Origin of the sequence: Comamonas odontotermitis (assembly GCF_040396735.1) — a bacterium.
GTDB lineage: Bacteria > Pseudomonadota > Gammaproteobacteria > Burkholderiales > Burkholderiaceae_C > Comamonas > Comamonas odontotermitis_C.
The window spans coordinates 1-56,761 of the sequence record NZ_JBEBNZ010000013.1 but is presented as its reverse complement, the minus strand read 5'-3'; the positions used below and the strand labels follow the sequence as shown (position 1 = coordinate 56,761).

The 56,761-nt window shown below is 59.6% G+C and carries 55 protein-coding genes (1 of these 55 cut by a window edge); 33 read left to right on the top strand and 22 right to left on the bottom strand.

The features are described from left to right. The 15 genes from ACH2DG_RS12785 to ACH2DG_RS12715 all read left to right on the top strand — a co-directional run. Positions 1-211, top strand: partial view of a hypothetical protein gene (locus ACH2DG_RS12785; RefSeq protein ID WP_395026570.1) — the 3' portion only. The gene continues 302 nt to the left of window position 1, outside the view; the window shows 211 of its 513 coding nt (coding positions 303-513); the start codon falls outside the window, past its left edge; it ends in the stop codon at positions 209-211. 369 nt (positions 212-580) lie between these two features. Next, positions 581-889 carry a hypothetical protein gene (locus tag ACH2DG_RS12780; protein ID WP_395026569.1) on the top strand — a complete coding sequence of 103 codons (309 nt, stop codon included), beginning with the start codon at positions 581-583 and terminating at the stop codon, positions 887-889. Next, the gene (locus tag ACH2DG_RS12775) at positions 886-1,014 is read left to right on the top strand and encodes a hypothetical protein (RefSeq protein WP_395026567.1); all 129 of its coding nucleotides are present in this window, start codon (positions 886-888) and stop codon (positions 1,012-1,014) included. Before ACH2DG_RS12780 ends, ACH2DG_RS12775 begins: the two co-directional genes overlap by 4 nt. 1 nt (position 1,015) lies before the next feature. After that, positions 1,016-1,165, top strand: coding sequence for a hypothetical protein (locus tag ACH2DG_RS12770; RefSeq protein WP_395026566.1), 150 nt, complete (start codon positions 1,016-1,018; stop codon positions 1,163-1,165). 14 nt (positions 1,166-1,179) lie between these two features. After that, complete coding sequence (locus ACH2DG_RS12765; protein ID WP_224153240.1) at positions 1,180-1,437, top strand: hypothetical protein; 258 nt, start codon at positions 1,180-1,182, stop codon at positions 1,435-1,437. Between the two features lie 10 nt (positions 1,438-1,447). Continuing rightward, a complete protein-coding gene (locus ACH2DG_RS12760) occupies positions 1,448-1,663 on the top strand; it encodes a hypothetical protein (RefSeq protein WP_395026565.1) in 216 nt (71 codons plus the stop codon). Continuing rightward, positions 1,660-2,139, top strand: coding sequence for a hypothetical protein (locus tag ACH2DG_RS12755; RefSeq protein WP_395026564.1), 480 nt, complete (start codon positions 1,660-1,662; stop codon positions 2,137-2,139). The genes ACH2DG_RS12760 and ACH2DG_RS12755 overlap by 4 nt, the downstream gene beginning before the upstream one ends. Next, on the top strand, positions 2,136-2,324 hold the full coding sequence (locus ACH2DG_RS12750; protein WP_395026563.1) for a hypothetical protein: 189 nt from the start codon (positions 2,136-2,138) through the stop codon (positions 2,322-2,324). Before ACH2DG_RS12755 ends, ACH2DG_RS12750 begins: the two co-directional genes overlap by 4 nt. Then, a complete protein-coding gene (locus tag ACH2DG_RS12745; protein WP_395026561.1) occupies positions 2,314-4,785 on the top strand; it encodes a ParB/RepB/Spo0J family partition protein in 2,472 nt (823 codons plus the stop codon). Before ACH2DG_RS12750 ends, ACH2DG_RS12745 begins: the two co-directional genes overlap by 11 nt. After that, positions 4,782-5,843 carry a hypothetical protein gene (locus ACH2DG_RS12740; protein ID WP_395026559.1) on the top strand — a complete coding sequence of 354 codons (1,062 nt, stop codon included), beginning with the start codon at positions 4,782-4,784 and terminating at the stop codon, positions 5,841-5,843. The genes ACH2DG_RS12745 and ACH2DG_RS12740 overlap by 4 nt, the downstream gene beginning before the upstream one ends. After that, entirely contained in the window at positions 5,840-7,351 is a 1,512-nt protein-coding gene (locus ACH2DG_RS12735; protein ID WP_395026558.1) for a hypothetical protein, read from the top strand. The genes ACH2DG_RS12740 and ACH2DG_RS12735 overlap by 4 nt, the downstream gene beginning before the upstream one ends. After that, complete coding sequence (locus tag ACH2DG_RS12730; protein WP_395026557.1) at positions 7,352-8,032, top strand: hypothetical protein; 681 nt, start codon at positions 7,352-7,354, stop codon at positions 8,030-8,032. It begins immediately after the preceding gene. After that, entirely contained in the window at positions 8,029-8,529 is a 501-nt protein-coding gene (locus tag ACH2DG_RS12725) for a hypothetical protein (protein ID WP_395026555.1), read from the top strand. The genes ACH2DG_RS12730 and ACH2DG_RS12725 overlap by 4 nt, the downstream gene beginning before the upstream one ends. Before the next feature lies 1 nt (position 8,530). Beyond that, a complete protein-coding gene (locus ACH2DG_RS12720) occupies positions 8,531-8,695 on the top strand; it encodes a hypothetical protein (protein ID WP_395026553.1) in 165 nt (54 codons plus the stop codon). 5 nt (positions 8,696-8,700) lie between these two features. Then, complete coding sequence (locus ACH2DG_RS12715) at positions 8,701-8,979, top strand: helix-turn-helix transcriptional regulator (RefSeq protein ID WP_395026552.1); 279 nt, start codon at positions 8,701-8,703, stop codon at positions 8,977-8,979. Here the strand turns inward: ACH2DG_RS12715 and ACH2DG_RS12710 are convergent. Next, positions 8,936-10,219, bottom strand: coding sequence for a tyrosine-type recombinase/integrase (locus ACH2DG_RS12710; protein ID WP_395026550.1), 1,284 nt, complete (start codon positions 10,217-10,219; stop codon positions 8,936-8,938). The genes ACH2DG_RS12715 and ACH2DG_RS12710 overlap by 44 nt on opposite strands. 249 nt (positions 10,220-10,468) lie before the next feature. Here ACH2DG_RS12710 and mutS point away from each other — a divergent pair, with 249 nt between their 5' ends. Both mutS and ACH2DG_RS12700 read left to right on the top strand, forming a co-directional pair. Further along, positions 10,469-13,060, top strand: coding sequence for a DNA mismatch repair protein MutS (gene mutS / locus ACH2DG_RS12705; protein ID WP_395026657.1), 2,592 nt, complete (start codon positions 10,469-10,471; stop codon positions 13,058-13,060). Further along, positions 13,057-13,881, top strand: coding sequence for a peptidase (locus tag ACH2DG_RS12700; protein WP_395026548.1), 825 nt, complete (start codon positions 13,057-13,059; stop codon positions 13,879-13,881). The genes mutS and ACH2DG_RS12700 overlap by 4 nt, the downstream gene beginning before the upstream one ends. Before the next feature lie 57 nt (positions 13,882-13,938). On the opposite strand, the gene ACH2DG_RS12695 is transcribed toward ACH2DG_RS12700, so the two are convergent. From ACH2DG_RS12695 to ACH2DG_RS12665, 7 genes are all read right to left on the bottom strand, one after another. Beyond that, a complete protein-coding gene (locus ACH2DG_RS12695; RefSeq protein ID WP_395026546.1) occupies positions 13,939-14,745 on the bottom strand; it encodes an IclR family transcriptional regulator in 807 nt (268 codons plus the stop codon). A gap of 110 nt (positions 14,746-14,855) precedes the next feature. Continuing rightward, positions 14,856-15,581 carry an SDR family NAD(P)-dependent oxidoreductase gene (locus tag ACH2DG_RS12690; RefSeq protein WP_395026545.1) on the bottom strand — a complete coding sequence of 242 codons (726 nt, stop codon included), beginning with the start codon at positions 15,579-15,581 and terminating at the stop codon, positions 14,856-14,858. 127 nt (positions 15,582-15,708) lie between these two features. Beyond that, complete coding sequence (locus ACH2DG_RS12685; RefSeq protein WP_395026544.1) at positions 15,709-16,689, bottom strand: tripartite tricarboxylate transporter substrate binding protein; 981 nt, start codon at positions 16,687-16,689, stop codon at positions 15,709-15,711. A gap of 34 nt (positions 16,690-16,723) precedes the next feature. Further along, on the bottom strand, positions 16,724-17,470 hold the full coding sequence (locus ACH2DG_RS12680; RefSeq protein WP_395026542.1) for an SDR family NAD(P)-dependent oxidoreductase: 747 nt from the start codon (positions 17,468-17,470) through the stop codon (positions 16,724-16,726). Between the two features lie 3 nt (positions 17,471-17,473). Further along, positions 17,474-18,001: a 2,4'-dihydroxyacetophenone dioxygenase family protein gene (locus tag ACH2DG_RS12675; protein WP_224149729.1), complete on the bottom strand. Its 528-nt coding sequence runs from the start codon at positions 17,999-18,001 to the stop codon at positions 17,474-17,476. A 235-nt stretch (positions 18,002-18,236) separates the two neighbouring features. After that, positions 18,237-19,064, bottom strand: coding sequence for an undecaprenyl-diphosphate phosphatase (locus tag ACH2DG_RS12670; RefSeq protein ID WP_224149730.1), 828 nt, complete (start codon positions 19,062-19,064; stop codon positions 18,237-18,239). Positions 19,065-19,215: 151 nt separating this feature from the next. After that, positions 19,216-19,848: an ATP-binding cassette domain-containing protein gene (locus tag ACH2DG_RS12665; RefSeq protein WP_395026540.1), complete on the bottom strand. Its 633-nt coding sequence runs from the start codon at positions 19,846-19,848 to the stop codon at positions 19,216-19,218. An 81-nt stretch (positions 19,849-19,929) separates the two neighbouring features. On the opposite strand from ACH2DG_RS12665, the gene ACH2DG_RS12660 reads away from it, so the two are divergent. Together ACH2DG_RS12660 and ACH2DG_RS12655 are read left to right on the top strand one after the other, a co-directional pair. Continuing rightward, positions 19,930-20,295, top strand: coding sequence for a hypothetical protein (locus ACH2DG_RS12660; protein WP_395026538.1), 366 nt, complete (start codon positions 19,930-19,932; stop codon positions 20,293-20,295). Positions 20,296-20,906: 611 nt separating this feature from the next. Further along, positions 20,907-22,835, top strand: coding sequence for an IPTL-CTERM sorting domain-containing protein (locus tag ACH2DG_RS12655; protein ID WP_395026537.1), 1,929 nt, complete (start codon positions 20,907-20,909; stop codon positions 22,833-22,835). Positions 22,836-23,034: 199 nt separating this feature from the next. On the opposite strand, the gene ACH2DG_RS12650 is transcribed toward ACH2DG_RS12655, so the two are convergent. Then, entirely contained in the window at positions 23,035-23,844 is an 810-nt protein-coding gene (locus ACH2DG_RS12650) for a TOBE domain-containing protein (RefSeq protein WP_395026536.1), read from the bottom strand. 99 nt (positions 23,845-23,943) lie between these two features. On the opposite strand from ACH2DG_RS12650, the gene modA reads away from it, so the two are divergent. The 3 genes from modA to modC all read left to right on the top strand — a co-directional run bounded on the left by modA (position 23,944) and on the right by modC (position 26,768). After that, positions 23,944-24,699, top strand: coding sequence for a molybdate ABC transporter substrate-binding protein (gene modA / locus ACH2DG_RS12645; protein ID WP_395026535.1), 756 nt, complete (start codon positions 23,944-23,946; stop codon positions 24,697-24,699). Positions 24,700-24,945: 246 nt separating this feature from the next. After that, positions 24,946-25,644: a molybdate ABC transporter permease subunit gene (gene modB, locus ACH2DG_RS12640; RefSeq protein ID WP_224149739.1), complete on the top strand. Its 699-nt coding sequence runs from the start codon at positions 24,946-24,948 to the stop codon at positions 25,642-25,644. After that, entirely contained in the window at positions 25,641-26,768 is a 1,128-nt protein-coding gene (modC, locus tag ACH2DG_RS12635; RefSeq protein ID WP_395026533.1) for a molybdenum ABC transporter ATP-binding protein, read from the top strand. Before modB ends, modC begins: the two co-directional genes overlap by 4 nt. A 122-nt stretch (positions 26,769-26,890) precedes the next feature. Here modC and ACH2DG_RS12630 read toward each other — a convergent pair whose 3' ends face one another. Then, positions 26,891-27,541, bottom strand: coding sequence for an OmpA family protein (locus ACH2DG_RS12630; RefSeq protein WP_395026532.1), 651 nt, complete (start codon positions 27,539-27,541; stop codon positions 26,891-26,893). Between the two features lie 454 nt (positions 27,542-27,995). Here ACH2DG_RS12630 and ACH2DG_RS12625 point away from each other — a divergent pair, with 454 nt between their 5' ends. The 3 genes from ACH2DG_RS12625 (at position 27,996) to ACH2DG_RS12615 (ending at position 31,328) form a co-directional block, all read left to right on the top strand. Beyond that, a complete protein-coding gene (locus tag ACH2DG_RS12625; protein WP_395026530.1) occupies positions 27,996-28,625 on the top strand; it encodes a TRAP transporter small permease subunit in 630 nt (209 codons plus the stop codon). Positions 28,626-28,645: 20 nt separating this feature from the next. Next, positions 28,646-30,511 carry a TRAP transporter large permease subunit gene (locus ACH2DG_RS12620; protein ID WP_395026529.1) on the top strand — a complete coding sequence of 622 codons (1,866 nt, stop codon included), beginning with the start codon at positions 28,646-28,648 and terminating at the stop codon, positions 30,509-30,511. 115 nt (positions 30,512-30,626) lie between these two features. Further along, positions 30,627-31,328, top strand: coding sequence for a phytanoyl-CoA dioxygenase family protein (locus ACH2DG_RS12615; protein WP_395026527.1), 702 nt, complete (start codon positions 30,627-30,629; stop codon positions 31,326-31,328). A gap of 95 nt (positions 31,329-31,423) precedes the next feature. Here the strand turns inward: ACH2DG_RS12615 and ACH2DG_RS12610 are convergent, their stop codons facing one another. After that, entirely contained in the window at positions 31,424-32,506 is a 1,083-nt protein-coding gene (locus ACH2DG_RS12610; protein ID WP_224149745.1) for a TRAP transporter substrate-binding protein, read from the bottom strand. 435 nt (positions 32,507-32,941) lie between these two features. On the opposite strand from ACH2DG_RS12610, the gene ACH2DG_RS12605 reads away from it, so the two are divergent. The 3 genes from ACH2DG_RS12605 (at position 32,942) to ACH2DG_RS12595 (ending at position 35,135) form a co-directional block, all read left to right on the top strand. After that, positions 32,942-33,844 carry an EamA family transporter gene (locus ACH2DG_RS12605; RefSeq protein WP_395026525.1) on the top strand — a complete coding sequence of 301 codons (903 nt, stop codon included), beginning with the start codon at positions 32,942-32,944 and terminating at the stop codon, positions 33,842-33,844. 14 nt (positions 33,845-33,858) lie between these two features. After that, a complete protein-coding gene (locus tag ACH2DG_RS12600) occupies positions 33,859-34,383 on the top strand; it encodes a GNAT family N-acetyltransferase (protein WP_395026523.1) in 525 nt (174 codons plus the stop codon). Between the two features lie 92 nt (positions 34,384-34,475). After that, positions 34,476-35,135 (top strand): pyridoxal 5'-phosphate synthase, encoded by a 660-nt coding sequence (locus ACH2DG_RS12595; RefSeq protein WP_395026521.1) that lies wholly within the window; start codon positions 34,476-34,478, stop codon positions 35,133-35,135. A 36-nt stretch (positions 35,136-35,171) separates the two neighbouring features. Here ACH2DG_RS12595 and ACH2DG_RS12590 read toward each other — a convergent pair whose 3' ends face one another. Then, complete coding sequence (locus tag ACH2DG_RS12590) at positions 35,172-35,678, bottom strand: GNAT family N-acetyltransferase (protein ID WP_395026519.1); 507 nt, start codon at positions 35,676-35,678, stop codon at positions 35,172-35,174. 209 nt (positions 35,679-35,887) lie between these two features. Between ACH2DG_RS12590 and ACH2DG_RS12585 the strand changes: the two genes are divergently transcribed. Together ACH2DG_RS12585 and ACH2DG_RS12580 are read left to right on the top strand one after the other, a co-directional pair. Next, complete coding sequence (locus tag ACH2DG_RS12585) at positions 35,888-36,424, top strand: toxin (RefSeq protein ID WP_395026518.1); 537 nt, start codon at positions 35,888-35,890, stop codon at positions 36,422-36,424. 251 nt (positions 36,425-36,675) lie between these two features. Then, positions 36,676-38,811 carry a tripartite tricarboxylate transporter substrate-binding protein gene (locus tag ACH2DG_RS12580; protein ID WP_395026517.1) on the top strand — a complete coding sequence of 712 codons (2,136 nt, stop codon included), beginning with the start codon at positions 36,676-36,678 and terminating at the stop codon, positions 38,809-38,811. A gap of 212 nt (positions 38,812-39,023) precedes the next feature. Here ACH2DG_RS12580 and dxs read toward each other — a convergent pair whose 3' ends face one another. The 3 genes from dxs to ACH2DG_RS12565 form a co-directional block, all read right to left on the bottom strand. Continuing rightward, positions 39,024-40,934: a 1-deoxy-D-xylulose-5-phosphate synthase gene (dxs, locus tag ACH2DG_RS12575; protein WP_395026515.1), complete on the bottom strand. Its 1,911-nt coding sequence runs from the start codon at positions 40,932-40,934 to the stop codon at positions 39,024-39,026. Positions 40,935-41,062: 128 nt separating this feature from the next. Then, the gene (locus tag ACH2DG_RS12570; RefSeq protein ID WP_395026513.1) at positions 41,063-41,971 is read right to left on the bottom strand and encodes a polyprenyl synthetase family protein; all 909 of its coding nucleotides are present in this window, start codon (positions 41,969-41,971) and stop codon (positions 41,063-41,065) included. A gap of 8 nt (positions 41,972-41,979) precedes the next feature. Continuing rightward, entirely contained in the window at positions 41,980-42,237 is a 258-nt protein-coding gene (locus ACH2DG_RS12565; RefSeq protein ID WP_395026511.1) for an exodeoxyribonuclease VII small subunit, read from the bottom strand. Positions 42,238-42,630: 393 nt separating this feature from the next. Here ACH2DG_RS12565 and ACH2DG_RS12560 point away from each other — a divergent pair, with 393 nt between their 5' ends. From ACH2DG_RS12560 to ACH2DG_RS12550, 3 genes are all read left to right on the top strand, one after another. Continuing rightward, positions 42,631-43,770 (top strand): aromatic ring-hydroxylating dioxygenase subunit alpha, encoded by a 1,140-nt coding sequence (locus ACH2DG_RS12560; protein WP_395026510.1) that lies wholly within the window; start codon positions 42,631-42,633, stop codon positions 43,768-43,770. Between the two features lie 83 nt (positions 43,771-43,853). Further along, on the top strand, positions 43,854-44,735 hold the full coding sequence (locus ACH2DG_RS12555; protein WP_395026508.1) for a DMT family transporter: 882 nt from the start codon (positions 43,854-43,856) through the stop codon (positions 44,733-44,735). Positions 44,736-44,896: 161 nt separating this feature from the next. Next, positions 44,897-45,772, top strand: coding sequence for a sulfurtransferase (locus tag ACH2DG_RS12550; RefSeq protein ID WP_395026656.1), 876 nt, complete (start codon positions 44,897-44,899; stop codon positions 45,770-45,772). Positions 45,773-45,910: 138 nt separating this feature from the next. Here the strand turns inward: ACH2DG_RS12550 and ACH2DG_RS12545 are convergent, their stop codons facing one another. The 7 genes from ACH2DG_RS12545 to ACH2DG_RS12515 form a co-directional block, all read right to left on the bottom strand. Continuing rightward, positions 45,911-47,500 carry a hypothetical protein gene (locus ACH2DG_RS12545; protein ID WP_395026507.1) on the bottom strand — a complete coding sequence of 530 codons (1,590 nt, stop codon included), beginning with the start codon at positions 47,498-47,500 and terminating at the stop codon, positions 45,911-45,913. 70 nt (positions 47,501-47,570) lie between these two features. After that, positions 47,571-48,272, bottom strand: a complete 702-nt coding sequence (locus tag ACH2DG_RS12540) for a hypothetical protein (protein ID WP_395026506.1) — start codon at positions 48,270-48,272, stop codon at positions 47,571-47,573. Positions 48,273-48,324: 52 nt separating this feature from the next. Beyond that, complete coding sequence (locus ACH2DG_RS12535) at positions 48,325-49,167, bottom strand: Imm49 family immunity protein (protein WP_395026504.1); 843 nt, start codon at positions 49,165-49,167, stop codon at positions 48,325-48,327. A gap of 207 nt (positions 49,168-49,374) precedes the next feature. Continuing rightward, complete coding sequence (locus tag ACH2DG_RS12530; RefSeq protein WP_395026503.1) at positions 49,375-49,680, bottom strand: hypothetical protein; 306 nt, start codon at positions 49,678-49,680, stop codon at positions 49,375-49,377. Positions 49,681-49,894: 214 nt separating this feature from the next. Continuing rightward, entirely contained in the window at positions 49,895-50,404 is a 510-nt protein-coding gene (locus ACH2DG_RS12525; protein ID WP_395026502.1) for a hypothetical protein, read from the bottom strand. Between the two features lie 214 nt (positions 50,405-50,618). Continuing rightward, a complete protein-coding gene (locus ACH2DG_RS12520) occupies positions 50,619-50,879 on the bottom strand; it encodes a MafI family immunity protein (RefSeq protein WP_395026501.1) in 261 nt (86 codons plus the stop codon). Positions 50,880-50,885: 6 nt separating this feature from the next. Then, positions 50,886-56,761: hemagglutinin repeat-containing protein (locus ACH2DG_RS12515; RefSeq protein ID WP_395026499.1), on the bottom strand; the 5,876-nt coding region annotated here is incomplete at its 5' end.

Sequence of the window (56,761 nt, the reverse complement as noted above, 5' to 3'; positions counted from 1 at the left end):
CGATGACCAGCCAATAACGTTCAAGGGCGGTGGAGCTGCAGACCACGACTCCACGGTGGTATTCATCCTGGACTCCAAGCGATTCATTGCACAAGCCACAAAGGCCAAAAAAATTCTGGCACAGGTCAACATCTACCAGAACGGACATCAGGTGTTGGAGTTCAGCACCCCTGAATCCCTGAAGTGGGACGCGCCACAGAAGAAAAAATAGACTACCTACACAGCGAAATCGACCCGCCTAGGCGGGTTTTTTTTCGGCCGTCGAACATCTCGCAGCCAAGAAAAGAAGCAGATAACCACAAAAAAAGAAGCTGTGCTGTTGCTTCTTTAAAGAAGCATTGCTACTATATCGTCTACCGGGCCGTTCAGCCCACCAACGGAGGTAGACGATGAAAGCAACAGCAAGTGCGCCAGAAGCCGGTGCGCTCCCCCGCGGCACATGCCAAAACCAGCGCTTGCATGCTCTGGCTGAGCGTGTAGCCCGCCTGAATCCCAACAGTCCCACCATCGGCGCAGGCATGCTTGCCTCTCTGGTGAACGATGCTCGTCAAGCACTTGGCCTGCAGCAGGAGCAGGCACGATGAGCACCGCATCTACCAGTACACACGTCTGCACTGCGGGCGCAATCCCCACGATCACGGGAAACGACACTTGGCTGCGAGCTGCGGATGAATCGCGCCGCCATGCGGACGTACTCCGCAAGCATTACGACACCGTCAAGAAGCAACCCCTCCGCAGCTCCCTCTGGGAGGGCTACTGGGCACTGTTGTGCGATGCCGAACAGTGCGAAAAGAAGGCAATCCAGTACGGTGGCTTGTTGCACATCAGCGTGCCTGCTGCGGTCAACCAGGCAACTGCTGAGCTGAAGCGGCGCAGGGTGCTGGCATGAACCTCTACTTACTAATCTGCGCAGGCCGCATGCACACCAAGCTGGCCGACAGCTATGCCGACGCGCTGGCGTGGGGCCGTCAACACTTCAACAACCACGCCGTGCTGGCTGTGCTGGAGCGCTGATATGCCAGCACCTATCCAGCTCGACGGCCCCTACTACCCGCCCACCAAGCAACGCCTGCTGCGCGCCGCGCAATGGCTTGCTGTGTGGATCAGCGTTACCGCCTTTACCGTTGGCGCGGCCTCGGCCATTGCGCTCTCGCTGCAGTTCTAAAGCAAGGGGCGTGCATGTCGTACCCATCCATCGTGATCTACGGGCCGCTGGGCAGCGGCATGCGCACCAATGCCCAGGCCTTGTGCCAGCACTTCGGCCTTGATTTTGTGCTCGACCAGACGGAAGACACCCCGGCCACCACTGCCGCACACCACCCCGTGCGCGGTGCCTTGGTGCTGTCTACCGAGCGGCCCGAGCACACCGATTTTTCCATGTCCTACGCCCTGGCAGAGCAGCACCTGATGTTGTTGCCTGCGGGCTATCCACTGTAAGGAGTTGACCATGCGTACCCAACCCACCCCACAGCTGCACGTATGCCCCCAGTGCAACGGCGTGCACAAGACCCCATCCAGCCTGTTTGACTGCTGCGTCTGGCAGCACGTCACTGCGCCCGAGCGCCTGCAGATGCAGCGCGAGGTGGAAGCGGGCAAGTCCCTGCAGCTGGTGCTGCTGCACCACGGCGCCCAGGCAGGCGATGTTCAGGGAGCATTGGCATGAAGGCGATCACCCTGGCCGCAGATCTTGCGTGCGTCATTGCCCCAAAGCAGCCCACAGCGACAGCTTCTCTCTATTGGAAGCGGTCGCGCCAGAATGAACGCTTCATGGACGGAATTTTCTCATCGATGGCGCTGGCAACCAGGCTGGAGTGCTGGGAACACAGCGACGGCTTCCATGTGATCTCGTCAGTAGAGCACCCCGAGCCAGCCCCCGGCGAAATGGATCTCGGGCCCGAGTACCACATCACCATCACTCACGAGCACGGCCGCTGCAGAAGTTCTGACGCGCTTTGGGTATTGAGTGAGTTTGGTGTTGCCGATGCCAAGGAAGACAACCACGTTCCGAATGGATTTGTGCGCAATTTCTGGCGTCCGGTTGCCGATCACCTGAGCGGCTATGAATGCCCCTGCCAGGACAGCGAGCCTGCCATGCGCGAGGACAAGGGCGATTTCGTTTGGAGAGGGACGCCACGATGAGCCGCGCCCAATCCATTGCCGACAAAAACGGCTGCGATATCGAAACCGCTCAGCGCTATCTCGACCTGGTCGAGGAAGGCTATACGCGCTACGAGGCCTCGGTGATGTCTGGCATGCGCGATCCCGACGAGGCCTGCGACAGCACCCCACCTACCAATCAACTCGGAGCAGATCATGGCAACTGATCAGCATGACACCGTAACGCAGACCCTGCCGCAACCAGGCGCAGGCCCCTTGATGCAGTCTGTACCTGTGCTCAGCATTGCGCGCAGCCTCACCAACCAGCGCAAGCACTTCGATCCTGCCAAGCTGCAGGAATTGGCCGAGAGCATCAAGGCCACTGGCGTGCTGCAGCCCATCCTGGTTCGCCCACTGCCAGTCTCCCGCGTCAAGGATGAAATGACCCAGGCCCGCGCCGAAAAACGCGAGCCAGCCCAGTACGAGCTGGTATGCGGCGAGCGCCGCTGGCGTGCCAGCCAGTTGGCCGAGGTGCCCGAGATTCCGGCAGTGATCCGGCCACTGACTGATGCGCAGGCCCTCAAGGCCCAGGTGATCGAGAACCTGCAGCGCGCAGACATTACCGAGCTGGAGGAGGCCGAGGGCTACGAAAAGCTGATGGAGTCGCAGAACATCAACGCCGACCAGTTGGGCGCAGAGGTGGGCAAGAGCCGCAGCTATATCTATGGCCGTCTCAAGCTGCTGGATCTGTGCGAGCAGGCACGCGAGGCCTTGCGGGAAGGCAAGATTGATCACTCGGTCGCCCTCCCCATCGCCCGAATCCCATCTGAGCAGTTGCAGCTCAAAGCCTTGCAGTACGCCACCCAGACCAACTACTACGGATCTACACCGGGTGCCCGCGAGGTGTCGGCGCATGTGCGCAACAACTACATGCTCAAGCTCAAGGAAGCGCCCTTTGATCGCAAGGATGCCGAGCTGTGCCCCAAGGCCGGGGCCTGCACCGACTGCAGCAAGCGCACGGGCGCCGAACCCGACCTGTTCACCGATGTTGATAGTGCAGACGTGTGCACAGACCCCCCTTGCTTCCACAACAAGGAAGAGCTGCATGCCGCTCGGGTTCGCCAGGCTGCGGAAGACCAGGGCCTGGATGTGATCGACGGGCGCGAGGCCAAGGCCTTGATGCCCAGCGCCTACAGCGGCGAGATCTCGGGCTACCTGCGCCTGGACACCGACAAGGACATCCCCATCAAGGGTAAGCCCCTGCGCAAGATCATCGGCAAGGCCATGGAGCGCTCGGGCATCAAGCCCACCATGATCGTCAACCCCCACGATCCCAAGGAACTGATCGCGGTGCTGCGCCCCGAGCAGGCTCAGGAGCTGCTGCAGGCAGCGGGTGCCAAGGAACACCAGGACAAGCTGCAGGAGCAGACCGAGCGCGAAGAAAAGGAATTGAAGCGCGAGCAGGCCCAAAAGGAACAGCAGGCATACGAGGTCAAGTGGCGCAAGGATCTGGCCAAGGATCTGATTCACAAGGTTGCGCTGCAGGCAGTGTCTTGGGAAGCCATCCCCCGCACCCTGCTCGAATCACTATGCAAGCAGCAGATCAATGCCTTGGATGCCGAATCTATCCGGCAGCTGTGCGATGTGCTGGAGCTGGGCAAGGTTGCCCCGCAGCAGGCCCTTATCGACTGGGCAATGGATCACGACTACGCAGACGTTGCACTGATGCAGTTGATGGTCTGGAAAGACCGCACGCACCGCACTTGGGTGAGGGATTCTGAAAACGCTGTGCTGATGTGCATCGCTGCTGAATGCGGTGTTGATGTAACTGCGTTTCAGAACCAGATCAAAGCCAATCAGCGCGCCGCTAAAGCTACTAAAAAGCAGCAGGAGGCCAAAAAAGCTGCACTCAGTACGCTTTCCGATGATTCATTGAAGCCCCAGGAAGCCGCCTCTACCCCTACCCCCGCTGCGCAAGCGCAGAAGGGGCGCGGGGGGAAGAAGGGAGCCAAGGCCCAAGTGAGCGAGACGCCGAAAACCAGCGAGGGGTTTGCCAGAGCGCAAATTGCCGAAGCCATGCAAGCCGCAGAAAGCCCCGCTGGCGCGGCCGAGAGCACGGGTGATGGTCAGGAAGACATATCAGGCGCGGCTGCGGCCGCGCAGGATGACGATGCGCAGGCTGTGGCTGTCGCCCAGCCTGCGACAGCGCCCTCTCCTACCGCTGCTTGGCCGTTCCCTACGACCAAGCCCCCTGCGGACACGCACGCCGCAAGCGGCGAGCAATTGACTGTTGGCACATGGGTAATCGTCAACAACACCCACAGCAACAAGAAGCTGCGCGGCGAACGCGGCCAGGTGTACTCAAAGGTGCGCGACGACTACCTGATCAACATTCCAGACAGGTCGCCTTTCTCATCAACGCGGGAACACTTGACCCCTTGCGAACCTCCGGCCGCAGCCGCCTCTCCCGCAGATCCCGATGTATTCAAGGAAGGCGCAAAGGTGCGCATCAAGGCCGATGCTGACATCGCTCCTAAGTATGACCGTCTGCGCGGCCAGGAAGGCGAGCTGCGCTACTCCGTTGGCGCGAAGCAAAACGTCTGGCGTGTGGCCTTCCCTGGCGTCATCAAACGCGGTCTGCCTGATGTGCAGTCCTTCAACATCAAAGATCTGGAGATCGTGCAATGAGCAACACCAACGAATTCGCAGCCCGCGAGGCCGTCATTGGCCCAAACATCCTGCTCGCCAGCGGCGTCTATTTTCACTTCGACGAACCAGGCCGCACTGCGGTGAGTGTTGAAGACGTGGCCCACGCACTCTCCAATCTCTGCCGCTTCACCGGCCACAGCCGCAATTTCTACAGCGTGGCCCAGCACGCGGTGCTGGTGTCGCACCTGGTGCCACCAGAGCTGGCATACCAGGCACTGCATCACGACGATGTAGAGGCTGTGATGGGCGATGTGTCCAGCCCGCTCAAGAAACTGCTGCCCGAGTACAAAAAGCTTGAGCGCGAGATCGAGGCGGTGATCCTGTTCCAGAGGGGCATTTTCTCGCCAATGCCTGATGCAGTTAAGCGCGCCGACCTGATCGCATTGCGCACTGAGCAGCGCGACCTGATGCCAGCCATTGGCGGCAGTTGGCACAGCTTGGACGGCATCGATCCGGCCGAGCAGGTGATCGTGCCTATGAACCCAGTTGAGGCACGCGCTGCATACCTGCGCCGCCACGAAGAGTTGTGGCCCGAGTATGCAGCCCGCCATAGCCTGAGCACTGGCGAACAAACCCCAGCTCAGCCGGAACCTGCCAATCAGACAGCGCTTTCCGAGCCGGTTGGAGTGCTGTCTGTCTACATGTACGAATATGACGCCGGAGAGATACTCAAGGCCAGCAGCATCAGCAATATCTGGGAGGCCGTGGAGAAACTCCCGCTCGGCAACTATCAGATCTTCATAAAAGCCACTGGGTTAGCCCCCGCAGTGCCTACGACTTGGCCGCAGCCAGGCGACCTGGTGCGATATGCCCACGGCGAGACAGCACTTGCTTTGCATGGCGATGCACACGCGGGCGGCTGGCATGGTGTGCAATGCATGGGCGGCTACACGTTCTATACGCGAGTTGCTAAGCCATCTGCCGCCGACAGGGCTACCTGGGTGGATTGCGCAGTGCGTTACCGGGGCAAGACACGCGAAGAAGCACGCCGAGAAGCCGGACTGGACACCCGCGCGGGAAAGGATGGTGCAGCATGACCAACCGCCAAATGTTGGAGATTCCAATATCTGCCGCCAAGGAAATTGCCGACAGCTACGGCTACGACCAGGTGGTGATCATCGCGCGCCGCGTGGGTGATGACCCAGACCCACACGGCGAGCATGTCACCACCTACGGTCGTGACAAGGCGCATTGCGGCGTGGCCGCGCGCGTCGGCAACTACATCAAGCACAAGATCATGGGGTGGCCGGAATACACGCCTGCGGCCCAGCCCGCTGATGCGCTGACAGCAACGCCGCCCAAGTCCAACACCTTGTGGCGCCTGCTCACCAACGGCTACGACTGGGACTTTGTGACCGGCGGCAATTTGAGCGAGCGCGACCGCACGGCGCTTGAAGCTAGGGCCAAGAGCACCTGGGCGGCAATCTGCACAGAAGTCAACCCGAAAGGCGTGCATGCCCCGCCAGCTGATGCGCTGACGCCCTTAGCCTTTGCTGTGCCACATAAGGCGATCACTGCCAGCCTCATGCGTGACGACGGCGGAGAGCGACCAACTTACTGCGTGATGGTGGCCTATCCCAGCGAGGCCGATGCCAGGGCAGCACTCTCTTTGCTCTCGGCAGACTCTGCAACCGACAACATTGAGAAGGCCCTTGACGATGCGCTACGGGAGCGGGATGAAGCCGAGGACTTCTGCGTCAAGGTGCTTGACCTGGTACTGGGCGACAGCTGGCATGGATGGTCTAGCGCCTATGGCACTGAAGATGCCTTGCGGCAGGTCGAAGAGATGATGTTTGCGATTGATGCATCGCTTGCTTCAGCACGGACGGCACCGACAGCAGTTGCGCGGTTCGACCTTGATTCATTGCCAAGGCCAACGAACCCACACGATCCATCCATTGAGAAGTCTCGGCATTTCGCATGGGCTCGCGGGGTTGATACGGCATTCGAGGCTGTACGGAAAGCTCTTGCCGCCACTCCGGCAGACTTGCAGGAGGCCAGCACCCCAGTTGAACGCCTGACCCGCTACTGCCCAGGTTGCGGCCATGTTGGCCCGGTTGAAGACCAGTACCGCGATTGCTGCCCGGACGGCAACCAAGCACGAATGATCCCCGAGGCACTTGCCAAGAAATGCCGCGACACATTCAAACTGGCGATTACTTCTGTGCTCGATGTGCAAACAGCGCGGCGCGACTATCGTGCAGCGCAACCCAAATCAGGGAAGGGGTGCGTGAGCGACCTGGAACTGTTGGAGCTTGCTGCCAGGGCTGCAGGCTTGCCATGGGATCAATGGGTAGTCGATGGCGACCCATCCTGGGATCCTCTCTTGGACGATGGCGATGCGCTACGACTAGCCGTGAAGCTGCGCATGCCCTTGTGGTTTGACACCGAAACATCCGTGATCGCCAATCAACGCAATTGCGGAGACAGCGGCATACGTGTTGAAACTGGCGTCAACGACCTGGGAGGCTATGCAGCCACTCGCAGAGCCATCGTGCGCGCGGCTGCTGATATAGCACTAACCCAGAAGCGGGAGGGTTTGTAAATGATCGCAGCTCTGTATGTAGAAACCGATGGGGCCTACTTCAATTTAGCTGGTATCGATCCCTGGGATATACGACGTGACGCCCGCACATATCCGGGGCCGTGGCCAGTTGTCGCACACCCACCGTGCCAGCGTTGGGGTCGCTACTGGCATGGTGCCCCTCGCAAGCCTCACCAGTTTCGTCTTGGCACTGACGAGGGCTGCTTTGCCTCAGCGCTGACAGCGGTACGCAATTTCGGCGGCGTCATTGAGCACCCCAAGGACTCGCACGCTTGGCGGTACTTTGGACTGGCCACACCACCATCATCCGGCGGATGGGTGAAAGCTGACGCTTTCGGCGGCTGGACATGCTGCGTATGGCAGGGCCACTACGGGCACTTTGCAGGCAAGGCGACTTGGTTATATGTAGTCACGATGGGAAGCGACGGCTTCTTGTTTGATGACCCGATCCTCCCAGAGCTGACCTGGGGCCCGAGCGACAGCGGCCCGACGCAGGAAATGGTCGAGCGCTACGGCTACGAAAAGGCCCGCCGCGTCGGTCGCATGGCGCTGGTGGGCGGCAAAGACAAGACCCGGATTCGTAACTCCACGCCACCGGAGTTTCGGGATTTACCGATCTCCATGGCTCGCAGCGCTTCCCCGAAGAACAGTTTCAGCCAACCTGCAAAGGAAAGCAAATGACCCACGGCCGCAAACCCCGTAAGCCGCGCCTGGTGCGCAACCCGCTCACGCATGCCAATGAGCACGTATCTGGCCTGCGCCCGCACGAGCTGTCCAACGTCCAGCGTACCCTTGATGACTGCCTGGCCGCGCTGCGCCATGTTCGGTACGAGCGCGAGCATATCCAGGCCTTGAATACCTTCTGGCAGATATCGCAGGAGATCGAGCGTAGCGGCATCGTGAAGGGCTTCACCGAGCAGATCAACGCAGCCCAACAGGCCGCTACCGCCATCTTCAACAGGTGCGAGACGCCCAGCGGCTGGCATGCCAAGCCCCTGCGCGGCCCCGAGCTGGCCGCACTAGATGACATGGCGTACTACTACATGTTCCAGATCCGCAATGTGACCTACGGCGAACTGCACCGCCTGCAGAACAAGGTGATCCACCGTGCCAAGAGCATGGGGCACGGCACCGAGCACATCAAGGCCGAACAACTGCACGTAGACCTGGTGGACTGAAATGCCGCGCACCGATTTTTCTACCTGGCAGCGCGAAACGCTGGAGCGCTTTGCGCGCGAGGTGGCCGACGAGAACCTGCAGTTGCGTGCAGACGTGCGCACTGCCCTCAATGGCTACCGCCGCGAAGTGCTGCAGCAGGCCCCACAACAAGAACAAGACGAGTAACAGCCATGACCTTTGTGACCATTACACCCGCCTACCTGAACCGCGAGAACGCAGCGGCTTACCTCGCCATTGGCGTGGACACCTTCAATGACCTGCTCAAGCAAGACAAGACATTCCCGCAACCGCGCTCGCTCTCAGTCAGGCGCGTGGGCTGGCTGGTGGAAGAGTTGTACGAATGGGCAAGCAAGCGCCCCAAGGCTGACAACCTACCGCCCCCCAACACCGGCCACAAGAACCGCGCTAGGGGGCCGCGCTCGCAGCCAGCGCCTCATAGTGAGAGCTGATGATGGCGAGCCACTCACGCCGCTCTTTGTCGTATGTGTGCCGGTCATACACGCCTACGATGCCCGTGGGCATGTGCCCGATTACCGCCTCGGCCACGTCACGCGGGCATCCCAGTTTAGATAGCTGCGTGCGCGTGGTACGACGCAGATCATGCGGGGCCCATTCAGAAACCGGCAGCTTTGCCCTTCCCTTTTCGCTTGGATTGTTGCCGTAGGGCTGCTTGCTCCATACCTGAGTAGCGATTGACTTCTGATTCGTAGGCAAATGCCGCTCCACTTTCCGCACACGCGGGAACAGCCAGCCATCACCCTTCTCGGCCTTCCGGCGCAACACAATCTCCAGCGCCCGCCCAATCAGCGGCACACGATGATCGTATGCGGCATCATGCCCCTCAATCTTGATCATCTCGACTGGCACCGTCACCCACCACCCATCAGCTTCCTCGGCCACCCACTCACCCCGCAGCGAACAGATCTCGGAGCCACGCATGGCCGTCCATAGATAGAGCTGCAGCACGTCAGCCACCTGGCGCGAGAAATTGGGCATCCACCGCAGCACCTGGCCGACCTCTTCATCGCTTAGAACGCGCTTGGCCGTTACGTACTTGCCCAGGCGCACCCGACCCTTACTACGCAGCCGCCCCTTAAATATCTGCCGCCAGTGGTTTGGCGTCTCTTCCGGCACCCGTCCGGAATCGATAGCCAGATCCCAGGCCGCTCCCAGCTCCTGCTTGAGCATGCGGGCCTGGATCGGGGTGTCCTCCATCACGCTGATTACATCGTAGGCATCCGCTCGCTTCACCTCGGGCACGCGCAATGCACCAAACTTGGGCGTGATGTGCCTCTTGAATAGTCGTTTGATCTCATCCTGGCCCTTGGGCTTGCGGCGCTTCTCGATGTGCTCCGTGATGTACATCTGCACGATGTCGGCCACGGTATCCCCACGACTAGGCGGCTGCGGCCGCGCGGCTTTCGCCTTGGCCTTGGCTGGCGACACAACAGCCTGGCCCTCCCCGCGCTGATCACGCAACACCTCCCAGGCCGCCACGGCCGCTGCATATGACACTGCAGGCCACTGGCCGATTGCCACCTGTTTCATTAACCCGGTCAGTGGTGACTTGTATCTATAAATCCACGACCGGCGCGTCTTACCAGCCACTAACCGCAAGCCCGGGGAATCAGTTACGGTAATATGTTCACCCGGTTTCAGCAGCTTTGCTGCCCGTGCATCAAATGTCATGGCGTACCATTAGATATATATAGCCAGGCGTAGGATTTATTGCACACCAACCGCACCGGCGTAGGATGATTTAAAGAACTTCTCTTTTCCTACGCTATTCTATCCAGTGCAGACCCGCGCAAACCACATGTAAACCCGTTGACGACGGACATTGATATTTGGATTTATTCCAATAAAAACAAATAGATGAGATCGAAGAACATGGAAAATCAAGCACTTACAAAAGCTGATTTTTCATCACACACGCCGATGATGCAGCAGTACCACGCTGCAAAGGCTGACCACCCCAACACCCTGCTGTTCTACCGCATGGGGGATTTCTACGAGCTGTTCTACGGCGATGCCGAAAAAGCCGCTCAGCTGCTCGACATTACGCTCACGCAGCGCGGCCAGTCGGCTGGCCAGCCGATCCCGATGGCGGGCGTGCCCTTCCATGCGCTGGAGAACTACCTCGGCCGCCTGATCAAGCTGGGCGAATCCGTGGCGATCTGCGAGCAAGTGGGCGAAGTCGGCGCCAGCAAGGGCCCGGTGGAGCGCAAGGTGGTGCGCGTCGTCACCCCTGGCACGGTGACCGATAGCGAATTGATGAGCGACAAGGCCGAGGCCATGTTGCTGGTGGTGCACCAGGCGCCGCGCGCACGCTGTGGCCTGGCCTGGCTCAGCGTCACGCAGGGCAAGATCTTCATGGCCGAATGTACCAACGAAGACCTGGCTGGCTGGATGGCACGCATCGCGCCCAGCGAAGTCGCCTACAGTGCCGGTGCCACGCAGCGCTTTGAACAAGAGCTTTACCAGATGCGCGGCAGCGGCGCGCTGGCCTGCCCGCTCACCCTGCGCCCCGATTGGCAGTTTGACGAAAAGCTCGGCGAGCGCAAGCTGCTGGAGCAATTGGGTGCTGCCAGCCTCCAGGCCTGGAATGCGCAAGAACTGTACGCGGCCCACGCCGCCGCCGGTGCGCTGCTGCAGTACGCCGAACACACACAGGGCCGTGCACTGCCGCATGTGCACAGCATCCACGTGGTGCGCGATGATGCCCTCATCAACCTGCCCGCCACCACGCGCCGCAATCTGGAGCTGGTCAAAACCCTGCGAGGAGAAGACAGTCCAACCCTGTTCTCGCTGATCGATACCTGCCAGACCGGCATGGGCAGCCGCCTGCTCAAGGCCTGGCTGCTGGAGCCTAGCCGCGACCGCAGCGAAGCCAGCGCACGCCTGCAGGCCATTGGCGTGCTGCGCGGCGACAGTGGCGCTGCCTCGGCGGCGCCCTGGCAGATTCTGCGTACAGAACTCAAGGGCGTCTCCGATGTCGAACGCATCACGGCCCGCATCGCGTTGCGCCAGGTGCGCCCGCGCGAATTGGTGGCGCTTGGCCTGACACTACAAAAAGCAGAGCAACTGGCGCGCAATGGCTCTGCGCCAGCACCGCTTTTAAACCAGATTTTTGATGCATTGCAGCCGCCACGCGATGCGATGGAATTGCTCATCCAATCCATCGCCCCCGAGCCTGCAGCACTGGTGCGCGACGGCGGTGTGATCGCCAACGGCTTTGACGCCGAACTGGACGAGCTGCGCGGCATCCAGACCAATTGCGACGAGTTCCTGCTCGACCTGGAAACGCGCGAGAAGGCGCGCACCGGCATCACCAACCTGCGCGTGCAGTTCAACAAGGTGCATGGCTTCTATATTGAAGTGACCAGCAGCCATGTTGGCAAGGTGCCTGACGACTACCGCCGCCGCCAGACGCTCAAGAATGCCGAGCGCTTCATCACGCCCGAACTCAAGGCCTTCGAAGACAAGGCCCTGTCCGCGCAGGAGCGCGCGCTGCAGCGCGAAAAATGGCTGTACGAGCAGGTGCTGGACCAGTTGCAGCCGCATGTTGCCCAGCTCAGCAAGGTGGCGCAGGCCATTGCGTCGCTGGATGCGCTGTGCGCGCTCGCCGAGCGCTCGCTCACGCTGAACTGGTGTGCGCCTCAGTTCGTGCCCGAGCCCTGCATCGACATCGATGGCGGCCGCCACCCTGTGGTGGAAGCCCGCCTGGCAGAAACCTCCAACGCCTCGTTCATCGCCAACAACACGCGCCTGTCCACCCACCAGCGGCTGCAGATCATCACCGGCCCCAACATGGGCGGTAAATCGACCTATATGCGCCAGGTGGCGCTGATCGCCCTGCTTGCCAGCATGGGCAGCTATGTGCCCGCCACGCGCTGTTTGCTCGGGCCCATCGACGCCATCCACACCCGCATCGGCGCGGCTGACGATCTGGCCAACGCACAATCGACCTTCATGCTCGAGATGACCGAGGCCGCGCAGATCCTGCACAGCGCCACGCCCAACAGCCTGGTGCTGATGGACGAAATTGGCCGCGGCACCAGCACCTTCGACGGACTGGCGCTGGCCAGTGGCATTGCCACGCACCTGCATGACAAAACCCGCGCGCTGACGCTGTTTGCCACCCACTACTTCGAGCTGACCGAGCTGCCTGCCAAGGCCAGACACGCCATCAACATGCATGTAGCGGCCACCGAAGCGGGCAGCGATATCGTGTTTCTGCACGAACTGCAACCTGGCCCCGCCAGCCGCAGCTATGGCGTGCAAGTGGCCAAGCTGGCCGGCATGCCCGCGCCGGTGCTCACCCATGCGCGCCATGCACTGGCGGCGCTGGAATCGCGTCAGGCCGCCAACGACACGCAGGTTGACCTGTTTGTCGAACCTGTGTCGGCCGACGTACCTACGCCCAGCGCGGTGGAAGCGAAGCTGCGCGAACTGCAGCCCGACACCCTGACACCGCGCGACGCACTCGATCTTCTCTACTCTCTCAAACGACTCGCAGACAAGTCATGACCTACTGTGTAGCGATCAAATTGAACGCCGGACTGGTGTTCCTCTCCGACTCCCGCACCAATGCGGGCCTGGACCATATCAGCACCTTCCGCAAGATGATGGTGTACGAAAAGCGCGGCGAGCGCTTTCTGGTGCTGCTGTCTGCCGGCAACCTGTCGATTTCGCAATCGGTGCGCGAGATCCTGCAGACCCAGCAGTTGGAAGACGAAAACGGCGGCCCGCCGATCACGATCTGGAACGCCAAGAGCATGTTCGAGGCTACGCGCGTGCTGGGCGCGGCCGTGCGCCACGTGTATGAACGCGATGGCAAGGCGCTGGAGCGTGCCGGTGTCGATTTCAACTGCAGCCTCGTGTTTGGCGGTCAGATCGCAGGCGAGAGCCCACGCCTCTTCCAGATGTACTCGGCGGGCAACTTCATCGAGGCCACGGCCGAGACGCCCTATTTCCAGATTGGCGAAGCCAAGTACGGCAAGCCTGTGCTCGACCGGGTGCTCACACCCCGCACGCCCTTGAACGAAGCTGCCAAGTGCGCGCTGGTGTCGATGGACAGCACCCTCAAGTCCAACCTGTCGGTCGGCTTGCCGCTCGATCTGGTGGTGTATGACACCGATGCGCTGCAGTGCGACAGCATTGCCTGCATCGACGAGCACAACGCCTACTTCCGCATGGTGCGCAGCACCTGGGGCGACAAGCTGCGCCAGGCCTTTGACAGCATCGACGACCCGCGCTGGGACCACGGCAACGCTGCGGACTCTATCCAGCCCACGCACAGCCACGCCAAGCCGGTCAAGAAGATTACCGATTCGCAGACGATGCTGTAAGAGCCCGTTCAAAGCACTGGTGGCCTGCGAACTGGCTTTGCACTGAACCAGCCTCGCTCAGCCGTGCACGAGGTTCGGATTCTGCGCCAGCTGCTGCGCAATGCTGCGACAAGCGTGCAGCAGCGGCTGGATATAGGCCGCCTGCACGTCCGCCTTCTGGCGAAACAGCAAGGTGCTGACGCTGATGGCCGCCACCGGGCTGCCATCGGGTCCCAGCACGGCCGCGCCAAAGCAGTAAATACCCTCTTCGTTCTCCTGTGCGTCGGTGGACCAGCCCTGCGCGCGCACTGCATCCACCTGCACCTGCAGAGCCTCGGCATTGCCCACCGTTTGCGCCGTCAGCGGCTCGTAGGCCAGCTGCGCCATCAAGGCGCTGGCGGCTTGCGGGGCCAGTGCGGCCAGGTAGGCCTTGCCAACAGCGGTGGAATACAGGTTGACGCTGGTGCCGATGCGCGAAGACATCTGCACCGCGCTCGGGCTTTCCAGCTTTTCGATATAGACCATGCTGTGGCCCGAGGGCACGGCAAAGTGGATGGTCTCGCCAGTGGCATCGCGCAGTGCGCGCAGTGCGTCGACCGCAGCCATGCGCAGGCCGGAGCGGCTCCAGCTGCGGCTGGCCAGCTGCACCAGGCGCGGACCTAGCGTCCAGCACCGGGTATTGCCCACCTCCACCACCATGCGTTCGGCCTGCAGCGCCGCTACCATGCGGTGCACCGTGGGGCGCGGGTAGCCGGTGGCCCGGGTCAGTTCGGCGATGCCAATGGGCTCGGGGCTGTCGGCCACCAGCTGCAGCACGCGCATGAATTTGGAAAACGCCGCCGTGCCGGCGACGCTGTTTTCAGCCTGGGAAGAAGGTGCTGCCATGTGTCCATCCAATCGAGCGCAAAGCATACCGCAGGCCCGGCGTGTTTCCCGCGACTGCTGCAGCGCTCCTTCGCAATGCAGCAGCGCAAGCCGTGCCGAAACGCCGCCAACTAGCTGACCATGTAGCCGCCATCGACCGGCAGGATCACCCCCGTCATGAAGCTGGCCGCGGGCGTGCACAGAAACACGGCGGCCTGCGCCACATCCTGTGGGGTGCCCCAGCGGCCCAGTGGCGTGCGCGCGAGGATGGGCCCTGCGCGCGCCGGATCATCCTGCAGCGCCTGGGTGAGCGGCGTGGCAATCCACCCTGGTGCAATGGCGTTGACACGGATGCCATCGGCCGCATAGGCAATCGCAAGCGACTTGGTGAGCTGCCCGATACCGCCCTTGCTGGCCGCATAGCCCGGCACCAGCCCCCCACCAAAAAAAGTCAGCATCGATGCGGTGTTGACGATGCAGCCGCGCGTGGCCTTGAGCTTGCCACGCACCGCAGCGCACACACGCATGGTGCCGGTCAGGTTCACTTCCAGCACGCGCTGGAAAACCTCAACATCGTGCTCTTCTCCGCGCTTGATGATGCCCGCGCAGTTGAACACGATATCGAGCGCGGGCAGATCGGCCAGCACGCGGTCCAGATCGTCCTGCTTTGTCACATCGGCCTCGCGCATTTCCACAGCGGGCGACAGGGTGCCGTCGCCCTGCCCCAGCCCCAGCGCCACCACGCGTGCGCCCATGACGGCCAGCTGGTTGGCGATCACCGCGCCGATGCCCTGAGTGGCGCCTGCCACCAAGGCGGTTTTGCCTGCAAACAGGTCTTGCTGATACGTTGTGCTCATCACTTGCTAATTCTGCTATTCGCTCACTTCGTGGCCCACTCCATTGGGCAAGCGAAGGCCTACCCCAAAAAACGCAGGCAACGCCTTCGCAAAGCCGATGGAGTGATCGTTGGATTCAGAACCCCGATCAGTTCTTCATGTCCAGCAGCTTGATGAGGTCGGCGAAATACGTCGCGTCCTTCATCATCTGGTCGCGGAATGCCGCGCCGTCACGGTAGACAAATCCCAGGTTCTGCTTGGACAGCACCTCCTGGAAGGCAGGCTCGTCAATCGTCTTCTTGGCGGCGGTCTTGAGGTAGTTCACCACCTCGGGCGACATGTTCTTGGGGCCTGCAATGCCACGCCAGGTGCCAATGCTCAAGTCGATGCCCTTTTCCTTCAGGGTCGGCACCTTGTCGAAGTTCTTCACGCGTTGGTCAGCCATCACCGTGAGCATCTTGAGCTTGCCCGCCTGCAACTGCTGCGCCACTTCGGCCGGGCTCACGGCCACGGCATCCACATGGCCGCCCATCAGCGCCAGCACCGCCGGGCCCGCGCCCTGGAAAGGAATGTGGTTGAACTTGATGCCCGTCTTGTCGCCCAGCGCCGTTGCGGCAAAGTGCCAGATGGAGCCATTGCCCGCGTTGCCCACGCCCATCTTGCCGGGCTCCTTCTTGGATGCGGCAAGAAACTCCTCGATCGTGTTCCAGGGCGCATCGGCCCGCACGGTGATGGCGGCCGGGTCGGCATTGAACTGGATGATCGGTGTCACGTCGTCGTACGAGAACTTGGCCAGACCCATGGGCTTCAAGGTCACCAGCTCCACCGTCACCACGGCCAGCTTGTAGCCGTCGGGCTTGGCGTTGATCATGTCCGTCCAGCCAATCGCGCCGCTGGCACCGGGCTTGTTCAGCACCACAATGCTTTGCGGAACGTGCTTGCGCGCCGCTTCGCCAAAGGCGCGAGCCACGCCGTCGGTGCCACCACCGGGCTGGAAAGGCACGATCAGCTCGATCTGGCGCGCGGGAAAATCTGCCGCAGGCGCTGCGCCGCTCAGGGCCATCAACACAGCACCGGCACCTGCCGCAGCAAGCCGGAGCGCGCCACGGCGCGTTGGGTTCAAGTTCATACGGTCTCCTCTGGTTGTACTTTGTCGTGCTGTTTCAATAGGTCGCACGGCCACCTGATGCATCAAAAACCGCACCAGTGCTGAAGCTGCAGGCGTCCGATGCAAGCCATAGCACCTGCGCGGCAATCTCGTTCGGCTCACCCAGCCGCCCCATCGGGCTCTTGGCCACCATGGTGGCCACATGCTCGCGCGACATTTGCTCCAGGATCGGGGTGCGCACTGCAGCAGGCGCCAGCGCATTGACCAGCACGCCCGTGCCCGCCAGCTCCTTGCCCAGTGATTTGGTCAGCGCCAGAACACCGGCCTTTGCCGCGCTGTAGGCCGACGCATTGGGCGTGCCCTCCTTGCCCGCAAGCGATGCGATGTGCACCACGCGGCCATACCCCTGGCTGCGCATGACAGGCACCACCGCCTTGCAGACGTTGTAGGTGCCGATCAGATTGACATCGATCACGCCTTTCCACACCGCATCGTCGAACGCATCGAGTGCCATGGTCGGTCCGGTCATGCCCGCGCTGTGCACCAGAATGTCCACCCTGCCATACCGCGCCAGGGTCTGCGCCAGCGCAGCCTGGATGCTGGCCGGGGCGGTCACGTCAGCGGCGCAGCGCAGAGGCGCGCCATCGGCCTTCCCAACAAGGCCTATACCGGCGGGCTGCAGATCCCAGACGGCCACCTGCGCATGGGCGGCTTGCAGCGCCTGCACCACGCAGGCACCGATGCCGCTGCCGCCACCTGTCACCACGGCCACGCGGCCGGAAAAATCGTAGCTGCAGTCCATGGTCTAGCGGATGAACTGATTGACGTAGTCGGCGCCCAGGCCCACGGCTTCAAAGTGCTTGCGGCACATGTCGATCTTGGTGAACACGTCCTCAAAACCCATGCCCTTGCCCCAGGGGTCGGTGTAGTACATCACGCCATTGACCTGGAAGTAGGTGATCATCTCCTCGCAGTCTTCGGGCACGTACAGGGTGTGGGTCTCTCCCGGTGGCTCGAACACATAGCTGCCTTCCTTGGCCCACCAGTCATGCTCCAGGTACTTCCATTTGCCCTTGAGCACAAAGCCGTGCACCGCCTGCGGATGGCGGTGGCGGCTCAACACGCCCGATTTGCGCACCTTCAGCAGATTCATCCAGTAGCCCTGGCTGGCATTGAGACACAGCGGGCGAAACCACACATTTTCGGCCTGCGGTACCCACAGGCGCTCATCGGTAGGAATGGCACTTTCCACCACGATCTCGGGCAAGGCATCCGGAGGATTCGGGTACTGGTAAGGCATCAAGGGGGTCTGGTCTGTGGTTTCTACTGGCATTTATCCACCATATGGACATTAATTTATAATATGGACAATTATAAAAGCCGCAGAGATACGACATCCCCCTGATAAACCCGTATCCCCCACCGCCAGGAATGCTGCATTCTGCAAAGACGGTTCATTGTTGTCTGACAACCCATCCATCACCACCGCGTTTTCACCAACAAAAAAGCCCGGCTTGTACAAGCCGGGCTTCGGGATTCGATCAGACTCGAAGAGCGCTACATCCGCATCAGTTATCTGCCCAGGTGACCACACCCGTAGCGGCCGTCACCAGCACGATGATGCCGAACACAATGCGGTACCAGGCAAATGGCACAAAGCTGTTGCTGGCAATGTAGCGCAGCAGCCAGCGCACGCACAGCCAGGCACTGATGAACGAAAAAATCAGGCCGACGGCAAACAGTGGAATATCGGCCATCGACAGCAGAGCGCGCTCCTTGTACAGGCTGTACACGCCAGCGCCGATCAGCGTGGGAATGGCAAGGAAGAACGAAAAATCCGTCGCTGCCTGGCGCGACAAGCCCATCAGCATGCCGCCGATGATGGTGGAGCCGCTGCGGCTCGTGCCGGGCACCATGGCCAGGCACTGCACGAGGCCCACCTTCAGGGCGTCCAGCGGCGTCATCTCATCGACCGACTGCACGCGCACATGACCCACCTGGCGCTTTTCCGCCCACAGGATGATGAAACCGCCCAGGATGAAGGTCGTGGCAACCACCGTGGGCGTGAACAGGTGCGCCTTGATGTACTTGCCAAACAGCAGGCCCAGCACCACGGCAGGCAAAAAGCCGATGAGGACATTGAGTGCGAATTTCTGTGCCTGGCGGCTCGATGGCAAGGCCACCAGGGTGGAACGAATCTTTTGCCAGTACACCAGGATTACCGCAAAAATCGCGCCGGTCTGGATCGCAATGTCAAACACCTTGGCCTTGGCATCGTCAAAGCCCAGCAGGCTGCCCGCCAGAATCAAATGGCCGGTGGACGAGATCGGCAAAAACTCCGTCAGCCCCTCCACCACTCCCATGATGGCTGCTTTGATCAATAACAAGGTGTCCACAATCGTCCTCTAAAAAATCGGTTTTCCGGATTATCCGGTGCCCTCCTGCCGCAGGGCAGCGGGAAACGTGCAAGGCACCAAATTTTACAAAAATTGATAGCAACTGGAGCTTACCAGACAAGCGCCCGAGGCCAAAAAGCTTAAAAATCGCTTAACACGGCAGTTCCAGTACCTGCACGGCAGCACCCGCACCGAGCAATGGCTCGTAGTGCGCCACCACCAGATAGCACCCACGCTGGGCAAAGCGCTGCGCGGCAAGCTGCAATGCCTGCGGCACAAAGGCCAGCGCAGGCTTGTCCAGTCCGGACAGCGGCTCGTCCAGCAGCACCAGTTGGGCGCCGCTTGCCAGGCCCAGCGCCATTACCGCCTTGCGCAGGCTCCCAGTCGATAACGCCAAAAGCGGTTTGTGCCAGTGCTGCACCAGATCAAAGCCCTGCTGCAGCTCGGCGAGCGCCGCATCATCCCAATACGGGAAATGGGCCCGCAGGGCATCGGTCCACTGCGCGAGCGTCGTGGTATCGGGCGGCATGGTGTCTGGCCTGCGTGGTTCATGCCAGAACAGCGCGTGTGCGGCCTGCAGCTGTTGCGGCGCTTGGCCATCCACCAGCACCGCACCACTACGGGCAGCCAGTTGGCCTGCCAGCAATTGCAAGGCGGTGGTCTTGCCCAGGCTGTAACCATCCACCAGTTGCACCAGCCCGGGCTCGGCCTGCCATTGCCAACCCGCCAACACCGGCCCCGATCCAGGGTATGAAAACTCCAACGCCGTCCATTGCAATGCCATGCTTTTGCTTGCCTGTTCTGAAACGATAAACTCCTGAAAACATAGCATAAAATCGTTGGTCAATCTGCGACGCCCCCGTATATGCTCAACTATCTGGACTTTGAAACCAGCGATGATGGCGAAGGAATCACCACCTTCGATGCCATGGCCTACGCCACCGCCGAGCGCTGGCCTGCGCTGCGGGCCGAGGTTGAGCAGGTGCTGGAGTGGTGTTCCGCGCAATTCGGACAGCCCGGCTCGCTGGAGCATGACCACCCTTGGGATCTGGACCTGCAGCTGCAAAGCAAGTCAGGCCACGCACTTGCCGTGCACTGGGACGCGCAGCAGCGCAGACTGGTTGCGCCGGATGCAGCGCTTTGCGAAGCAGTGCAACTGAGCTTGACGATCAGCGGCAATGAATCCTTCGCCCTCAGCTTGGAATCACGGTTTCTGGGCGACGATGCGTGAGAGGGAACTGGCGCGCCTTGATGATCTGTGAGCCGCTGATTCGGATTTCCATCTTCTCCCAGCGCCCATGCTTCCGACCCGATGGAAGTTTGCTCACCTCCGAAGAGCCCTCCGCATCCTCATAGGCCTGAAAGGTCTTCCAGATGGATGCCTTCTTGTTTGACATGCGATTGGAGAAGCACTGCCGGAGATTCTTGCCTGAACACCACGGCCACCGCTCCCACTGGACTCCCCTTCTCCAATGCCTTGATACGGCGTGTTGGCTTCTTCTATAAAGAACCGTGAACTATTGTGAGCAGCCACAACACCTCACTTTGGCTATTTAGCTGATAGATAGACGCTAATCGATATTTAATTTAGACTAATAAGTGGAAACTGATAGATTTCATCTAAAGAAAACATCAGATCTTTGCGCGTTTGGATTTCGGGTATTCAGCAGGGAAATTCCCGACACATCTAGACACAATCAAGTTCATACTTGCCAGCACGGCCATGACCTCCATGGCTACAGAGGCTTTGCAAGTGAAAACGGTTTCAAGGAAGATATGCGAATCTCTATCCGCTTTGTGAGGCTTCTCCTCACAGCCATGCTGCTCTGGGGCGGCTCACACATGGCATTTGCCCAAAAGGTGCTGATGCTGACCACCAATGAGACGGCCACCGATGCCACCCTGGCTAACAATAATCTCCAAAGCGAGTTTCAAAGTGTGGTTGGCGCGGCAAACTTCACCCGGATGGATGTACTGAGCAATGCCAATACCATTTCGCAGGCTACATTCACATCGGCCCCAGGTCCCTATGACATAGTCATTGTTGCCAGCACCTATAACCCCGTCGACAGTACCAACTGGGCAGTGATCCAGAACGCCGTCGCAAACCGGTGGGCCAACTCCATCGTCTTCTTTGTGGACGGATGCTGCGAAGCAACCAACGGAAACAACGCCGGCAGGATGGTGGCCGCATTGAATGGCGGTGCTCTGACAAATTTTTCGTTAGGAGCAAGCCTTAATGCCTTTGCGTCCTTTCCGTTGAACACCAATTCTCCCTTTGCTCCGTCATTCGCTGGCTTGAATCCATTTGTTGGTGGCTACATCACCTACATCAACCAAGTGCCTGCAAGCAATGCCCTTTATCTGGCCACAGGCACATCTCCAGTAGATTTCCCGGCTGCCGGATCAACGCCAGTCAACAACGTATATGGGCTTCTCATTCCCACAGCACAATCGAACGCAGGCAAAGGCGCTTGCGTCTTTTCCGTGGTTGATATATCTCCATTCGGTGAGCCCGCCTGGACCGCCAATCGGGGCAAGGTAGCCCCCGCCTTCGTCAATGCCGCCACTTCGGAAAACGGTGCTTGCGGCCTGCCCAAGGTAGCCAAGTCTTTTGACAAGGCCGATATCTATCTGGGCGGCGCGGACAATACCGCTACATTGACCATCCAGCTCTCCAACGGCACGCCCGTGGCCATCTCCGGTGTCAACCTCACCGACAACCTGCCCCAGCCCCTGCAGATCGCAACCAGCGCGGCAACCCACACCTGCACTGGCGGCACGCTTACCGCAGCACAGGGCACCAGCGCAGTGAGCCTGACCGGCTTCGGCATTCCTTCGGGTGGCTGCTCTGTCACGGTGCCCGTGGTCTGGCCCAATAGCGATGCGGGCCGCCAGACCTGTGTGAACACACCTGCCGTGACCAACACCATCACCCCGGGCACGGATTTCGTCTCGCCTACCGGCCAGGTCAATACGCCTGCCTCCGCTTCTCTCACCTGCCACGCTGGCATGTTGAATCTCTCCAAGCTGGTGGTCTGGCCTGCCAATGTGCCGCCGGTGGATCTGACCGGTACGAGCTTTCCCGTCACCGTGGCCTGCACCGGCACCGATGGCGTTGTGCTGCCCCCCATCAATACGTCGATCGTACTGAGCTCTGCCACCCAAGGAACTGTTGCAACCACGCCGGTGATCTCCAGCGGCTCGTGCACGGTGACCGAAACTTCGCGCTCGACGGCGCCAGCCAACTACATCTGGGTGGAGAATCCCCTGCCCAGCGCAACGGCCAGCCTCGTTGCGCCGCCTGCTGCAGCCAGCGCCACGCTGACCAATACCCTCGCACGCGCCAACAGCGATATCACGGTCAACAAGACCGTGAGCGGCGGCCCCGCCACCGGCGTTTCGGGAATCTTCAAATTCACGGCCAACTGCGGTGCAGACGGTACCTTCCAGACGGCAGTCACACTCAGCGGCGCCAGTACCGGCGCCATTGCCATCACCAATGTTCCACAAGGCGCAAGCTGCACGATCAGTGAAGACGCCGCACTGCCAGCGGCTCCTGCAGGCTATGCATGGAGCACGGATCTGCCCCCTGCAGTGACGCTGGTGACATCGGGCAGCGGCAATGTCGCTGCATTCGTGAACAAGCTCACCAGCACGGCGCCATCGACACCGGCACCGGTTCCCACCCTCAAGGAATGGGGTCTGATGGCCCTGTCACTGGTTCTGGTGGCAATGGGCGTGGTGCAGTTACGCAGACGCCAGAGCTGATGCAAAAAACAGCCACCTTCGGGTGGCTTTTTTGCATTCTGCAGGCCGGTACGGTGCATGCCCGTCCCTGTTGACTTCAAACCATCACTCCAGCATCTGCGCGAGCAAGACGGAGGCAGAGCTGCCCAGTGGCTTTTCCATCCCGGCACATGCCTGCAAGGCGCGAGGCAATGTCTGCCTCCATCTGCCTTGATTTGCTTCACTCTCCGCTGAGCGCAATCACCACGGCAGATGGCTCCACGACGACCTGTACCCGGGCACGCGCGCGCAAGCCAGTGGCCTGCCCGCTGAAACCAACCAGTTGCACGCCCGCAGCCAGGCGCACGGCGACTTCCTGCACCGATCCGCCCCGGGTTGCGCGCGTGGCTGTGCCTTGCCAGTGATTGGCAGCTGGCTGCCCCGCGTCGCCCGCCGGCATCACCATCACTGCGGTTGCCTTGCACATGGCCAGCACGGGAAGGCCGGGCCGCAGGCCCAGCAACTGTGCGCTTTCATTCGTGATGTGCGAGCGCACCTCGAACTGCTGCGCACCCGCCTCCGCGCCATGCATCTGAACCACCACCAGCGGCCCGTCGGCATGGAGGCTTCGTACAACGCAGGGCCACTGGTTGCGCATGCTGGTCACCACCTGCAGCCGCGCCAAGGTGGTGGCCACGGAGATGCCCGCGCGCGGAGCATCCCCCTTGGCATGGCTTTGCGCCTGCTGCAACTGCAGCTGCAGTTGTTCGCGCGCCTGCCCCATGGCATCGGCGGCCTCCAGCAGCAAGAGAGCATCCGGCGTCAGCACCGCGCCGCCGCCGCCCCGCCCGCCGACGCTGCGCTGCACCAGCTCCACCCCGGCCAGATTGGACAAGGTATCGAGCGCCTGCCAGGCCGCCTTGTAACTGATTCCGACCTGGCGCGCAGCTTCCGAAATGGAGCCACTCGCCTGTATGCGGCGCAGCACCTCGATGCGGCGGTCGGAGCGCTGCTCTGCCAGCGCGGCGGTAAGGGATGCTTTACGGATCATGGCACGCATCTTCGCATGAAGCCGCAGATATTTGGCACCTGCAACAAATCAGATTACACTCGTTATTCCCATTAAGAATAGCGTAACCTTTGGACACCCATGAATTGCCTGCGCCCAACTTCCATCGCCCTGGTACTGTCAGCCGTCTTCTGCGCGCACGCGCAGGCGGACGAGGTCGCCGTGGCCGTCGCCGCCAACTTCACCGCGCCCATGCAGAAGATTGCCGCCCAGTTTGAAAAGGACACGGGCCATAAGGCCACCTTGTCATTCGGGGCAACCGGCAAGTTCTACGCACAGATCAACAATGGCGCACCATTCGGCATTCTGCTGGCTGCCGACGACACCACGCCCGAAAAACTTGCCAAGGAAGGCAAGGCGGTGGACGCCAGCCGCTTTACCTACGCCATTGGCCAACTGGTGCTGTGGAGCAAGCAAGCCAATTACGTGGACGACAAGGCACAGGTGCTCAAAACCGGTGACTACCAGCATATCGCCATCGCCAACCCCAAGCTGGCTCCCTATGGACTGGCAGCCATGCAGACGCTCGACAAGCTGGGCCTCACCGCGCAGGTACAGCCCCGAGTCGTGCAGGGCGAGAACATCGGCCAGACCTACCAGTTTGCCGCCAGCGGCAATGCCCAGTTGGGCTTTGTAGCGCTGTCCCAGGTGATGGAGGGCGGCCAGTTGCGCGAAGGCTCCGCCTGGATCGTCCCCGAAGCCATGCACGAGCCGATCCGGCAGGATGCGATTGTGCTCAACAGCGCCAAGGACAATCCCGCAGCCAAGGCACTGATGGAGTATCTGAAGGGCGACAAGGCGCGCGCAGTCATCAAGAGCTACGGTTACGCTTTCTGAGAACGTGTTTTCCAAACTGACGACCTACAGCCAGAACGCGGCTCGTGGTTGTAACCAGACGGCGGGCCCGGTGTGCCAATGGCCCACCTGGACGCATGGCAGCGGCCCGCCGCCCTTGTAGCGCACATGTTTTCATAGCAGCCTGCAATCGCCATACGGGGTTTTCCGCTTGAAGATGCACAAAGAACCGCTCACCATATGCGCACGCCGCTTCCTTTTAGATAGCGCACTACCGCCTGCACGCCATTGACCTCTGCCCTCCTCCGCCCCGAAGACTGGGCCGCCATCCGGTTGACGCTGGAATTGGCCAGCACGACCACCCTATTGCTGCTGGTGCTGACTACGCCGCTGGCGTGGTGGCTGGCCCACACCCGTTCGCGCTGGCGCGGGCCGATTGGAGCGGTGGTGGCGCTGCCGCTGGTGCTGCCGCCCACCGTGATCGGGTTTTACCTGCTGGTCACCATGGGCCCGAATGGGCCGATAGGGCATCTGACGCAGTCACTCGGGCTGGGGCGGCTGCCCTTCACATTTGCCGGCCTCGTGGTGGGCTCGCTCGTGTACTCGCTGCCGTTTGCCGTGCAACCGCTGCAGCGTGCGTTTGAATCGATCGGCAACCGCCCACTGGAAGTGGCCGCCACCCTGGGCGCTAGCCGTATCGACACGTTCTTTACCGTGGCACTGCCGCTGGCGCTGCCCGGCTTCATCACTGCAGCGGTGCTGAGCTTTGCCCATACCGTGGGCGAATTCGGCATTGTGCTGATGCTGGGCGGCAATATCGAAGGCGTGACGCGGGTGGTGTCGGTACAAATCTACGACCATGTGGAAGCCATGGAATACGCCCGTGCCCATTGGCTGGCTGGCGGCATGGTGGCCTTTGCCTTTGTGGTGCTGGTGGCGCTGCAGTGGCTGCAGCCGCGCGACCACCGCAACGCCACGCCGCTATGAAACAGAACCTCACCTCCCAAGGCATCACGGCGCGACTGCAGTTGCAGCGCAGCGATTTCATGCTCGACGTGGATCTGCAACTGCCCGGCCAGGGCGTGACAGCCTTGTTCGGGCCTTCGGGCTGTGGCAAGACCAGCCTGTTGCGCAGCATGGCAGGGCTGGAACGGGCACGCGGCGCAGTCGCCGTCAACGGCCACGTCTGGCAGGACGATGCCACGCGCCACTGGCTGCCCACCCACCGGCGCGCACTGGGCTATGTGTTTCAGGAAGCGAGCCTCTTTCCGCACCTCACGGCAGAAGGCAATATCCGCTTTGGCCTGCGCCGCACACCTGCGGCACGCCAAAGCGTTGCGCTGGAGCAGATCATCGATCTGCTGGGCATTGCGCCCCTCCTGCCGCGCAAGCCCGCAACGCTCTCGGGCGGCGAGCGCCAGCGCGTGGCCATCGCCCGCGCGCTGGCCACCAGCCCGCGCGTGCTGCTGATGGACGAGCCGTTGTCTGCACTGGACGCCGAGCGCAAGGCCGAGGTACTACCGTACCTGGACAAACTGAGCGAACGGCTGGCATTGCCCATTCTCTATGTCAGCCACTCCATCGACGAAGTCAGCCGCTTGGCCGACCGGATGCTGTTGATGCAGGCGGGCCGCGTGGTAGCGCAAGGCGACGTGGCCGATGTGCTGACCCGGATGGATGCGCCTCTGACGCGCACCCTGCCCGGCGAGCAGCAGGCCAGCATCGTGGAAGGCCGGGTCTGCGCCCACGACGCGCAAGACCATCTGTGGTCCATGCGGATCGGCGCACAGGCAGCCCACCACTTGCATTGGACCGAACCCGATGCCCATTACCAACAAGAAGAGCAGGTTCGCCTGCGCATCCTGGCGCGCGATGTCAGCCTGTCACTGGCACCGCACACCGGCAGCAGCATCCTCAACAGTCTTCCAGCTATGGTAACGGCCGTGCGGGCCAGCGGCCCCGGGCAGGTGCTGGTGCAACTGCGTCTGGAGCCGGGCGATGCAGGTCCCTATCTGCTGGCGCTGGTGTCTGCACGTTCGGCACGGGTGCTGCAGATTGCACCCGGCATGGCAGTGCATGCACAACTCAAAAGCGTGGCGGTGCTCCGCTGAGCTGAATATCGACAAGAACTGCTTCCAACGCTTGTGTACCAAGCGCCAAAAGCTATCAAATCAGAAGCAACAGACGTAAAAAAGCCCGGCATGCAGCCGGGCCTTTTGCAGCAAATGCTGGCTTATTTGGCGAGCACCACCTCCACACGACGTGCTTCGGCGTTGTTGCCAGCGTTTTCCACCGCTTCGGGCTTCTTCAAGTCCAGCTTGTCTTCCGCGACGCCCAGGGCCACCAGCGCATCGCGCACGGCAAAGGCGCGCTGCTTGGCCAACTCGGCATTCTTGTCGGCATCGCCCGTGGAATCCGTGTAACCCGAGATGACTGCACGTTGCCCAGCCTTCACGCCAGCGACCACATCCGCCAGCGCTTCGTTGGCGCCAGGGGCCAGATCGGCTTTGGCGGTGGCAAAGTAGAACTTGACGATGCCGTTTTCGATCAGCACGCGGGCTGCGTCGTCTGCAGCAGCACCTGCCTGGGCCGCAGCGCCGCTGGTCACAGATGCCGAGGCACCGGCAGCAGCACCCGCCTGAGCGGCAGCGTCACCCGCGCCAGTTGCCGCAGCAGATCCTGCCGAAGCAGTGCCGCCGAGCACGGCGCCCGAAGCGCCCGGCTGCACCTTGGCGGCGACCACGCCACCCTTGGCCGACTTGGCACCATGAATGCCCTTGTATGCACCAAACCACAAAACGCTCAACACCACCAGGGTGATCAGGGCGAAAACCAGGCCCAGGGCAAAGCGCTCATCACTGTCATTGTTTTGCGAGGAACTCACTGTGAAACTCCAAACACCGGTGGTGCATTAACTATGAACAAGAAAAAATAGATCCGATCCGCCGCCAAGGCCAGATCACGCACGCAATCGGGCCCAGACATACAAAGCACGGAATTCGAGCGCGATTGTAACCAGAACGCCCGGCAGGCGCTGTAGCGCCACGCAACATCAATCTCGCGCGCCATCGACAATCGCATTTTCAGGTGTCTGAGAGAACGCAAAATCCATAGCAATTGGGGCAAGCAATATCGGCAGCAGCCTAGTACTTACCCTCGATTTCGTCATTTTGACCAGTTATTTTCCTTGTGAACGCAACATTCATCACTTTCACGGGTTCAAACTTATTCCTGAGAAAGCGTAGCTATTCGTAAAATCGATGCTTTTTGACGATGCGTACGCCCGCTTACCGGCAGACCAGCGCACGACACGGGACTAGCCAACCATTGGAGACACCATGCAGGCTTTACTTGCCCTATCCAGGGCTATCGACAGGCTGAACGCCTTTGTCGGCAAATATTCCATCTGGCTTATTTTTGCCGCCACCTTCATCAGCGCCGCCAACGCCATTGTCCGAAAGGCTTTCGACACCAGTTCGAATGCCTTTTTGGAAGTGCAATGGTATTTGTTTGCCTGGTCTTTTCTGATCGCGGCGGGCTACACCCTGCTGCACCGTGAGCACGTGCGCATCGATGTGATCAACTCACGGCTGTCCAAGAAGGCGCAGGTATGGATCGACATCATCGGTTTCGCCTTCTTCTTGACCCCGCTGTGCGTCACGATCCTGTGGCTGTCCACGCCTGTGGTGATCCAGATGTACCAGTCGGGCGAGATCTCGGGTAACCCTGGTGGCCTGATCCGCTGGCCGGTCTGGGCCGCCATTCCTGTCGGCATCACACTGCTGCTGCTGCAGGGCATCTCGGAGCTGATCAAGCGCGTTGCCTTCCTGACAGGCGACGGCCCCGATCCGATGGGCAAGCTCAGCGACAAGAGCGCCGAAGAAGAACTGGCCGAGGCATTGCGTGCCGAGGCTGAGCGCAAGCAGGCCGAAGCCCTGGCAGCGCAAGCCAACCTTCACAAAGCCTGAAGGTAGCGGGAGAAAAACACATGGAATTCATCGCTACCAACTACGCCCCGATCATGTTCGCGGGGCTCATCGTCTTCCTGCTGCTGGGCTTTCCGGTTGCGTTCAGCCTGGGTGCTGCGGGCCTGACATTCGGCTTCATCGGCATCGAAATGGGCGTCTTTCCGTCGTCCGTCATGGCCTGGCTGCCCCAGCGCCTGATCGGCATCATGGCCAACGACACCTTGCTGGCCGTGCCGTTCTTCACCCTGATGGGCCTGATCCTGGAGCGCTCCGGCATGGCCGAAGACCTGCTGGATACCGTGGGCCAGGTGTTTGGCCCCATTCGCGGTGGCCTGGCGCTGGCGGTGATCTTTGTAGGTGCCCTGCTGGCAGCCACCACCGGCGTGGTTGCCGCATCGGTGATCTCGATGGGCCTGATCTCGCTGCCCATCATGCTGCGTTACGGCTATGACCGACGCCTGGCATCAGGGGTGATTGCAGCGTCAGGCACCCTGGCGCAGATCATTCCACCGTCACTGGTGCTGATTCTGATGGCAGACCAATTGGGCAAGAGCGTCGGCGACATGTACAAGGGCGCCTTCATCCCTGGCTTCATGCTGATGGGGCTGTACGTGGTCTGGGTCATGTTCCTGGCCATCTTCAAGCCCAAGCTGGTACCGGCGCTGCCTGTCGAGGCACGCATCTACCGCGAAGCCAACGGCAACGCAGGCTATACCTCGCTGATCGTCGTGATGGGTATTTCGACCGTGGTCGCCCTCTTCCTGGCAAGCCACATGGCCGACATCCACACCTGGTGGCAAGGCGTTGAAGTCACCGAAGTGCCCACCGACGAAAAGATCGTCACCGCCATGTGCGGCGGCACTTTCATCGCCTTTGTGCTGGCATCGTTCAACCGCATCTTCAAACTGGGCCTGCTGTCCAAGCTTGCAGAGCGCGTGACCTTTGTGCTGATTCCTCCGCTGCTGCTCATCTTCCTGGTGCTGGGCACCATCTTCCTGGGCATTGCAACGCCTACCGAAGGCGGCGCCATGGGTGCGATGGCAGCCCTCATCATGGGTTTTGCCCGCAAGCGCCTGAACATGACTCTGCTCAAGCAAGCCCTGGGCTCCACCACCAAGCTAGCCAGCTTCGTGATGTTCATCATGATTGGCGCCACCACCTTCAGCCTGGTCTTCCAGGCAGCCGACGGCCCCAAGTGGGTGGAGCATCTGCTGACCAGCCTGCCGGGCGGGCAGACTGGGTTCTTGATCGTGGTCAACATCATGATCTTCTTCCTGGCCTTCTTCCTGGACTACTTCGAGCTGTCGTTCATCGTGGTGCCGCTGCTGGGCCCCGTGGCCGAGAAAATGGGCATCGACCTGATCTGGTTCGGCGTGCTGCTAGCCGTCAACATGCAGACCTCGTTCATGCATCCGCCGTTTGGTTTTGCGCTGTTCTTCCTGCGTTCGGTGGCGCCTGACAAGCAGTATGTGGACCGTGTGACGCACAAGGTGATCGAGCCGGTGACCACCATGCAGATCTACAAGGGAGCCGTTCCCTTTGTGCTGATCCAGTTGGTGATGGTGGGCGTTCTGATCGCGTTCCCCGGCATCGTGACGGGCGCCGTCGACAAGCCCGTGGCCGTGGACATGAACAAGGTCAATGCAGAAATGATGGAGCAGTTGAACGACGCCGGTGCCGGCTACGGGGCAGAGAACCCGTTTGCAGCCCCTGGCGGCGATGGCGGCTACGGTTCGGACGCTCCCAGCATCAACGGAGAGCCTCCAGCGCCTGGGGCCGCTGCTCCGGGATCCGCCGCACCTGCTGCTGACAGCGGCTACGGCTCGGACGATCCTGCCAAGCTCTTGCAGGACGCAGCCTCCAGCGCTGCACCTGCAAGCAAGTAAGCTGGCCTGCACCCTCCCGCCCTGGCATATGCCGGGGCTTTTTTATGGAGGCTTTCAAAACCGCTGCCAGCTCTCGTCCACCCCATAAGAGCCCCTTTCATCCCTGCACTGCACCATGACCGCTGCCCGCCACTCGCCCCTGTCCACAAGTGACCACCAGCAGCTCCACAGCAACGGCTTTGCCCTGCTGAGCCAGGCCGTGCCCCAGGACTGGCTGCCGGAGTTGTGCGCCAGCTTCGACAGCAACATTGCCGAGTCTGCGTTGTGGCCGGTGCCCCGCGCATCGAGCTGGAACCACGCCATGGTCGATCTCTTGCCGCAAGTGCAGGCGGTGTGCCGGTTGCCCGCCCTGCTGGCAGTGGTGGGGGCCTTGATTGGCGAGCGCTTTTTCCTGGCCCAGGTCGAAGGGCGCGAGCCGCGCCAGGGCGGCGGTCACCAGCAACTGCACCGCGATCTGTCCTCACAGCGGCCAGGTGACAATGTCAGTGCACTCGTCTTTCTCGACGACTATGGGCCGCACAATGGAGCCACGCGCATCGTGCCGGGCAGCCACCGGGCGCAGCCACACGATGCGCCATTCGATTTTCTCGATGAATCGCGCTCATTGCAGCTGAGCGGTCACGCAGGCGATATTCTGGTATTCGACGCCGATCTGGTGCATGGCGCCTGCGTCAACCCCTCGGGCGCGCGGCGCCGCTCCTTCCTCATCAGCTACTTTGCCGAGCCGCTGTACGCCTCTCACCTCAAGACCGCCAGACTGCGCAACGTACGCATGGATACCAGTGAATGTTTTGAGCCGGGTAGCGCAAGGGCCTGAGCAACCCTGATCGCCGCAATGAAAAAGCCGCAGCTTGCGCTGCGGCCTGGGTGCTGCCCCATCCCGCAGCGCCAGGCGCTGCGGAGGAAAGCGTTTTAGATCTTGACCGACGCCATGTACTGGTTGAACGGGTACTCGGAGAAACGGTTCCACAGAATCTGGTCGCGCTGGAAGGCACGCATGTCCTGGTGGATCTTCTTGAACTCGGGCGACTTGGCTTCGTGCTCGGCAAACACTTCCATCGAGGCCTTGAAACCCGCGTCCATCAGCTCCTTGGGGAAAGGCTTGAGCTGGGTCTTGTTGGCCACCAGCTTCTTGAGCGCGATGGGGTTCAGAACCTGGTACTTGCTGGTCATGTCGGCAGCTGCCACGCGGGTAGCTGCGTCGAGGATCGCCTTGTTCTCGGGCGACAGCGCGTTGTACTTCTTGATGTTGATGAAGAATTCCAGGTCTGCGGAGCCTTCCCACCAGCCGGGGTAGTAGTAGAACGGAGCCACCTTGTTGAAGCCCAGCTTTTCATCGTCGTAGGGGCCAACGAACTCCACGGCATCCAGGGTGCCCTTTTCCAGAGCCTGGTACACATCACCTGCAGGCATGTTCTGCGCCACCACGCCCAGCTTGGCCATGGCTTCACCGAACACGCCGCCACCCAGGCGCATCTTGAGGCCCTTCAGATCGGCCACGGTCTTGATTTCCTTGCGGTACCAGCCGCCCATCTGGGTGGTGGTGTTGCCAGCGGATGCCGTCTTGAAGTTGTATTTCTCGAAGAAGGCATCAAGCAGCTTGCGGCCATTGCCATGGTCCTTCCAGGCATTCATCTGCAAGGTGGTCAGGCCAAAGGGCACGGCACAGCTGAAAGCGAAGATCGGGTCCTTGCCGGTGAAGTAGTAGGCAGCGGTTTCTGCCATGTCGATGGTGTCGGACTGCAGGGCATCGACCACACCGAAAGCAGGCATCAACTCGCCAGCGGGGTGAACGGAGATTTCAAACTTGCCGCCCGACAGCGCCTTGACAGTCTGCGACAGTTTCTCGGCGCTACCGAAAATGGTATCCAGCGACTTGGGGAAGCTGGAAGCCAGACGCCAGCGCACCGCCGCCTGGGCATGCACGGCGGGGGCCACGCCAGCGGCCAACACGCCAGCGATGCCAGCATTCTTGATAAGGGAACGACGATCCATCTGTATCTCCGATTTGATTGTAAAAAGTTGCAGCTGCAATCGTGCCACAGCTGAAGCGCGGTTTTTGGTTTGCAAATTGTAGAAATGGTTGCTCATGCGACTTGCTCGGGTTTTCCCTGCAGATCGCGCCTTATTTATGTTCCTTGTCCACCACATCTGGACGTTGCGTGCAAGAAGGCGTGGGGTCTGAAAATTTGCGTAACCACCAATACATGGGCATGCATCCATGCTCGCTCTTTGCGAGTCGTTTTCCCTTTTCCTTACTGAAGTGAATATGGGAAACACGAGTTTCTTAACCTGCATCATGAGCCTTTGCTCATTCGACGATGAATGCCAATCCGTCAATAGTGGCGCTCCACAGCAGGTCACGCGCCTGCCGCTAGTTGGAGCGACGGCGAAGCGGCCGGCAATCACCACGGGCAGCAAGCAGGGGTCATGAAAAAAAACACACGGAGTCATTTTTTGCCGCTGCTGGCGGTTCTTGCCTCTGTCAGCTCGTTGACAGCGGGAACCTCGCTGGCCAAGCAACTATTTCCCATGCTTGGCGCCCAAGGTGCGTCGGCCCTGCGCGTGGGGCTGGCGGCGATCATTCTGGTGCTGATATGGCGCCCATGGCGCTGGCCTCTACGCAGCGATCAGTTGTGGACGCTGATGCAATTCGGCCTGGCTCTCGCGCTCATGAATCTGTTGATTTACATGGCGCTTCGCACCATTGCCTTTGGAGTCGCCGTGGCCATCGAATTTGCAGGCCCGTTGGCAGTTGCCATTTATTACTCCCGGCGTCCGGTGGATTTCGTCTGGCTGATACTTGCCGCAGTTGGTCTGGTACTGGTCTTGCCCTGGAGCACCATCAGCCTCGAAGAATCCGCTGGCCTGGATCCCATGGGGCTCGCCTGTGCAGCAGGCTCGGCAATCTGCTGGGCGCTGTATATCGTGCTGGGTCGGCGCTTGGGAGGCATCCCCAGTGGCCAGGCCGCTTCCCTGGGTATGCTGTTCGCTGCCATGGTTGTGGTGCCTGCAGGGCTGGCAGAGGCTGGTGCCAGGCTTGTGGATCCGTCCATTCTGTTGTTCGGCCTGTTGGTGGCGATTGTCTCCAGTGCGCTACCCTACTCCCTGGAGATGTTCGCCCTGCGACGGCTGCCGCCTGCCACCTTTGGCATAGCGCTCGCCACCGAGCCAGCAGTTGCAGCCTTCATGGGCATGGCCTTGTTGAACGAACACCTGAGCCGCTGCCAATGGCTTGCCATTTTTTGCATCATCTGCGCAGCAATGGGCAGCGCCATCACCCGGCCCCATCCAGCAGCAGAGGGGCCGACTCCTTCAGCCTCCGATCACTGAGTACAGGACTTTTCATGCCATCCATCCTCCCCCATGCACTGACCATCCGCCGCGCAAGCGTGGCCGATGCCCCGGCCGTGCTGCGCCTTTTCGATGAAGTCATCGCCTGGTTTGTCGAAATGGGCAATACCGGTCAATGGGGTACGCAGCCATGGTCTGCCCAGCCCCAGCGTGTGGATCGGGTGATGGAGGCCTGCGCATTGCCAGGCGCATGGGTTGCAGAGGATTCGGAGGGCTCCATCCGCGCCGCCTTGGTGTTGGGCGAGGCCATGCCGTATGTCCCGCCCAGGACGGAGCCCGAAATCTATGTGCGTTTGCTCGTTGCATCACGCCACCCCAACGCACGCGGGCTGGGTCGGCGCATGATGGCCTTCGCAGACGAGCAGGCCCAAAGCGCTGGCGTGCGCCGGCTGCGCGTTGATTGCTACGGCGGCGGCTCTGGAGACCTGGTGCGCTTTTATGAATCCTGCGGCTACGAGCGCATTGCTACATTCGATGTTGACGGCTGGCCTGGCCAGCTTCTGGGGCGCTGGCTATGACTGGTGCGCCTGCGGAGATGCGGAATGCGCCCCCGGCGCAATCGCGCAATCACACACGCTGCACCGCACGCTGGTGAAAGGAACCCATGACCATGGATACGCTGAAAACCAGGCTTCGCCAACTCCCATCGCTGGCAGGCCCATTCATCCCCATGGAAATGGACGATATGCCCAGGACTCCTCAGGCAGCATTTGAATGCTGGCTGAACGATGCCATTCGGCAAGGCGTCCAGGAGCCGCATGCCATGACCTTGTCTACGGTGGATGCAGATGGCATTCCCGATGCGCGCGTGCTGATCCTGAAGAACGTCGACCACCGAGGCTGGCACTTCGCCATCAAGGTCGCGAGCCCAAAGGGAAGGCAACTGGCAGCCAATCCGCAGGCGGCACTGACTTTCTACTGGCCTGCGCTGGGACGCCAGATCCGGCTGCGAGGCACAGCCACTGCGTTGCCGGCCGCCGAATGCGCTGAAGACTTTGCCACGCGGCCATTGGGCTCCAGGATCAGCGCCATGGCTTCATTGCAAAGCGAAGTATTGGCGGCACCTGGCGATCTCTCCAGGCGTCTGCAGAAAGCCCGGATATTTCTCGGCAACCATCCGGAGCATACCGAGCCGGGATGGCGTCTGTTCGCCCTCATGCCCACCGTGGTGGAGTTCTGGCAGGGCACCGCAGACCGATTGCATCAGCGGCTTCGCTATGCCAATACGGAAAAGGAAGGCAACTGGCAAAAGCAGATGCTGTGGCCCTGAAGGCCTTGAGGCCTTGAAGACCCCAGGCGCCTTCCATCAATGCGTTGCCGTGAATGCGGGATGGTAGGAAACGACTCCTGCAGGCACTGCCGGCCCAAACGACATTGCCATGAAGTATTCAGGCGGAACACCCGGCAAGACAAGGCATGCCTCATTTCTGAAGCCGAATCGCGTGTAGTACAAGGGGTCTCCCAGAACCACACAGCCCGATGCCCCTTGCTCCTTGAGCATACCCAGCGCTTGGCGCACCAGCTTCGACCCGATGCATTTGCCCTGCAGGGCAGGAACGACCGACACCGGCCCCAGGCCAAACCAGCCCGCCGAATCACCGGCAATGGAAACTGGTGAAACCGCGATATGCCCGACCACGGCTGCATCCACCTCTGCTACAAGAGAGATGCTGAGTGCCTGCGCCGATCGAAGGGCCGCAACAATGCAGTGTTCATTGTGGTCTGTATGGGGCGCATGAAGAAATGCGGCTACGGTAACGGACTCAATGGCCGCTGGGTCTGCGGGCCTTTCAGGTCGAATCAGCAGGTTCATGTCTGCGAGTGTAGCGCTGGCACATGCGTACCAACACCGGTCTCTCACTCGTGTCTCCGCAGTTGGCAGATAGCCAAGTGAACTTGCACTGACGCGCTGGCCGATCATGCATGTCTGCAGAAGTGATGAACTGCTGGTATGGTCGAGAATCAACAGCCTTCTGCCCCCCTCGTGAGCACAATCGGGAGCCATGCAAATACAGGAATGAGATGCGCTATCTAGTAGTCGGCACCAGCGGGGCAGGCAAATCCACCCTCGCCAGGAAACTGGCAGCCCAAACGCAGTCCCCTTTCATCGAGTTGGATTCGCTGTACTGGGGGCCAGGCTGGCAACCAGTGCCCCTGGATCAATTCAGGCGTTCGGTCACTGAAGCGACTCAAGGCGCATGCTGGGTCGCAGATGGGAATTACAGCGCCGTTCGGGACGTGCTCTGGTCACGCGCAACACATGTGGTCTGGCTCAACTACGGGCGCCTCACGGTTTTCTCCCGCCTGCTCTGGCGCACCCTTGGCCAAGGCATCACTCGCAAGCATCTGTCACACGGAAACCGGGAATCGCTGTGCATGGCATTCTTTTCCAAAGACTCGATTCTTCTCTGGGCTCTGTCTACCTACCAGAAAAACCAGTCGAAATTCGCTGCTTTGCGCGACCATGGCGAATTCCCCCATCTCCAGTGGATAGAAATCACCGAGCCGTCACAGGCCCTGCAATTTCTCGACAGGGTCACCGCTTCGCCGCAGGGCTGATGCGGGGGCGCTCCTCGCCGCAGCAGTGAACGACTCAACCGTCCGCTGCACATTTGGCATTGGGCATGTTGGGGAGTGGTTTGGAACGCCGTGACCGAACCCTTCGCTCACATGGCACATGTTTCACAACAAACCACCATTCCAAACAGTATGCTGCTGTCCATCTGCCCGGTGCTTTGCCAAGGCGGCAAGCTAGCGATAGGAAAATCACGCCATTGAAATGGATACGCAGTGCCTGGAGACACCACCCGATGAAGCGCCTGTATCTCGTCGCCGCCCTGTTGTGGCTCTGTATCGCCCTGGGCCGGGTCCATGCAGCGCCGCCGAGCTACGCCGATCTCTATGCCGATCCTGGCCGTGCCATGCCCATGCAGGCCAACTGGCAATTGCAGCCGGTGACCGGGCAAGTACAACCCTGGAAAGACATCTTTGCGTTCACGGTCGGCATTGATCCCCGCCTGACGGACCGGTTGCGTTGGCTGGGCCTCAATCCGGGCAAAAACAGCGAGCTGGCCCCCGCACTGTTCAACGCGCAGAGCGGACAAACGCTTTTTCTGTCCTCGGCAGCGCGTAGCTTCTGCGATGGCCGCTGGCAGGTGGTCCGAATGGATTATGTCAGCGCCAGCAGCATCAACGACACACTGCAGCCGGGGTTCAAGGTGTGGCTGGTAGAGCGAAAGCCGGGAGGTGGACTCCGAAGCACCACGGCCTACGGCCGGATTGATTCGCAAGGCCAGTGGGCCGTTCCGCCGGTGACCTGCGATGGCCTGGAGCCGAGAGACGTCGACTCCCCCTTCGCCATTTCCCACCTGTCGCCAGGCGGCAGCGAACAAATGGCCTCCGATTTGCATGTCGACAAGGTATATGCACAGCATGGCCTGCGCGATGCACAGGGCCAGTGGCTTCCCCCCGTACCGCCGCTCGATATCACCACGGCGCAGTGGATGGCGTACAAAAAGCAAATTGTGACGCCTGGCTCCTCCGGCACGGGCCTGATCGATGCGCAAGGGAGGATGGTGATCCCGTTCATCTTCGGCAACCTGCCCGACGCGACCGCCCAGAAGCGCATTCAGCTGTGTACCTCGGGCGGATGGGATTCTCAGCGCCACACCGACACCTCACGTGTGTGCCGCTGGCAACGGCTGCGTGGCAGCCATGGAGGAGCCGCACTGCGCCCGGTGAAGGACGCGAACACAAATCGGTGGGGATACCAGAACGCACAGGGACAATGGGTGATCGCGCCGCAGTTTCATGAGGCGCGCCAGTTCCGCCACGGTTACGCCGTTGTCGCGGGCGCATTCCCGGAGGATTGGCGCCCTCCAGGGTGGCAGGACGATTGGCCCATGATCCGGAAATTCCACCGCGTGGGTCGCTATTGGGTGGCCGAAGCCCTGGTACGCAACGCTTCCACCGATGGACAGTGGGCCATACGCTTCGGCCTGATGAACGATGCAGGGCAGTGGCTTGCCCCTGCACCACAGCCCACGCTGCACATCACCGTGATATTTCCCCCCGGGGGCCGCAGTGACCACTATGCCCAGATGCTGGCCAGGCATTTACCCAACCTGCTGGGGCGCAATGTGCAGGTCGATCACAAGCCGCCGGCGACTTTGGCCGACTATCGCCAGCTGACGATGGAAGGCGGTAACGCCAAAGTCTGGCTCGGCGCCATGATGCTGCCGCGCGGGGGCATCAAAGACCTGCACCAAGGCCCGCCGATTGAGGCGCTGCTGCAATCCCTTCACCCCGTCACGCTGCTGGCGTCGGAGCCCTTGGTTCTGGTCATCGACAGCGAGAAGGCCGACACGCTGGGCATTCACAGCACGAATGACCTGCTGGCCTACGCGCGCGCCCACCCTGGCAGCCTGCGCATCGCCACCGGTGACGATGGATGGATCGGACACCTCGCCTTTGGTCTGCTCCTCTCGATGAGCGGCGTTGACATGCAGCGCGTGGTCTACAAACGCATGTACCCCGACTCGGATGTGATTACCAAGGAACATGCAGTGGAGCTGCTGTTTGCACCCGCCAACGGGGTGAAAGTAGCCGTCGAACGCGGCCAGTTGCGTGTGCTGGGTACTACCGCCGACCCGATGCACCCGCAAAGCTACCAGGGAGTGCAGTGGCCGACACTGGCTTCAAATGCATCCTTGGCCGGCTACACGGCGTACAACCACTTCAGCCTTTGGGCACCTGCGGATTCGGATCCAGCATCCAACCGCATCTTGCAGGAAGCTGTGGCACAGGTGCTTGCCAAGCCCGAGGTGCGCGACTATCTGCGGGACATTCAGGCCGTCGGTGGAGGTGGCACACCAGAGACCTTGCTGGAGCTGGAACACCAGGAGTATGAGCGCTGGATGCGAGCGCTCTCATCATCGACACGTTGACGGGCGCATCGTCGCTCTCCATCGAAAGCGACGATGCCACGGCGGCAGTCTCACACGCTTGCCAGCAGGCAAGCCTGGGTCGGTTCACCGCATCTGCCTGAGGCAACCGAACAGGACCAGGCGCCCCCAAAAGGTGCTTTTGATCAGCGAGGCTTCTTCCAAGAAAAAATGCCTGGCAACCTGCCAGGCATCGTAATTGGCGTGTACGGAAATCAGGCTGCCGCACTGGCAGCTGCAGCGGTGCGCAGGCCAAAGCGCTCGGTGATCGATTTCTGGATTCCTGCCGCATCCAGCCCTTGCAGCGCCATCAGTTTGGCTGGGTCGCCGTGTTCAATGAATTCATCCTTCAAGCCCAGCTGCAGCACCGGTACCTCCAGGCGCAGGGCCTGCAGCGCTTCGAGCACGGCGCTGCCTGCGCCGCCCATCACGCAACCGTCTTCCACGGTCACCAAGGCATCGTGGGTCTGCGCAATCTGCTGCAGCAGTTCCGTATCCAGCGGCTTGGCCCAGCGCATGTTGGCAACGGTGGCGTTGATCTGCTCTGCAGCCTGCAAGGCCGGATACAGCAAGCTGCCAAACGACAGGATGGCGATGCGCGGCGCCCCCGCCACCGCAGGCTGGGCCTGGCGGCGGATTTCGCCCTTGCCAAAGGGCAGGCCCTCCAGCGAATCCAGCGGTGCCACGCCAACGCCCGCGCCACGCGGGTAGCGCACGGTCACGGGGTGGTTCTGTGCATAGGCAGTGCTCAGCAGTTGGCGGCATTCGCGCTCATCGGCCGGGCAAGCCACACTCATGTTGGGAATGCAGCGGGTGAATGCAATGTCGTAATTGCCCGCGTGCGTGGCGCCATCGGCACCGACGAGACCTGCGCGGTCCAGCGCAAACACCACGGGCAGGTTCTGCAGGGCCACGTCGTGGATCAGCTGGTCGTACGCGCGCTGCAGAAAGGTGGAATAAATGGCGACCACCGGCTTGAGTCCTTCGCAGGCCAGGCCTCCGGCAAAGGTGACCGAATGCTGCTCCGCAATGCCCACATCGAAGTAGCGCTTGGGAAAGCGCTTGTGGTATTCGACCATGCCCGAGCCTTCGCGCATGGCTGGAGTGATGGCCACCAGGCGCTCATCATGGGCGGCCATGTCGCACAGCCAGCTGCCAAATACCTGGGTAAAGGTCTGCTTGGGCGGCGTGGCGGGTTTGACAAGACCAATGGCCGGGTCGAACTTGCCCGGGCCATGGTAGGCCACCGGGTCAGCCTCGGCCAGTTTGTAGCCCTGGCCCTTCTTGGTGACGACGTGCAGAAACTGCGGTCCCTTGAGCTGGCGGATGTTCTCCAGCGTGGGAATGAGTGAATCAAGATCATGCCCATCGATGGGGCCGATGTAGTTGAAGCCGAAATTCTCGAACAGCGTGGCAGGCACCACCATGCCCTTGGCCTGTTGCTCCAGCCGTTTGGCAAGCTCCAGCAGCGGCGGCACCTGCTTGAGCACGCTCTTGCCCACGCCACGTGCCTTGGCGTAGAACTGGCCGCTCATCAACTGCGCCAGGTAGCGGTTGAGTGCACCCACCGGCGGGCTGATGCTCATGTCGTTGTCGTTCAGGATGACGAGCAGGTTCGCATCGCTGACACCGGCATTGTTCAAGGCTTCAAACGCCATGCCGGCCGTCATCGCGCCATCGCCGATGATGGCAACTGCCTGGCGGCTTTCTCCCTTGAGCTTGGAGGCTTCGGCCATGCCCAGGGCTGCCGATATGCTGGTGGACGAATGCGCAGTACCGAATGCGTCATATTCGCTCTCGGTACGCAGCGGAAAGCCCGAAATCCCGCCCATCTGGCGCAAGCCGTTCATGCGGTCGCGGCGACCCGTCAGAATCTTGTGCGGATAGGTCTGGTGACCCACATCCCACACGAAGCGGTCATGGGGCGTGTCGTAGACCGCGTGCAAGGCAATGGTCAGCTCGACCGTGCCCAGGTTGGAGCTCAGGTGTCCGCCGGTCTGCGATACGCTCTCCAGAACGAACTCCCGCAGTTCGCGCGCCAGGGTCTTGAGCTCGGCGCGCGACAGCTTGCGCAGATCGGCCGGATCGTTGATGGTGGCGAGCAATGGAAAGTTCTTCGTGGGCATACTACTGTTTCGATAGCTGACTGCGCATGCCAGACAAGCGCTGGCGCAGTTTTTTGTTCAAATCGCAATGGTCTATGGTAGCGCCTTGGGTAAATTGACTGGTATCAAGGCACTTTTTGCACCATGCCTCAATGGCTGCGGCGCACCACCATATCGGCCAGCGCGGCCAGCGCGCGCGGTTGCGCAAGGCCGCTGCTTGCCAGCGCCAGCTGCGCCTCGGCCAGCAGATCATTGGCGTAGGCGCGGGCAGCGTCCAGGCCCATCAGCGATACATAGGTCGGCTTGTCATTGTCCGCGTCCTTGCCGGCCGTCTTGCCCAAGGTGGCGGAATCTGCCACCACATCGAGCACATCGTCGATGACCTGAAAGGCCAGGCCCAGTGCCGCGCCATATTGCCGCAGCGCCGCCAGTGCTGCGCCCGTGATACCGGCGCAGGTGGCGCCCATTTCCACGCTGGCCTGCAGCAACGCACCGGTCTTGAGCTTGTGCATCTGCTGCAACTGAGGCTGCGTCAGGCGCTTGCCAACGCTTGCCAGATCGATTGCCTGGCCCCCTGCCATGCCGTTGTAGCCAGCGGCGAGCGCCAACTGGCGGCACAGCCTGGCTTGCATGGCGTCGGGAATATCGCGCCCCTCGGGCACCAGCAATTCAAATGCCAGGGCCTGGAGGGCATCGCCCGCCAGCAAGGCCTGGGCTTCGCCAAACTGCACATGCACCGTGGGCTTGCCCCTTCGCAGCACATCGTTGTCCATGCAGGGCATGTCATCGTGCACCAGCGAATAGGCATGGATCAGCTCCACCGCACAACCTGCGCGCAAGGCGGCTTCGGCCTGCGGCACGCCCAACGGACCGGCGGACTGGGCAGCGGCCAGCACCAGCAGGGGACGCAGGCGCTTTCCCCCATCGAGCACGGCGTAGCGCATGGGCTCGCCAAGATTGGCGGGAGCGTCGGCCACGATCCATTGGTTCAAGGCCGCTTCCACGCGGGCCAGTTCATCGCTGCACCACTGTGCAAAATTTTCGTGCGCTGCTGTCATTGTTCTCTTTATTCCTCGCTCGCCCAGGGCTTGAGCTGGCCATTGTCCAGCACCTTGATCTGGTCCTGCACCGCTTCGAGCTTGCCACGGCAGTAGGCCAGCAACACGGCGCCGCGCTGGTAAGCGGCCAGCATGTCGTCGAGCGGCAATTGGCCCGACTCGATGCGCGCCACCAGGCCTTCGAGCTCCTGCAAGGCGCTTTCATAGTTGGCGGGTTCGGGCAAATCTGGCGCGGCGGACGCCTTGGATGCTGGGGCCTTGGGCATGGGCTTGCGAGGGCAACCGGGGTTGCCGCTGGTACGGAATGGAAAGCGCTGATTTTAGGCGCTGCGCGCGCCACCACGAACACAGCGCCCGCTGTCCCTGCAAGGCACAGACCCGCGGGCCATCATATCCAGTTCTCCAGACAGGGATTTCGCCCTACTGGAGCGCACAGTCAGCTATCAATTTGATAGAATTCTGAAGCCAGTATGGAAAGGCAGTTCCGTTCTGCAGCCGAGAATTGCTCTCAATTCACGCATGAACGGAACGGGAATAACCCCACTGGGTATAATCCCATTTCTCGCGAAACCGGTATTCTTCTAGGGTAGCCGGTTTTATTTTTTCTCTGCGCATGCACGCGCAACCTCCCTGTGGGGAGTCTTTAGGTCAGGTCACCCATGTCTGATTTAAGTCTTCAACTGCAGCAGGCCGCAAGCCAACTTCCAGTTTCAAGCTATTTCGATCAAGCGCTCTTTGAGCGCGAGATGCAAACCATCTTCCAGCACGGCCCCAAGTATGTCGGCCACCAACTGGCGATCCCCGAGATTGGCGACTATTACGCCCTTCCGCATGAAAAGGAGGGGCGCGCCCTCGTGCGCAGCGCCTCCGGCCAGGCCGAGCTGATCTCCAACGTCTGCCGGCATCGCCAGGCGGTGATGCTCAAGGGCCGGGGCTCGCTCCATCACCAGCAAAAAGGCAGTGCAGGCGGCAACATCGTCTGCCCGCTGCACCGCTGGACCTACAGCCCCAGTGGAGAGCTGCTGGGCGCCCCCCATTTCGCGCAAGACCCTTGCCTCAACCTCAACAACTACCGTTTGCGCGAATGGAACGGCCTGCTGTTTGAAGACAACGGCCGCGACATTCAGGCCGACCTCGCTGGCATGGGCCCGGCAGCAGCGCTCAGCTTTGATGGCTTTGTGCTCAACCACGTGGAAATGCACGAGTGCAACTACAACTGGAAGACCTTCATCGAGGTCTATCTGGAGGACTACCACGTCGGCCCTTTCCACCCAGGCCTGGGCAATTTCGTCACCTGCGACGATCTCCAGTGGGAGTTTGGCAAGGAGTACTCGGTGCAGACCGTAGGCGTTGCGCCCGGTTTTGCCCGCCCTGGCTCCGATACCTACAAGAAGTGGCACGAAGTGCTGCTGGCCTACCGTGGCGGGCAGATGCCCGAGCACGGTGCCATCTGGCTCACCTACTACCCGCACATCATGGTCGAGTGGTATCCGCATGTGCTGACCGTCTCGACCCTGCACCCGATCAGCCCGGAAAAGACCATGAACGTGGTCGAGTTCTACTACCCGGAGGAAATCAGCGCCTTCGAGCCCGAGTTCGTGCAGGCCCAGCGTGCGGCCTACATGGAAACCGCCATTGAGGACGACGAGATCGGCGAGCGCATGGACGCGGGCCGCCGGGCCCTGTGGGAGCGCGGCGACAACGAAGTCGGCCCCTACCAGAGTCCCATGGAAGACGGCATGCAGCACTTTCACGAGTGGTATCGCAGTATGATGAAAGACGCTGTTCTGGCGAAGTAATTCCTCTCAATTACTATCAAATCAATAGCTGCTCGCGCTTGCACAACAAGCGCAAGCAGCTTTTTTATTCTAGAGTCATTCCGATGCAAGCCCTGTGGATGGTGGCCGCCGCCTTTTGTTTCGCACTCATGGGCGTGTGCATCAAGTTCGCATCTGCCCACTACAACGCGGCCGAGATCATCTTCTACCGCGGCCTCATCAGCATGGCCTTGCTGTGGTGGCTGGCCCGACGCAAGAGCATCGGCCTGGGCACGCAGTACCCGCTGATGCATGCCTGGCGCAGCTTCATCGGCGTGCTCTCGATGGGCTTCTGGTTCTACTCCATCGGCAAGCTGCCCCTGGCCACCGCCATGACACTCAACTACATGAGCAGCCTCTGGATTGCAGCCTTTGTCGTGGGCGGCGCGCTCATGGCCTGGCGGCCCAAGGCGGCAGGCGACCAGCCAGCGCTCAATATTCCGCTGGTGCTCACGGTCCTCATCGGCTTTGCCGGTGTGCTGCTGATGCTGCGCCCCAGCATGGATGCCGAGCAGCTGTTTGCCGGCATCATCGGCCTGCTGTCGGGACTGATGTCTGCCTTTGCCTACATGCAGGTGGTGGCGCTCTCGCGCATCGGCGAGCCCGAGCAGCGCGTGGTCTTCTACTTTGCGGTGGGCTCCGCTGTTGCAGGGGGGCTGACCATGCTGTTCACCGGCGCCTCGCCCTTCCCCGGCTGGCCTGCACTCTGGCATATACCCATCGGCATTCTGGCCACGGCAGGCCAGCTGTTCATGACCATGGCCTATGCTAGCGCCACCACGCGCCGCGCGACCCTGGTCGTGGCCAACCTCCAGTACTCGGGCATCGTGTTCGGCGGGCTGGCCAGCATTGTGGTGTTTGGCGACCAGATCCCGGCCATCGGCTGGATCGGCATGGCGCTGATCGTGGGCAGCGGCATTGCTGCCACCGTGCTGCGCAAAGGATAGCTGACAGCGCGCACCAGTCATACGTCAGCCGTGTTTTTCATTCATAAAACACGGCACCGGCGGAGCTGCACCATAATGGCTGAAAACGACTCTTTTTCAGGCTTGAGCGGGCCTTATCCGGCCTGCGCCAGCCGCTTTTTTGGAGCACTGTGATGGCAACCATGCCCTTTACCACCCTCATCACCCCTGCCCAGTTGCAAGCGCTGCAGCAAAGCGCGCCCGGCAGCGTCATGGTGTTCGACTGCACGTTCGAGCTGGCCCAGCCCCTCGCGGGCGAGGCGCTGTATGACGAAGTGCACATTGCCGGCGCCCTGTACGCCAACCTCGACAAGAACCTCAGCGCGCCGCACGACGGCGCTGGCCGGGTGGTCGCGGCGGCATCCGGTGGTCGCCACCCCCTGCCCACGCGCGAAACCTTTGCCACCTGGCTGTCGCAGGTCGGCTTTCGCAACGACATGCAGGCTGTGGTGTATGACCGCAATGGCGTCAATTACGCAGGCCGCCTGTGGTGGATGCTGAAATGGGCAGGCCACGATGCCGTTGCCGTGCTCGACGGTGGCCTGCAGGCCTGGCAGGCCATGGGCGGAGCGGTGGAGAGTGGCAAGCCCACCAGCCATTTTCAGAGCAATTTCGAGCTGAAAGCCCCATTGCGCGAGCTGCGCACCGCAGGCCAGGTACTGCAAGCGCTGGGCAGTGCGCAGACCGTGATCGATGCACGGGCGCCCGCCCGCTATCGCGGCGAGGTGGAGCCGCTTGATCCCGTTGCCGGTCACATTCCAGGTGCGCTCAATCGCTTGTTCAGCACCAACATCGGCGCAGATGGCCGTTTCAAACCAGCTGCCGAGTTGCGCGCCGAATTTGATGCACTGCTGGGCAGCCGCGATCCCGGCACCGTCGTTCACCAATGCGGCAGCGGCGTGAGCGCCCTGCCCAATCTGATTGCCATGGAAATTGCAGGCTACGCGCCCACGGCCTTGTTTGCAGGTAGCTGGAGCGAATGGTGCAGCGATCCGGCGCGTCCGGTTGAGCGCGGGTAAAACGCACCGCCCTCACGCAGCACAACAAAAAATAGAAGCCTGCGCTGTGGGTTAATAGAGCAACCCACAACGTCAGGCCCACAGGCAGGTCCTCGTGACCTACAGCTTCTGAAAATCTAAATTTCTGACCGGTTGGGCTTACACACCCAAAAGATTGCCTTTCCGATCCTTGATTTTGATCACGCTACCAGATGCTGGCGAAGTGCCGTTATATACAAAAGACACGCTCCCCATCTCCTGGGGCGCAGCACCACTGCTGTAGAACTTGCAGCTGACTTGCCTCTCTGCCACAGATTGAAACAGACATTTGACGTTGCCAGATTTATTGCTGACTACACTGTCCACCACCCGATCCAGCGACACTGTTGTCAAAATGCTGCCTGATTTCTCGCCTCGAAAAATCATATGCCAGTCCCCCAGCAAAGATTCTTCAGGGGAACTTTGCGACGTCAACCCCATGCGAACCATCTTCTTAGGCCCCTCGCCGGGAAATTGAATCATTGCCTCTGCCAATGAAGGTGCCCCCTGAAGGTCAATCTGCACAGCGCCAGCGTCCTCCACCACAGATCCACTTCGAGCCGGGCCACCAAAATAGCGCCCTCCACCATAGCGGAAAAGATCAATATCCATGGACGACTGGCCATAAGAGCCCGACCCCATGTGAAAAGTAGAGGCGCCAGTATTCAGGTAATCAAAAATCTGCAACACAGCAATATTGTTTTGCACATCCAAGCTGATACCTCTTCCGGGTTTTCCATTGAGCTCATCCGCGACCACCCAGGTTCCATTGACTGGCATACGGGAGCCATTGCAGTTGTCACCTGGAACAAAGGTCTGCAAGGTTGTAGAAATGCATTGGCCGGGTATAACGCTCCCAGGCACCGCTCCATTGGCCAGCATATTGCCCATCAAGCGTATAGTTTTGCCGGTGGATGCATCCGTGATGACCGTGCCAGTCACATCTGCAGCCGCGTAGCGAAAGCTGATTTTGGGCATGAAATTGGCTGGAGCCTGCGAATCGCTGCGTGTGCAGTCGTAACCCTGGGCACCGCTGCCGGAATACTGGCAGTCGTAGGTCAGGTTCTTGCCAAGAAAGAGTGGCTCATTCGAGCCCAGAAAAAATGGCTTGTAGGTGATCGGGCTCAACTTCAGCTGATACTTGCCTTCGGCCGTCTTGAGCAGCTTGCTTCCCCAAATGACGGCAATCGAATCACCATCAACTGCTAGCCACCTTGCATTTTGACCGTCTCGCATCGCTGTGGCATTGCCGGGGCTAAACGCATCGTCAGAGCTTCCCGCCAAAAAGCGCTCAATCGCTACAGTCTCCTCACCCGGAAACTGCACCGTCCCCCTCAACCCACTAGTAAAAGTAATAGTCACATCGCCTGCATTACCAGCTTCATGGGCCGTAAGTGGCCCACTTCCAAAGTAGTGGCCACCTTCGTAATGCGTCAAGGGAGCTGTTACCGTATTGCCCTTCAATTCACCAAGTGCCGTGTGAAACGTCGCCTCGCCATTGGCCTTGTAGTTGTAGACCTGCATGAAGAAAGTGTCTTCCTGCACATCAATGGCCAGGCCTCGGCCCGGTTTGCCATTGACTTCTGCGCTCACCACCCAGGTACCCGCCTGCGGCGTGAAAGAGCGTTGCTCCGCTTGTGCCAAATTACCCATCAAAAGACAAGCTGCCACAGGCATGCTGCCCAGCCAGGCCAAAGAATACTTCTTCATCAACTAATCCTTTAAAAACAGATCCATTCAACAAAGGTCCACCCGTGACAACGACGGCAATCCAGGCGTGCTATTGCTCCAACAGCGTAGGCAGTTCAGCCACCACCTTGTCTTGGCAGGCTGCCAACATACGACTGAGCTCTTGCTGCACATTGCGATACGAAGCCTCTGCCCAATAGCTCAATGGCTGCGCGGGCTCTGATCGGCCACTGCACTGAACCAGACGCGCAGGCATCACCCAGTTGGATTCGCGGCGCTTGTACACATCGAGATTTAGCAAGAGCTGGTAGTTCGCATCTCCTGCGCCAGTCAGCGTGTCATAAACCAACTGCGCGGAGCCGCCACCGACCACAAGCGGATAGCGAAAGCTCTGTGTCTGACCCAATTTGTCCTGCTCCATACGCGCGTCGACGGCCTTTTGCAGCGATTGGACAAAAGCGGTGGGCACCGGGTTTTGCAAATAAGTCCGGTCATCGACGCCCTCAATAGGAGCACCCTTGAGGTCATCCTTGCTGAAACCATTGGTCGCAATACCGCCCCCCAGCGCAAGCATCAATACGTTCAGCCCTACCTGCCCAGCCACTGCATTGCCCGTATCTTCACGGCGCACGATCTGCACTTCGCCTGGAATTTCTTTGAGCTTGGCACCATTGATAAATGTGCGAGAGTAGTCCACCTTGAGTGTGCCCGGTGGCATGGTAGATGTGGTTGCGCAACCGGCTAATAAGGTTGCACAAGCAATCGCAGCAATAGAAATAGCATTCGATTTCATAATCATCCCAAATAAAAACGCATTGAAAACAAAGCCTATCAAGGGCGTGGCATCAGCTCTCTATTTCCCACTTGCGCATGAATGCATACGGATCTGGATATGAGGGTAATGGACTTACCGGCAGCCACTCCTGAGGAATCAGCACAGTGTCCACATCCAAGGCAAATCCCCAGCGACTTGCAACCTTGGCATAAACACAAGCAAAGGGAGAGACAAAGCGTTCGGCAACAGGTAGTTCGAACACCTGATTGCGAATTTTTGCCACCTTGGGACTGGTGAGTTCATCCAAGGCGTTTTCCATCCCTGCCTTATCCTTTTGTGCCAATGCGAGGTAAAAGCGCATATCCGGCGCATACTTTTTCATCTTCGCAGGCAACGCTTGCAAAAAAACTTCAGCTTTGCGACCCAATGTATTCCATTGTCCGGCTAGGGCCAGGGTGACTTGGTAGTAGCGATATTCGTTCTGGTTAGGGTTGACCACCCGCTGCATACATAGCTTGGAGTCCGGTGTCTTATGCAGCATCCAGTCAATCCAGTAACGAATCATCGGCTCATGGTCACTCAACAGTGGGTAAAACCACGTCGCCTCGTGAATGAAGTCAGAACCATCCGTCTCAGCGATTATGTACATCAGCCTGCTTATCACATAGCTGTGCAGCTTGAATGTAGATAGATCTTGCTCAGCAAACCAAACGTAATCGGCAATTTCAGCATGCAGAATTTTTAGATTACGTAGACAACCTGACAAGCTTCCTTCGCCTTTTTCAATCAAGGTCACTGCTTTTGGTGGTGTCTCTACCTGTACCCATCCATTATCAGTACGTGCCCATCCATCAATACGCTTCTTGCGCTTTTCAATAAACTCCACTTTTTCCGCAATGTAGTGTGGCAGCATAGTTTTCCTCCTATTTAGAGCTGCTAACACAACCCTTGATACATCATTGCTTCGCCTTGTTGTATGTCTGTACTGCCTACGGCTTCGCGCCTAGTCTCAACCGCAAATCTGCGATTTGCTGGGTTGCGTTAGCGGCTCTAAGCGATTCATTTTCATCTTTAACGAAATTATTTATTTTCAGACACATAAAATAAATATAATAGATAATTACTTCCTCAACACTCCATTTGATACTGCAATTACGTTTGTAGGACCAAGTGCGAGGCGAACTAAAATTAATACTGTAGAAACTAAATCAGCAGCACTCTTATCATTCAAGCTAATCATAAATTGTGATTTAGCCATCATTTTATTTTCAAGCGCGATCTCCTTCTCTATATCATTTACTCTATCGACATCGTAGACGATGAATCTATTAAAAAAAAGCCCTTGATGCTGTGTACGCAAAAGATCGATTTTCGCCTGCACCTCTTCTACTTCTAAAGAACAGAAAAAATAGATATCTACCGCCATTTAAATTTCCAGGAATTTCAAAAATATTCCTGAGCAAGCATAGCTTTATTAATCATGCATGATTTACAGGATCGAGCACAGTTTGCACTAATTAGACTACCGACCACCTTACGACTTTCCCCCTACCATTAGTATAAAAGCTACATTGCTATAGATGCGTGTCAGATCGCAAACAGCTTTGTAACGAGCACACTTTTCGTAATAAATTAAATAATTATATTAAATGGGCATTATGCAAATCAGTTATTGATGCAATCTTTAACTCACCTGGCTTTACCTTGGATTCATCAAAATACACCCCTAATCCGCATTGCCTACAAAGAAATGCTAGACGATCATCAAGTCTATTCTTTAAAACTCCCATCCCGCTCCTTCCGCAACGCGGACAAGTGCGACCGCTCTCAAAAATCAGCATATCCTCAAGCGCATCTCTTAGAAATAGGGCAATAGTTGCCTCTTGGGCATTTTCATATCTTTTTGCAGTATTAATGAAATATTGCACATTCGCAGATTCATATGAATTTATCTCGGGCAGATAATCATTAATATCAACATCTAAAAATTGCTCAAAATCATAATCTGAAAATGGCTTTTTTTTAAAAAATTCCAAATTCTTTTTTAGAAAATTCAATATCTCAAACAATAATTCATTTGGAGTCAGTTTATTATTGGCAGTCAAATCCCGAACAAATTCTCTCCATTGAATTTGAAAATATTTACTCATTTTTTTCCTCGTACCGGAAAGGCGGTAATCAGATTTCCAGCTCTGTCTGTATATACTCTCATTGTTGATGTTGGCGCACCACCTTCATTCAAAGATGTTGTTCCAATGGGGTACCCCACATCAACTGTTCTCATAATTGTTCCATCATCAACCGCAGTGACAGGAGAACTAACAACCGCTCTACTCTGAAGAATATCTTTCAGATCGCTCGGTGTTATAGTAAAATAAGAGTTTTAAGATATGCAAATCTCATGTCATTGACATTCAAGTTTAATAAAACACCCAATCGAATTATTTCTTGGTACTCAAACTCATTCAAGATTACATTATTATCTGCTAAAAAATCACACAACATCTCCAATGCCAATTTATTTTCTCCGTGATCCACGTACTCCTTCACAGCATCGATAAGAAATCCGCTCAACTTACCAGAAAATAAGTTAGCTAATTGGAGTATTTCTTCTTCTTTCCCCATAGAATATTACCTCTTTATTGGTTTGTAATTGATTTGCGCCGGAGAAGTATCTGGAAATGCCGTAACTACCCGGCCCGTAATAGGCTCAAAAACAACACGCATTGACACTCCATCACGCGTTTCCCATGCAACCCATCTAGCAGGATTACCCGCTGCGGTGGTCATGCCACCAGTTCCGGTTTGCGCATACCATTGAGTAGTTGGTGAAGTAACTACATCTCCCACGTTGTGCAGTATTTGACCTTCTGTCCAACTCTGCGGATATGTAGACTTACCGGGTTGACCCGGATACATATGCCCACCACTTCCTGGCCCATCACCAAAGAGGATGTGCTGACGATCAGCTGGTGACAGAATATTTACATATTCATCAGCTCCCATTCCCTCGACGGGTGACTTGCCTCCAAAAGCTCCTTCCCCGCTGCCTTGTGGCTTGGGGCCATTAGGCGATGCAGGCTTGGCTCCAGGACGGCCCGCATTAACCCAACCCCGCACACCATTGACCGTTAAAGGTACCGTCGTGCCCGTCAATGCCAATATTCCCACCCGGTAATATCGGAAGTCAATAGCGTCACGCGTGAGTTGGTTGCAATCCGCGGGGCTCATTCCGCTGCAGTTGTTTTCTCTAAATCTCGCGACTTCTGCAGCCTGCTGCGCATCTGGCCCAAACAATGATTGCTGGCCTCTGACCGATCCATAGGTGTTGACGTTATCTTGTCTGTCTGCCAGACCTCTACCCCAGTCGGTGTAGCCTGGAGGGAAAGCATCTGCAACTTCACCTCTCCCCGCCGCTTGACCTTCCAGCCGGTTGACGCAGGCTACGTCTCCTGCAAATATGCAGCTATTAACAGCATTGATATTCTCATTCGACAGCCCCAGGTATTTGTCCCGAATGACTTTGAGATCCTCGTCTGAGCAGCCTCCGCTTTGGGCTTTGCATTGAGCGATTTCTTTGTTCAGCTTGCCAGCTTGCTGGTGTGTGAGGAAGTTGTTAGCCGTCGCATTGCCTCCAGCCATCGCACCAGATGTACCTCCAGCCGCAGCGCCTGTTCCCACACCCAATACAAGCAGGACCGCATCCTTGCCCGCACCCTCCATGCCCAGGTCGGTCAAGATTTTGTCTGCCTGTGGCAGCACTGCCTGGCTTGCCGCTGCTCCGGCAGCCCCTCCGGCACCTCCTGTCAGGCCTCCTACCACCGCGTGCGCTATCACGCGGTACGCGCCTCCCTCGTCCCATTTAGCCGCTTCTGCCTCCAGCTCTTGTTTGCGCGCTGGATCTGTCTCCTGTTCTGCCTCTTGTCGCAAGGCATCGGCTTTTCTTCCTGCTTGGTCTCCTATGAATTTGCTTGCATTCGATCCAAACTCAGAAGTGACAGTAATGCCAGCATTGACGTTATCGCTGACCCTGTCTTTGTCAAAGATTGGCTTGAGGCCTGTTTCCTTGTCTCCCGTTCTCGCACTGCTATTGCCAGCAATGCCCGAGATACCAGCCTGTGTTGTGCTGCTGGCACTGCCATTGTCTCGGCCTGCGCCAGCACTGCTGCTGCCCAGGCTTCCTCCCACACCCAGCGTTATTTGCGAGCCGCTGGCGTTGTATTCGGCCTGGTTCTGCAGGTCGCTCATTACCAGCTGACCACCCGTGTGGAAGCTGTTCTTGCCCTCATCCACCGCCTTTTGCGTGCTGGTGATGGCGCCACCCTTTAAGGTAGTGTCTCCAGCTACATTGACTTGGAAGCCTCCGTCACCGGCTCGTATGCCGCTTTGGGTACCCGTGCTTTGGTAGTTGCTGTCGATATTGGTGTTGCCATGGCTGACTGTGAGCCCGGGCATGCCCGCACCAATGGGAATAACCAAACTAAAGCCGCTATTGCTGCTGTGTTCGTTGTAGTTGTCCTTGTTTTGCAGGCTTTCGATGGTGAGGTTACCGCCCACATCGGCCTTGACGCTGTTGCCCGCTACCGTTGCCCCGCGCAAGGTGGTGTCGCCCGCGCTTTGCACGCTGACATTGCCACCTGCTTTGACAGTGGTGTTGTTGTAGCTGACGCCAGTGCCACTGCCTTGGCCACTGCTTTGGTTGTAGCCTGCGTTGATATTGGGGCCAGCACCGCTGGAGCCAACATTGAAACCTACGCCGATGCTGGCCGAGCTGCTGCTGTGGCTGCTTTCCGTGGTGTAGGCATTTTGAGAGGCTTCCAGGGCAATGCTGCCCTTGTCGGCCTTCAGGCTGATGTCTTTGCCCGCATCAATGGCACTGCCGCGCACCTTGAGGTCGCCTTCGGTGGCCGTGATGTGGACGTTGCCATCGGCATGCACGGCCGAGCCTGCACCGGTGTTTTGCTGGTAGGTGCTGGTGGAATGGCTTTGGCTGGTGCCCAGGCTGACGTTGATGCCGATGTTGGTCGGCATTTCTCCGTTCATGAGTTGCGTGGCATCCTGCTGCACGCTGCCCGCGTTGTTGTAGGCATACAGGCCTCCGGCGGCCAGGCCCAGCGCCTGGGTGCGCCCATCGCTGGTTTTGCCAATGGCGTTACCCAAGCTTTGTGCAGTCTGCGCGGCGCTGACGATGGGGCTGCTGATGCTTACCGTCAGCCCACTTTGCTTGGCGCGCATTTCGAACTTTTCTTTTTCGATTTCGCGCGCTTCATCGATCGAGACTGTTTTGCCAACAACGTTGATGTCGCCCGCAGCCAGCACTGCCGAGCCTGTTTGCTGGTAGTGGCCGCCCGCCACTATGGTGACGTCGCCCTTCTTGTTCTCGCCTTCTTTGCCTCCCTGGGCCTGTACGCTGGATGCTGCAGCGCGCGTGCTGTCGTTGGTGTGTGTGGTAGAGGTGGTGCTGCTGCCAATCGTAAAGCCCAGGCCGCCACTGCCAAAGATGCCGCTCTTCTTGGTTTCCTTGAAGCTTTCGGCACTGGCTACATCTTGCCCGGCCAGGATGCTGACGTTGCCCTCTGCAACCAGTGTGGCCGATTCCTGCCCCACCACGTGTGAGCCGCGCAGGTTGATATCTTGCCCGGCCTGCACATAAACTTTGTCACCGCTGACAACGGTGCCCTCGCTGAGGCTGGCGTGGCCCGTGTCAACGGTGGTGGTGCGCTTGCTGCTTAAAAAGCCGCTGCTCTTGCTGTAGCTTTCCTCGTAGCGGTCATGCTCGGTTTGCACGTCTAGCAGGTTGACATCACCGCTTGCAATGAGGGCTGTATTGCCCTTGGCAGTGACGGTGGCACCTTGCAGTGTGATGTTGCCAGGGCCCTTGCCCGAGCTGATTTCCGTGGGTTTTACCGCCACAGGGTCATCTGGGGTGCCTGTGCCACTACGGGGATTGGCTGGCTTAGGTACGGGAGTTCCGTTGGCAATGAGCGTGATGCCACCATCCGCAGTGATTTCACCGCCCTTGAGGGTTTCATTGCTTTGCGCCAGGCGGTGTTCTTTGCGGCCGCTTTTTTCGTAGTCGTTGGTATAGGCGCTGTCTTTGGCGGCCTGCACGGTGACGCTCGCGCCCTTGACGACGATGTCTTTACCCGCAGTGAGGTTGGAGCCGATGATGCCCACATCACCCTTGGCAGCAATTTGCACATCGCCTTCTTTGCTGGAGACGACTGCGCTGTGGTTGGTTACGCCGGTGCTTTCGCCTTCGGTGCGGGTGTTTGCCAAGGTGGTCTGTTTGCCGCTATAGGTAGCGCTGCTGTCCGCCTTCAGGGCTTGCAGGTCGACATTGCCGGTGGCCGAGATGCCCACGCCTTGCTTGCCTTCGATCTGGCTGCCGGAGAGCAGTACGTTGCCGCCTGATTTGCTGGCGTCGGTGCCCGCGCCGCCATCGGCAATGATGGCTACCTTGCCGCCTGCGGTTACGGTGCCTCCGCTGTAGCTTTCGCTACGCGTGGTGCTGGTTTCGCGGTCAGTTTCGCGGCCATCGACCGTGCGTGTCTGCTCTTTGGTGGTGACGGTGCTTTCTTTGGCTGCCTTCACGGTCACGTCTGCGCCCTTGAGCAGCACGTCCTTGCCAGCATTGATGCTGCCACCAGTAATTGCAAGCTTGCCGCCAGCGGCAATGGCGACACTGCCTTCTCCGCTTTGAATGGTGGTGCCAACACTGGTAGTGGTTGTGGTGGTGCTTGCCTGGCGATTTTCGATAACCGAGGTGCCCTCTACAAAGGTGTCACTGCCACTGGCGCTGTTGTTCCAGGCTTGGGTTTCTGTCAGATTTTTATTGGCATGAACAGTTTGGGTGGTCTGCTTGGCTCCCAGATTAATGTTGCCACCTGCATTAAGGCCCACGCCTTGCTTGCCTTCAACCTTGCTGGCAATGAGGTCGATGTCGCCACCGGCATCCAGTACAAACTTGCCTGCATCGCTGATGAACTGGCCTTCATTGGCTGCAATGTTGCCACCCGCCTGCAAAAAGCCTCCGTTGCTCGCAACGATGCGGCCACGGTTGTTGCTGATGTCTCCCTTGATATCGGTGACAAGCGTGCGAGCCTGAATGAGGCCGTTGTCGTTGTTCAGGTATTTGCCATTGAGGCTGGCGGTGCCGCCTGCCCTGATGCTGGCACCGAAGTTGTCAATGCCTTCTGCAGCGTTGATGATGAGCTGGTTGGTGACATCAAGCTGGCCATGGTTGACGAACTGCCCACTCAGGTTGAGCTGCAAGTCATTGGCGCTGATGCCGCCAGGCACCACGCGCAATTGGTTCCAGTCTGGCCACTTCGGGTTGAAGCCCGAACCCATCAATACCGCGACGGCGCCTTCCGGCGTCTGGAAGATGGGGTCTTTGAGGTTGAGGGTACGCGCTGGCGGCGTGGGAGTTGGTCCATCGCCATTGCCTGCCACAGGGGTGCCTGCGGAACCGGTATCGCCTGCGCCGCCATTGTTGCCTGCGCCGCTTCCTGCGCCACTCGTATCGGTGGTCGCTACATTGGTGCTACCTGCTGCGTTCGGGTCATTCACCGCCAGTGGCTTGATATTGCCGGTCGTGGTATCTGCCGTGTTGCCAGCCTGTGCGTTACCCGCATTGACCTGGGTGCCCTGTGCGTTGGTGACCAGAGGTAGGCCTGTAGCCGGATCAATGCCAGGGTTGATGGTGATGCTGCCGCCATTGATGACGAGTGAGTCACCAACAATGGTGCCGGTATTGGGGCCTGTGAGAGTGATCTCGGAATACCCGGGCCCTGTATCCAGCCGTGCCATCGATAGTGCATCTGTTTGCACTTGTACCGTGTTTCCGCCCGAATCCTTGCCTTCCCAGGTTACTTTTTGATCAAGATTGACCTGGTTAACGCTGTAGTTGCCTCCAACCCGCGCATCCGAGGCAATATTTTCAAGGCTGCCAGTAAATGCTCCACCAATATAGAGTTGCGCACGATGGGCAACGTCGGTGTAGCCTATGATCTGCGCTCCCGTTAGCCCTGTGGGATAGGTGTCCACGCGATAAGGATCATGGAGAACATCGGGCGCGCCATTCACGTCTCGGGTGCCGGTAGCCTCGTTGCTGATATTGCCGGAGGCATTGCCCTTGATCGCCACGGTTCCCTGGTTGGTCAGGGTACCCGTCCAGTTGACGTCGGTGCTGGCAACATTCCAGCTCTCGCCTACGCCTACCGAGATACCGCCAACCTGCAGATCGAGTTTACCCAATGCCACGAGGGCATTGCCCGCCGGCGCGTAGTTGCCTGCCATGGTCAAGGTGGCGTCCTGCAAGCTACCAACAGTGCCGCCCGTGTTGCTGTATGCCCCAGCCTTGATGTCGAGCTTTTCGCCAGCGATCACGACACCGGTAGAGGCATTGTTAAAGCCACCATTGGTCTGGATAGTGACCTTGCTTGGGGCGGCATTTTGCCCATAGACAATTCCTGCGTTGCTGAAACTGTCGCCCTTGATGGTGA

Coding starts and splice junctions, on each gene's coding strand:
- ACH2DG_RS12565 (WP_395026511.1), bottom strand. CDS start 42,237: ATGCCCAAGGCCCCAGCATCCAAGGCGTCCGCCGCGCCAGATTTGCCC.
- ACH2DG_RS12545 (WP_395026507.1), bottom strand. CDS start 47,500: ATGAAGAAGTATTCTTTGGCCTGGCTGGGCAGCATGCCTGTGGCAGCT.
- ACH2DG_RS12775 (WP_395026567.1), top strand. CDS start 886: ATGAACCTCTACTTACTAATCTGCGCAGGCCGCATGCACACCAAGCTG.
- ACH2DG_RS12695 (WP_395026546.1), bottom strand. CDS start 14,745: ATGGCAGCACCTTCTTCCCAGGCTGAAAACAGCGTCGCCGGCACGGCG.
- ACH2DG_RS12620 (WP_395026529.1), top strand. CDS start 28,646: ATGGAATTCATCGCTACCAACTACGCCCCGATCATGTTCGCGGGGCTC.
- ACH2DG_RS12710 (WP_395026550.1), bottom strand. CDS start 10,219: ATGACATTTGATGCACGGGCAGCAAAGCTGCTGAAACCGGGTGAACAT.
- ACH2DG_RS12780 (WP_395026569.1), top strand. CDS start 581: ATGAGCACCGCATCTACCAGTACACACGTCTGCACTGCGGGCGCAATC.
- ACH2DG_RS12650 (WP_395026536.1), bottom strand. CDS start 23,844: ATGATCCGTAAAGCATCCCTTACCGCCGCGCTGGCAGAGCAGCGCTCC.
- ACH2DG_RS12720 (WP_395026553.1), top strand. CDS start 8,531: ATGCCGCGCACCGATTTTTCTACCTGGCAGCGCGAAACGCTGGAGCGC.
- ACH2DG_RS12560 (WP_395026510.1), top strand. CDS start 42,631: ATGTCTGATTTAAGTCTTCAACTGCAGCAGGCCGCAAGCCAACTTCCA.
- modA (WP_395026535.1), top strand. CDS start 23,944: ATGAATTGCCTGCGCCCAACTTCCATCGCCCTGGTACTGTCAGCCGTC.
- ACH2DG_RS12615 (WP_395026527.1), top strand. CDS start 30,627: ATGACCGCTGCCCGCCACTCGCCCCTGTCCACAAGTGACCACCAGCAG.
- mutS (WP_395026657.1), top strand. CDS start 10,469: ATGATGCAGCAGTACCACGCTGCAAAGGCTGACCACCCCAACACCCTG.
- ACH2DG_RS12765 (WP_224153240.1), top strand. CDS start 1,180: ATGTCGTACCCATCCATCGTGATCTACGGGCCGCTGGGCAGCGGCATG.
- ACH2DG_RS12660 (WP_395026538.1), top strand. CDS start 19,930: ATGCTCAACTATCTGGACTTTGAAACCAGCGATGATGGCGAAGGAATC.
- ACH2DG_RS12760 (WP_395026565.1), top strand. CDS start 1,448: ATGCGTACCCAACCCACCCCACAGCTGCACGTATGCCCCCAGTGCAAC.
- ACH2DG_RS12610 (WP_224149745.1), bottom strand. CDS start 32,506: ATGGATCGTCGTTCCCTTATCAAGAATGCTGGCATCGCTGGCGTGTTG.
- ACH2DG_RS12690 (WP_395026545.1), bottom strand. CDS start 15,581: ATGAGCACAACGTATCAGCAAGACCTGTTTGCAGGCAAAACCGCCTTG.
- ACH2DG_RS12530 (WP_395026503.1), bottom strand. CDS start 49,680: ATGGCGGTAGATATCTATTTTTTCTGTTCTTTAGAAGTAGAAGAGGTG.
- ACH2DG_RS12740 (WP_395026559.1), top strand. CDS start 4,782: ATGAGCAACACCAACGAATTCGCAGCCCGCGAGGCCGTCATTGGCCCA.
- ACH2DG_RS12570 (WP_395026513.1), bottom strand. CDS start 41,971: ATGACAGCAGCGCACGAAAATTTTGCACAGTGGTGCAGCGATGAACTG.
- ACH2DG_RS12600 (WP_395026523.1), top strand. CDS start 33,859: ATGCCATCCATCCTCCCCCATGCACTGACCATCCGCCGCGCAAGCGTG.
- ACH2DG_RS12700 (WP_395026548.1), top strand. CDS start 13,057: ATGACCTACTGTGTAGCGATCAAATTGAACGCCGGACTGGTGTTCCTC.
- ACH2DG_RS12525 (WP_395026502.1), bottom strand. CDS start 50,404: ATGAGTAAATATTTTCAAATTCAATGGAGAGAATTTGTTCGGGATTTG.
- ACH2DG_RS12745 (WP_395026561.1), top strand. CDS start 2,314: ATGGCAACTGATCAGCATGACACCGTAACGCAGACCCTGCCGCAACCA.
- ACH2DG_RS12580 (WP_395026517.1), top strand. CDS start 36,676: ATGAAGCGCCTGTATCTCGTCGCCGCCCTGTTGTGGCTCTGTATCGCC.
- ACH2DG_RS12540 (WP_395026506.1), bottom strand. CDS start 48,272: ATGAAATCGAATGCTATTTCTATTGCTGCGATTGCTTGTGCAACCTTA.
- ACH2DG_RS12555 (WP_395026508.1), top strand. CDS start 43,854: ATGCAAGCCCTGTGGATGGTGGCCGCCGCCTTTTGTTTCGCACTCATG.
- ACH2DG_RS12590 (WP_395026519.1), bottom strand. CDS start 35,678: ATGAACCTGCTGATTCGACCTGAAAGGCCCGCAGACCCAGCGGCCATT.
- ACH2DG_RS12595 (WP_395026521.1), top strand. CDS start 34,476: ATGGATACGCTGAAAACCAGGCTTCGCCAACTCCCATCGCTGGCAGGC.
- ACH2DG_RS12605 (WP_395026525.1), top strand. CDS start 32,942: ATGAAAAAAAACACACGGAGTCATTTTTTGCCGCTGCTGGCGGTTCTT.
- ACH2DG_RS12685 (WP_395026544.1), bottom strand. CDS start 16,689: ATGAACTTGAACCCAACGCGCCGTGGCGCGCTCCGGCTTGCTGCGGCA.
- ACH2DG_RS12655 (WP_395026537.1), top strand. CDS start 20,907: ATGGCATTTGCCCAAAAGGTGCTGATGCTGACCACCAATGAGACGGCC.
- modC (WP_395026533.1), top strand. CDS start 25,641: ATGAAACAGAACCTCACCTCCCAAGGCATCACGGCGCGACTGCAGTTG.
- ACH2DG_RS12770 (WP_395026566.1), top strand. CDS start 1,016: ATGCCAGCACCTATCCAGCTCGACGGCCCCTACTACCCGCCCACCAAG.
- dxs (WP_395026515.1), bottom strand. CDS start 40,934: ATGCCCACGAAGAACTTTCCATTGCTCGCCACCATCAACGATCCGGCC.
- ACH2DG_RS12735 (WP_395026558.1), top strand. CDS start 5,840: ATGACCAACCGCCAAATGTTGGAGATTCCAATATCTGCCGCCAAGGAA.
- ACH2DG_RS12665 (WP_395026540.1), bottom strand. CDS start 19,848: ATGGCATTGCAATGGACGGCGTTGGAGTTTTCATACCCTGGATCGGGG.
- ACH2DG_RS12680 (WP_395026542.1), bottom strand. CDS start 17,470: ATGGACTGCAGCTACGATTTTTCCGGCCGCGTGGCCGTGGTGACAGGT.
- ACH2DG_RS12715 (WP_395026552.1), top strand. CDS start 8,701: ATGACCTTTGTGACCATTACACCCGCCTACCTGAACCGCGAGAACGCA.
- ACH2DG_RS12535 (WP_395026504.1), bottom strand. CDS start 49,167: ATGCTGCCACACTACATTGCGGAAAAAGTGGAGTTTATTGAAAAGCGC.
- ACH2DG_RS12750 (WP_395026563.1), top strand. CDS start 2,136: ATGAGCCGCGCCCAATCCATTGCCGACAAAAACGGCTGCGATATCGAA.
- ACH2DG_RS12625 (WP_395026530.1), top strand. CDS start 27,996: ATGCAGGCTTTACTTGCCCTATCCAGGGCTATCGACAGGCTGAACGCC.
- ACH2DG_RS12520 (WP_395026501.1), bottom strand. CDS start 50,879: ATGGGGAAAGAAGAAGAAATACTCCAATTAGCTAACTTATTTTCTGGT.
- ACH2DG_RS12755 (WP_395026564.1), top strand. CDS start 1,660: ATGAAGGCGATCACCCTGGCCGCAGATCTTGCGTGCGTCATTGCCCCA.
- ACH2DG_RS12730 (WP_395026557.1), top strand. CDS start 7,352: ATGATCGCAGCTCTGTATGTAGAAACCGATGGGGCCTACTTCAATTTA.
- ACH2DG_RS12725 (WP_395026555.1), top strand. CDS start 8,029: ATGACCCACGGCCGCAAACCCCGTAAGCCGCGCCTGGTGCGCAACCCG.
- ACH2DG_RS12585 (WP_395026518.1), top strand. CDS start 35,888: ATGCGCTATCTAGTAGTCGGCACCAGCGGGGCAGGCAAATCCACCCTC.
- ACH2DG_RS12675 (WP_224149729.1), bottom strand. CDS start 18,001: ATGCCAGTAGAAACCACAGACCAGACCCCCTTGATGCCTTACCAGTAC.
- ACH2DG_RS12550 (WP_395026656.1), top strand. CDS start 44,897: ATGCCCTTTACCACCCTCATCACCCCTGCCCAGTTGCAAGCGCTGCAG.